The organism is Pseudomonas sp. BN415 (assembly GCF_029871195.1).
In the GTDB taxonomy this organism is placed as follows: Bacteria; Pseudomonadota; Gammaproteobacteria; order Pseudomonadales; family Pseudomonadaceae; genus Metapseudomonas; species Metapseudomonas resinovorans.
In genome coordinates this window covers 169,532-226,015 of record NZ_SSOK01000066.1, presented here as the reverse complement: position 1 = coordinate 226,015, position 56,484 = coordinate 169,532, and the positions used below count along the sequence as shown (strand labels likewise).

The 56,484-nt window shown below is 63.8% G+C and carries 51 protein-coding genes, 2 tRNA genes and 2 pseudogenes (2 of these 55 only partly in view); 25 read left to right on the top strand and 30 right to left on the bottom strand.

Features of this window, described 5'->3' with window-relative positions; translation table 11 throughout:
• The 11 genes from ppnN to E8F20_RS25130 form a co-directional block, all read left to right on the top strand.
• On the top strand, positions 1-135 hold the 3' portion of the coding sequence (gene ppnN / locus E8F20_RS25180) for a nucleotide 5'-monophosphate nucleosidase PpnN (RefSeq protein WP_280286176.1). The gene continues 1,248 nt to the left of window position 1, outside the view; only the last 135 of its 1,383 coding nucleotides appear in the window; its start codon lies beyond the left edge, outside the window; its stop codon occupies positions 133-135.
• 175 nt (positions 136-310) lie between these two features.
• Positions 311-1,525, top strand: coding sequence for a CmpA/NrtA family ABC transporter substrate-binding protein (locus E8F20_RS25175; protein WP_280286175.1), 1,215 nt, complete (start codon positions 311-313; stop codon positions 1,523-1,525).
• Positions 1,526-1,545: 20 nt separating this feature from the next.
• A complete protein-coding gene (locus E8F20_RS25170) occupies positions 1,546-2,124 on the top strand; it encodes an ANTAR domain-containing protein (RefSeq protein WP_137823001.1) in 579 nt (192 codons plus the stop codon).
• A gap of 442 nt (positions 2,125-2,566) precedes the next feature.
• A complete protein-coding gene (locus tag E8F20_RS25165) occupies positions 2,567-3,850 on the top strand; it encodes a CmpA/NrtA family ABC transporter substrate-binding protein (protein WP_280286174.1) in 1,284 nt (427 codons plus the stop codon).
• Between the two features lie 14 nt (positions 3,851-3,864).
• Positions 3,865-4,722, top strand: a complete 858-nt coding sequence (gene ntrB / locus E8F20_RS25160) for a nitrate ABC transporter permease (protein WP_280286173.1) — start codon at positions 3,865-3,867, stop codon at positions 4,720-4,722.
• A 14-nt stretch (positions 4,723-4,736) separates the two neighbouring features.
• Positions 4,737-5,528, top strand: coding sequence for an ABC transporter ATP-binding protein (locus E8F20_RS25155; protein ID WP_280286172.1), 792 nt, complete (start codon positions 4,737-4,739; stop codon positions 5,526-5,528).
• Between the two features lie 347 nt (positions 5,529-5,875).
• Positions 5,876-7,123, top strand: a complete 1,248-nt coding sequence (locus E8F20_RS25150) for a hypothetical protein (RefSeq protein WP_280286171.1) — start codon at positions 5,876-5,878, stop codon at positions 7,121-7,123.
• 104 nt (positions 7,124-7,227) lie between these two features.
• A complete protein-coding gene (locus E8F20_RS25145) occupies positions 7,228-8,412 on the top strand; it encodes a methyl-accepting chemotaxis protein (protein ID WP_280286170.1) in 1,185 nt (394 codons plus the stop codon).
• A complete protein-coding gene (locus tag E8F20_RS25140; RefSeq protein ID WP_280286169.1) occupies positions 8,409-9,080 on the top strand; it encodes a hypothetical protein in 672 nt (223 codons plus the stop codon). The genes E8F20_RS25145 and E8F20_RS25140 overlap by 4 nt, the downstream gene beginning before the upstream one ends.
• Before the next feature lie 131 nt (positions 9,081-9,211).
• Complete coding sequence (locus tag E8F20_RS25135) at positions 9,212-10,483, top strand: MFS transporter (RefSeq protein WP_280286168.1); 1,272 nt, start codon at positions 9,212-9,214, stop codon at positions 10,481-10,483.
• 118 nt (positions 10,484-10,601) lie between these two features.
• The gene (locus E8F20_RS25130) at positions 10,602-11,858 is read left to right on the top strand and encodes an MgtC/SapB family protein (RefSeq protein WP_280286167.1); all 1,257 of its coding nucleotides are present in this window, start codon (positions 10,602-10,604) and stop codon (positions 11,856-11,858) included.
• Between the two features lie 4 nt (positions 11,859-11,862).
• On the opposite strand, the gene E8F20_RS25125 is transcribed toward E8F20_RS25130, so the two are convergent.
• Positions 11,863-12,672, bottom strand: a complete 810-nt coding sequence (locus tag E8F20_RS25125) for a MerR family transcriptional regulator (protein ID WP_280286166.1) — start codon at positions 12,670-12,672, stop codon at positions 11,863-11,865.
• A 261-nt stretch (positions 12,673-12,933) separates the two neighbouring features.
• Between E8F20_RS25125 and E8F20_RS25120 the strand changes: the two genes are divergently transcribed.
• Genes E8F20_RS25120 through E8F20_RS25110 form a run of 3 tightly spaced genes read left to right on the top strand, consistent with a single transcriptional unit; the run spans position 12,934 to position 16,455 of the window.
• On the top strand, positions 12,934-13,800 hold the full coding sequence (locus E8F20_RS25120) for a M24 family metallopeptidase (RefSeq protein ID WP_280286165.1): 867 nt from the start codon (positions 12,934-12,936) through the stop codon (positions 13,798-13,800).
• Positions 13,797-15,560 carry an SDR family oxidoreductase gene (locus E8F20_RS25115; RefSeq protein ID WP_280286164.1) on the top strand — a complete coding sequence of 588 codons (1,764 nt, stop codon included), beginning with the start codon at positions 13,797-13,799 and terminating at the stop codon, positions 15,558-15,560. The genes E8F20_RS25120 and E8F20_RS25115 overlap by 4 nt, the downstream gene beginning before the upstream one ends.
• 10 nt (positions 15,561-15,570) lie before the next feature.
• The gene (locus E8F20_RS25110) at positions 15,571-16,455 is read left to right on the top strand and encodes a metal-dependent hydrolase (protein ID WP_280286163.1); all 885 of its coding nucleotides are present in this window, start codon (positions 15,571-15,573) and stop codon (positions 16,453-16,455) included.
• Between the two features lie 210 nt (positions 16,456-16,665).
• Here the strand turns inward: E8F20_RS25110 and rmuC are convergent, their stop codons facing one another.
• Positions 16,666-18,030, bottom strand: coding sequence for a DNA recombination protein RmuC (gene rmuC / locus E8F20_RS25105; RefSeq protein ID WP_280286188.1), 1,365 nt, complete (start codon positions 18,028-18,030; stop codon positions 16,666-16,668).
• A gap of 166 nt (positions 18,031-18,196) precedes the next feature.
• Complete coding sequence (locus E8F20_RS25100; RefSeq protein WP_028627624.1) at positions 18,197-18,607, bottom strand: SEL1-like repeat protein; 411 nt, start codon at positions 18,605-18,607, stop codon at positions 18,197-18,199.
• A gap of 575 nt (positions 18,608-19,182) precedes the next feature.
• On the opposite strand from E8F20_RS25100, the gene E8F20_RS25095 reads away from it, so the two are divergent.
• Together E8F20_RS25095 and E8F20_RS25090 are read left to right on the top strand one after the other, a co-directional pair.
• Complete coding sequence (locus tag E8F20_RS25095) at positions 19,183-19,665, top strand: GreA/GreB family elongation factor (protein ID WP_280286162.1); 483 nt, start codon at positions 19,183-19,185, stop codon at positions 19,663-19,665.
• Between the two features lie 28 nt (positions 19,666-19,693).
• Complete coding sequence (locus E8F20_RS25090; protein ID WP_280286161.1) at positions 19,694-20,092, top strand: hypothetical protein; 399 nt, start codon at positions 19,694-19,696, stop codon at positions 20,090-20,092.
• Positions 20,093-20,533: 441 nt separating this feature from the next.
• Here the strand turns inward: E8F20_RS25090 and E8F20_RS25085 are convergent, their stop codons facing one another.
• The 4 genes from E8F20_RS25085 to E8F20_RS25070 form a co-directional block, all read right to left on the bottom strand.
• Positions 20,534-23,614, bottom strand: a complete 3,081-nt coding sequence (locus E8F20_RS25085) for an error-prone DNA polymerase (RefSeq protein WP_280286160.1) — start codon at positions 23,612-23,614, stop codon at positions 20,534-20,536.
• Entirely contained in the window at positions 23,611-25,026 is a 1,416-nt protein-coding gene (locus tag E8F20_RS25080; RefSeq protein ID WP_280286159.1) for a DNA polymerase Y family protein, read from the bottom strand. Before E8F20_RS25080 ends, E8F20_RS25085 begins: the two co-directional genes overlap by 4 nt.
• Before the next feature lie 6 nt (positions 25,027-25,032).
• Positions 25,033-25,647 (bottom strand): translesion DNA synthesis-associated protein ImuA, encoded by a 615-nt coding sequence (gene imuA / locus E8F20_RS25075; RefSeq protein ID WP_280286158.1) that lies wholly within the window; start codon positions 25,645-25,647, stop codon positions 25,033-25,035.
• Positions 25,648-25,854: 207 nt separating this feature from the next.
• On the bottom strand, positions 25,855-27,468 hold the full coding sequence (locus E8F20_RS25070) for a M28 family metallopeptidase (RefSeq protein ID WP_280286157.1): 1,614 nt from the start codon (positions 27,466-27,468) through the stop codon (positions 25,855-25,857).
• A gap of 283 nt (positions 27,469-27,751) precedes the next feature.
• Here E8F20_RS25070 and E8F20_RS25065 point away from each other — a divergent pair, with 283 nt between their 5' ends.
• Positions 27,752-28,453, top strand: a complete 702-nt coding sequence (locus E8F20_RS25065) for an SOS response-associated peptidase (RefSeq protein ID WP_280286156.1) — start codon at positions 27,752-27,754, stop codon at positions 28,451-28,453.
• Positions 28,454-29,024: 571 nt separating this feature from the next.
• Positions 29,025-29,411 carry a hypothetical protein gene (locus E8F20_RS25060; RefSeq protein ID WP_280286155.1) on the top strand — a complete coding sequence of 129 codons (387 nt, stop codon included), beginning with the start codon at positions 29,025-29,027 and terminating at the stop codon, positions 29,409-29,411.
• Between the two features lie 126 nt (positions 29,412-29,537).
• Here the strand turns inward: E8F20_RS25060 and E8F20_RS28420 are convergent.
• The 5 genes and pseudogenes from E8F20_RS28420 to dapA form a co-directional block, all read right to left on the bottom strand.
• Positions 29,538-32,375, bottom strand: a pseudogene (locus E8F20_RS28420) (AMP-binding protein).
• A gap of 161 nt (positions 32,376-32,536) precedes the next feature.
• A tRNA-Ser gene (locus E8F20_RS25045) sits at positions 32,537-32,626 on the bottom strand.
• A 158-nt stretch (positions 32,627-32,784) separates the two neighbouring features.
• Positions 32,785-33,654: a phosphoribosylaminoimidazolesuccinocarboxamide synthase gene (locus tag E8F20_RS25040; RefSeq protein WP_280286154.1), complete on the bottom strand. Its 870-nt coding sequence runs from the start codon at positions 33,652-33,654 to the stop codon at positions 32,785-32,787.
• Positions 33,655-33,740: 86 nt separating this feature from the next.
• Complete coding sequence (gene bamC, locus E8F20_RS25035; protein WP_280286153.1) at positions 33,741-34,859, bottom strand: outer membrane protein assembly factor BamC; 1,119 nt, start codon at positions 34,857-34,859, stop codon at positions 33,741-33,743.
• A gap of 19 nt (positions 34,860-34,878) precedes the next feature.
• On the bottom strand, positions 34,879-35,757 hold the full coding sequence (gene dapA, locus E8F20_RS25030) for a 4-hydroxy-tetrahydrodipicolinate synthase (RefSeq protein WP_280286152.1): 879 nt from the start codon (positions 35,755-35,757) through the stop codon (positions 34,879-34,881).
• Positions 35,758-35,933: 176 nt separating this feature from the next.
• Between dapA and E8F20_RS25025 the strand changes: the two genes are divergently transcribed.
• Entirely contained in the window at positions 35,934-36,491 is a 558-nt protein-coding gene (locus tag E8F20_RS25025; protein ID WP_280286151.1) for a glycine cleavage system protein R, read from the top strand.
• Between the two features lie 13 nt (positions 36,492-36,504).
• Positions 36,505-36,978, top strand: coding sequence for a peroxiredoxin (locus tag E8F20_RS25020; RefSeq protein ID WP_280286150.1), 474 nt, complete (start codon positions 36,505-36,507; stop codon positions 36,976-36,978).
• Positions 36,979-37,020: 42 nt separating this feature from the next.
• Here the strand turns inward: E8F20_RS25020 and E8F20_RS25015 are convergent, their stop codons facing one another.
• Together E8F20_RS25015 and E8F20_RS25010 are read right to left on the bottom strand one after the other, a co-directional pair.
• Positions 37,021-38,091: an AI-2E family transporter gene (locus E8F20_RS25015; protein WP_280286149.1), complete on the bottom strand. Its 1,071-nt coding sequence runs from the start codon at positions 38,089-38,091 to the stop codon at positions 37,021-37,023.
• A gap of 37 nt (positions 38,092-38,128) precedes the next feature.
• Positions 38,129-38,380 carry a sulfurtransferase TusA family protein gene (locus E8F20_RS25010; protein WP_028627608.1) on the bottom strand — a complete coding sequence of 84 codons (252 nt, stop codon included), beginning with the start codon at positions 38,378-38,380 and terminating at the stop codon, positions 38,129-38,131.
• A gap of 157 nt (positions 38,381-38,537) precedes the next feature.
• On the opposite strand from E8F20_RS25010, the gene E8F20_RS25005 reads away from it, so the two are divergent.
• A complete protein-coding gene (locus E8F20_RS25005; RefSeq protein WP_280286148.1) occupies positions 38,538-39,971 on the top strand; it encodes a M48 family metalloprotease in 1,434 nt (477 codons plus the stop codon).
• A gap of 72 nt (positions 39,972-40,043) precedes the next feature.
• Here E8F20_RS25005 and nadA read toward each other — a convergent pair whose 3' ends face one another.
• The 16 genes from nadA to aspS all read right to left on the bottom strand — a co-directional run bounded on the left by nadA (position 40,044) and on the right by aspS (position 53,338).
• Complete coding sequence (nadA, locus tag E8F20_RS25000) at positions 40,044-41,102, bottom strand: quinolinate synthase NadA (RefSeq protein WP_280286147.1); 1,059 nt, start codon at positions 41,100-41,102, stop codon at positions 40,044-40,046.
• Positions 41,103-41,320: 218 nt separating this feature from the next.
• Positions 41,321-41,396: transfer RNA gene (locus E8F20_RS24995), tRNA-Lys, on the bottom strand.
• 58 nt (positions 41,397-41,454) lie between these two features.
• Positions 41,455-42,129 carry a 7-cyano-7-deazaguanine synthase QueC gene (queC, locus tag E8F20_RS24990; protein WP_280286146.1) on the bottom strand — a complete coding sequence of 225 codons (675 nt, stop codon included), beginning with the start codon at positions 42,127-42,129 and terminating at the stop codon, positions 41,455-41,457.
• 71 nt (positions 42,130-42,200) lie between these two features.
• Positions 42,201-42,848, bottom strand: coding sequence for a 7-carboxy-7-deazaguanine synthase QueE (gene queE / locus E8F20_RS24985; RefSeq protein WP_280286145.1), 648 nt, complete (start codon positions 42,846-42,848; stop codon positions 42,201-42,203).
• A 126-nt stretch (positions 42,849-42,974) separates the two neighbouring features.
• A complete protein-coding gene (gene ybgF / locus E8F20_RS24980) occupies positions 42,975-43,799 on the bottom strand; it encodes a tol-pal system protein YbgF (protein ID WP_280286144.1) in 825 nt (274 codons plus the stop codon).
• 6 nt (positions 43,800-43,805) lie between these two features.
• Complete coding sequence (pal, locus tag E8F20_RS24975) at positions 43,806-44,303, bottom strand: peptidoglycan-associated lipoprotein Pal (RefSeq protein ID WP_028627602.1); 498 nt, start codon at positions 44,301-44,303, stop codon at positions 43,806-43,808.
• A gap of 57 nt (positions 44,304-44,360) precedes the next feature.
• Positions 44,361-45,665, bottom strand: a complete 1,305-nt coding sequence (tolB, locus tag E8F20_RS24970) for a Tol-Pal system beta propeller repeat protein TolB (RefSeq protein ID WP_028627601.1) — start codon at positions 45,663-45,665, stop codon at positions 44,361-44,363.
• Positions 45,662-46,675: a cell envelope integrity protein TolA gene (gene tolA / locus E8F20_RS24965; RefSeq protein WP_280286143.1), complete on the bottom strand. Its 1,014-nt coding sequence runs from the start codon at positions 46,673-46,675 to the stop codon at positions 45,662-45,664. Before tolA ends, tolB begins: the two co-directional genes overlap by 4 nt.
• Positions 46,675-47,133 (bottom strand): protein TolR, encoded by a 459-nt coding sequence (gene tolR, locus E8F20_RS24960; RefSeq protein ID WP_028627599.1) that lies wholly within the window; start codon positions 47,131-47,133, stop codon positions 46,675-46,677. Before tolR ends, tolA begins: the two co-directional genes overlap by 1 nt.
• 34 nt (positions 47,134-47,167) lie before the next feature.
• Positions 47,168-47,863, bottom strand: a complete 696-nt coding sequence (tolQ, locus tag E8F20_RS24955; RefSeq protein ID WP_028627598.1) for a protein TolQ — start codon at positions 47,861-47,863, stop codon at positions 47,168-47,170.
• A gap of 2 nt (positions 47,864-47,865) precedes the next feature.
• Positions 47,866-48,312: a tol-pal system-associated acyl-CoA thioesterase gene (ybgC, locus tag E8F20_RS24950; protein ID WP_280286142.1), complete on the bottom strand. Its 447-nt coding sequence runs from the start codon at positions 48,310-48,312 to the stop codon at positions 47,866-47,868.
• A gap of 92 nt (positions 48,313-48,404) precedes the next feature.
• Complete coding sequence (gene ruvB / locus E8F20_RS24945; protein ID WP_028627596.1) at positions 48,405-49,457, bottom strand: Holliday junction branch migration DNA helicase RuvB; 1,053 nt, start codon at positions 49,455-49,457, stop codon at positions 48,405-48,407.
• Positions 49,458-49,463: 6 nt separating this feature from the next.
• Positions 49,464-50,069, bottom strand: a complete 606-nt coding sequence (gene ruvA / locus E8F20_RS24940) for a Holliday junction branch migration protein RuvA (RefSeq protein WP_280286141.1) — start codon at positions 50,067-50,069, stop codon at positions 49,464-49,466.
• 21 nt (positions 50,070-50,090) lie between these two features.
• Complete coding sequence (gene ruvC / locus E8F20_RS24935; protein WP_028627594.1) at positions 50,091-50,615, bottom strand: crossover junction endodeoxyribonuclease RuvC; 525 nt, start codon at positions 50,613-50,615, stop codon at positions 50,091-50,093.
• 136 nt (positions 50,616-50,751) lie between these two features.
• Positions 50,752-51,501, bottom strand: coding sequence for a YebC/PmpR family DNA-binding transcriptional regulator (locus tag E8F20_RS24930; RefSeq protein WP_028627593.1), 750 nt, complete (start codon positions 51,499-51,501; stop codon positions 50,752-50,754).
• Positions 51,502-51,562: 61 nt separating this feature from the next.
• Positions 51,563-53,338: an aspartate--tRNA ligase gene (gene aspS, locus E8F20_RS24925; protein ID WP_280286140.1), complete on the bottom strand. Its 1,776-nt coding sequence runs from the start codon at positions 53,336-53,338 to the stop codon at positions 51,563-51,565.
• Between the two features lie 272 nt (positions 53,339-53,610).
• Here aspS and E8F20_RS24920 point away from each other — a divergent pair, with 272 nt between their 5' ends.
• From E8F20_RS24920 to E8F20_RS24905, 4 genes and pseudogenes are all read left to right on the top strand, one after another.
• The gene (locus E8F20_RS24920) at positions 53,611-54,429 is read left to right on the top strand and encodes an SDR family NAD(P)-dependent oxidoreductase (RefSeq protein ID WP_280286139.1); all 819 of its coding nucleotides are present in this window, start codon (positions 53,611-53,613) and stop codon (positions 54,427-54,429) included.
• A gap of 134 nt (positions 54,430-54,563) precedes the next feature.
• Positions 54,564-55,034: a Dps family protein gene (locus tag E8F20_RS24915; RefSeq protein ID WP_280286138.1), complete on the top strand. Its 471-nt coding sequence runs from the start codon at positions 54,564-54,566 to the stop codon at positions 55,032-55,034.
• Positions 55,035-55,141: 107 nt separating this feature from the next.
• A complete protein-coding gene (locus E8F20_RS24910) occupies positions 55,142-56,209 on the top strand; it encodes a GGDEF domain-containing protein (protein ID WP_280286137.1) in 1,068 nt (355 codons plus the stop codon).
• Positions 56,210-56,284: 75 nt separating this feature from the next.
• Positions 56,285-56,484: pseudogene (locus tag E8F20_RS24905) on the top strand (cold shock domain-containing protein membrane protein) (its annotated part continues 199 nt past the right edge of the window); the annotation flags it as partial.

Here is a 56,484-nt window from a genome sequence, read left to right as displayed (position 1 = left end):
GAGATCCACGGCGACGCCGTGGTCATGCAGCCGCTGGACGAGCTGCTCCAGGCCTTCGTCCGCCAGCACCGGATGAAGTTGCCGGGCGGCGCGGCCTACGTGCCGTGCTATCGAGTCGTACAGAGCGGGGCGTAGTACCAGGGCACGTTCGCCAATCGATCAGGCACCCTGGCACATCGCTTGCTAACACTCCTGCCACAGAACCCGCTCCAACGGCGGAGTCGGTTCAAAGACGATGGCGTCGTTTCCCGTCACCACCCCCGTGGTGGCGGGAGCGGCGCCTTTTTCGTTCAGTGGCGGGACAAACGACATGACCGACAAGAGTTGCACTCGTAACGACAACCTCGCCTGGGTCGCGGGCAGCGATGCCCCGGAAAAGCGCACAGTCAACCTGGGGTTCATGGCCCTTTCCGACGCGGCCTCGCTGATCGTCGCGGCCACCCAGGGCTTCGCCCAGCCCTACGGCCTGACGCTGGAGCTGAAGCGGCAAACGTCCTGGGCCGGCCTGCGCGACCGGCTGCTGTGCGGTGAACTGGATGCCGCCCATTCGCTCTATGGCCAGATCTATGGCATCCACCTCGGCCTGGCGGGCGTTCCCACCGAGATGGCAATCCTCATGGGGCTGTGCCAGAACGGCCAGGCGATCAATCTCTCCGAGCCACTGCGCCAGGCTGGCGTGACACGCGCCGAGGCCCTCGTCGCCCATATGCACCAGCACGGCGGGAAACTGACCTTCGCCCAGACCTTCCCCACCGGCACCCATGCCATGTGGCTCAACTACTGGCTGGCGGCCCACGGCATCCACCCCCTGGAGGATGTGAATACCGTAGTAGTGCCGCCCGCGCAGATGGTCCAGCACCTGCGCGCCGGTCGCATCGACGGTTTCTGTGCCGGCGGCCCCTGGGGTGCGCTGGCCGTGGACGAAAAGCAGGGCTTCACCCTAGCCACCAGCCAGATGATCTGGCCCGACCATCCGGAGAAGGTACTTGGCTGCACCCGCGCGTTCGTGGAGCAGTACCCCAATACCGCCCGCGCGCTGACCATGGCCGTACTGGAAGCCAGCCGCTTCATCGATGCGAACGAAGAAAACAAGCGCAGCACTGCCCGCCTGATCAGCGGCAGCGAGTACCTCGATACACCGCTTTCAGCGATCGAGCCGCGTTTCCTCGGACACTATGAAGACGGCCTCGGCTACGCCTGGCGCGATGCCCACCCGCTGCGCTTCTTCGCCGGCGGCGAGGCGACCATGCCCTGGTTGTCCGACGGCATCTGGTTCATGACCCAGTTCCGCCGCTGGGGGCTGCTCAGGGAAGACCCGGACTATCTCGGTGTGGCCGGTCGACTCCACCAGCTCGCGCTCTACCGGGAAGCCGCCGACGCGCTGGGCATCGACGTACCGGAGCAGCCCATGCGCAGCGCCAGACTGTTCGACGGCCAAATCTGGGATGGCAGCGATCCAGCCGGCTATGCCCGCAGCTTTGCCATCCACGCCCGCAGCTCCAGGGCTGCCGTCCCTTCCCCATGACGCTTGGAGATGACCGCAGCATGCTTCGCATCCTCCTGATCAATGACACGCCGAAAAAGGTCGGCCGCCTGCGCCAGGCCCTGGTCGAGTCAGGCTTCGACGTCATCGACGAGACCGGACTGACCATCGATCTGCCCGAGCGCATCGAGGCGACGCGCCCCGATGTCGTGCTGATCGACACCGAATCCGCCGGCCGCGACATGATGGAACAGGTGGTGATGGTCAGCCGCGACCGGCCCCGCCCCATCGTCATGTTCACCGACGATCACGACCCCGGCCTGATGCGCCAGGCGATCCAGGCCGGGGTCAGTGCTTACGTGGTCGAAGGCATCCTCGCCGAGCGCCTGCGACCGATCGTGGACGTGGCGATGGCCCGATTCGAGGCCGACCAGGCCCTGCGTGCCCAGCTGCTCGAGCGGGATAGCCAGCTGGCCGAACGCAAGCGGGTTGAGCTCGCCAAGGGACTGTTGATGAAGATGAAGGCCTGCAGCGAGGACGACGCGTACACCCTGATGCGGCGCCAGGCCATGAGCCGGCAGCAGAAGCTGATCCAGGTCGCCGAGCAGATCATCGCCACTCATGAAATGCTGGGGGTCTGACGGCACAACGCCGATTGCCCCTGCGTCGAGCCAGCGACCTGCCATGGGGACGCTGGCTTGCCCCCTCCGCATTACCCATCAGTCCCTGCCGAGCCATTGCAGCAACCCACCCCGGCGACCCGATACCGTTCAGTGCCCCATCGCCGCGCACCCATATGGCCCACGGGCTCAATCCTGGCGGCCGCTCACCCCGTCTGCTTGATGCTCAGCAAACCACTGATTCAGCTAGCTTTTCGCCGCTTCCTGCAGCGTTGAGCAGCCCTCTGGCGCGGCACGGAAAAATACTGGCAAGGCCTTTGCAAATCCTTCAACAGATTCCTGCGTAGCGCGCCAACGGCGGTGGGCCGCGGATCACGGACAACGGCGTCCGTCAGAGCTCCTTCCCCTATCGGGAGCTCTGGCGTACGCCGTTTTTGTTTTGCCCTCCAATCAGGACAACACCATGAGCGAACGTGATTCCAAAGAGCCGGTGAACAACAGTCGTCGCAACTTCCTCAAGCAGTCCATCGCCATCGCCAGCACCGTCGGAGGTGTGGCCGCCCTCGGGCTTTCCGCGCCCGACCTCCTGCGCAGCGCCGCCTGGGCTGCCGGCTCGGATGCCCCTGAGAAGGCCGCACTGAAGGTCGGCTTCATTCCGCTGACCGACTGCGCCTCGGTGGTCGTAGCCGCCACCCAGGGGTTCGCCGCCAAGTACGGCCTGTCCATCACCCCCAGCAAGGAAGCCTCCTGGGCCGGTGTGCGCGACAAGCTGAACACGGGTGAGCTGGATGCGTCCCACGTGCTCTACGGCATGATGTACGGCTCCCAGCTCGGCGTCGCCGGACCGCAGAAGAACATGGCGGTGCTCATGGGCCTCAACCAGAACGGCCAGGCCATCACCCTTTCCCGCCAACTCAAGGAGGCAGGTGTGACCAACGGCGAACAGCTCGCCGCGCATATCCGCAAAGGCGGTAACCCGCTGACCTTCGCCCAGACCTTCCCCACCGGCACCCACGCCATGTGGCTCTATTACTGGCTGGCGAGCTACGGCATCAACCCCATGACCGACGTCAAGACCATCACCGTGCCGCCGCCGCAGATGGTCGCCAACATGCGTGTCGGCAACATGGACGGCTTCTGCGTCGGCGAGCCCTGGGGCGCGCGGGCCATCTTCGACAAGATCGGTTTCACCGCCGCCACCACCCAGCAGATCTGGGCGGACCACCCGGAGAAAGTCCTGGGATGCTCGCGCGAGTTTGTCGAACAGAACCCCAACACCGCACGGGCGCTGGTGATGGCCCTGCTCGATGCCAGCCGCTTCATCGAAGCCAGCACGGAAAACAAGAAAGCCACTGCCAAGCTGATCGCCGGCAAGGCCTACGTTAACGCCCCGGTGGACGTGATCGAACAACGCTTCCTCGGCCATTACGAAGACGGCCTGGGCAACCAATGGGACGACCCGCACGCCATGGCCTTCTGCAAGGAGTGCCAGGTGAACTTCCCGTACCTCTCCGACGGCATGTGGTTCATGACCCAATTCCGCCGCTGGGGCCTGATCAAGGAGGACCCCGACTACGCCGCCGTCGCTGCCCAGGTCAACCAGACCCGGCTGTTCAGCGAAGCGGCTGGCGCCCTCGGCCTGCCGGTGCCGGCCACCCAGATGCGCAGCAACACGCTGATTGACGGCAAGGTGTGGGATGGCTCGAACCCGGCCGCCTACGCCCAGTCCTTTGCCATCAAAGTCTGACTTGGGAGGCCACCATGAATGCACCCCTGAACACCCCGTTGCCAACGGCCAGCAGGGCCGCTCCCAATGACGCCGCGCGCCCGGCCCGGCCCGGCGCGGAGGTCTTGCGCAACCTCGCACTCACGCTGGTCCCACCACTGCTTGGCCTGCTGTTGTTCATCGGCCTCTGGGCTCTGGTCGCCGCCCGCAGCGAAGGGCTGCCGGGGCCGCTGTCGACCTGGCATTCGGCGCTGGAACTGTTCGCCGATCCCTTCTACGACAACGGCCCCAACGACATGGGCATCGGCTGGAACATCCTGCACTCGCTGGGCCGGGTCGGCCTGGGCTTTGGCATGGCCGCGCTGGTGGGGATTCCACTGGGCTTCGCCATCGGCCGCTTTGCCTTCCTGGCCGGCATGCTCTCGCCCATCATCAGCTTGCTGCGACCGGTTTCCCCGCTGGCCTGGCTGCCCATTGGCCTGCTGGTATTCGAAGCCGCCGGTCCGGCATCGATCTGGGTGATCTTCATCAGCTCCATCTGGCCGATCATCCTCAACACCGCCGCGGGGGTGGCCAGCGTGCCGCAGGACTACCTCAACGTGGCGAGAGTCCTGAAACTCTCCGAGTTCAAGGTGCTCACCCGCATCCTCTTCCCCGCCGTACTGCCACACCTGATGACCGGCATCCGCCTGGCCATCGGCGTCGCCTGGCTGGTGATCGTGGCGGCGGAAATGCTCACCGGTGGTACCGGTCTGGGCTTCTGGGTGTGGGACGAATGGAACAACCTCAACGTCGAGCACATCCTCATCGCCATCATCATCGTTGGTCTGGTGGGCCTGGCCCTGGAACAGAGCCTGCTATGGCTGGCCAAGCGCTTCGACTACAGCAACTGACCCGGAGAGAGACCATGGACAAGTTCGTCGAGCTGACCGGTGTCAGCAAACACTTCGATACGCGCAAGGGACGCTTCCAAGCCCTCAGCGACGTCAACCTCTGCATCGCCCGTGGCGAGTTCGTCTCGCTGATTGGTCACTCCGGCTGCGGTAAGTCCACCGTGCTCAACCTGATCGCCGGCCTGCTGGACGCCAGCGAAGGCGGGCTGATCTGCAATGGCCGGGAAATCGACGGCCCTGGCCCGGAGCGTGCCGTGGTGTTTCAGAACCACAGCCTGCTGCCCTGGATGACCTGCTTCGGCAACGTCCACCTCGCCGTGGAGCGGGTCTTCGGCGCCCGCGAAAGCAAGGCCCGGCTCAAGGAACGCACCGCCGCGGCGTTGCAGATGGTCGGCCTGGACCATGCGGCGCACAAACACCCCAACGAAATCTCCGGCGGCATGAAACAGCGTGTAGGCATCGCCCGCGCGCTGGCGATGGAGCCCAAGGTGCTGCTGATGGACGAGCCCTTTGGCGCCCTGGATGCGCTTACCCGCGCGCACCTGCAGGACGAGTTGCTGCGCATCGTCGGCGAGACCCACAGCACCGTGGTGATGGTCACCCATGACGTGGACGAGGCCGTGCTGCTCTCCGACCGCATCGTGATGATGACCAACGGCCCGGCGGCCACCGTCGGCGATATCGTCCGAGTCGAGCTGGCGCGCCCACGCGACCGCCTGGCTCTGGCCAACGACGCCCGCTACCACGAATACCGCACCGCGGTGCTGGAGTTCCTCTACCAACGCCAGCAGCGCCCCGCCGCCTAGGTATCCGCCCTGCCCTTCGCGAAAGCCCGGCCCCGTGCCGGGCTTTCGTGTTTTCACTGGCCCGCCTGCCCCATGCAAGGGCCCCCGTACCTGGCTTCGCACCCCACCAATGCAACCTTGCTCGCGAATGTGCAGGGCCTTATGGCCAAATGGTCTTCTCCTGACATAAAAACATTTTAAATCAATGCATTGAACAAACTGGCACAGTGCCTGCTAAGACCTTCCCCGGTCAGCACAACGGCGTGTCTGCCACTCAACCGACAACGACGTCGCGGAACCCCCTCTCCATCCGGAGCGCGGGCACCGTGACGTTTTTTTTTGCGCTTTCCAGACCTAGGAAGACCGCTATGCACATGCTGAAACCCGCTCTGCTGTCGCTGGCCGTTGCCGGCACCAGTCACGCCGCCCTGGCCGCAGAGGACGTTAGCAACCTGTTCACTGGGGGCAAGGCCATCCTCGATGCCCGCTACCGCTTTGAGAACGTCGACCAGAACAACAACCTGCGCGACGCCAATGCCCAGACCCTGCGCACTCGCGTCGGCTTCCAGACCGGCAAGTGGTACGGCCTCTCGGGCCTGGTGGAAGTGGACAACGTCAGCCGCCTGGGCGATGCCGCCTACAACAGTAGTCGCAACGGCCAGACCGACTACGCCATGGTGGTCGACCCGGACGGCAGTGAAGTCAACCAGGCCCTGCTGCGCTACGACCAGGCTTTCGGCAGCGCCGTACTGGGCCGTCAGCGCATCAACCTGGACAACCAACGCTTTGTCGGTGGCTCGGCCTGGCGGCAGAACGAGCAGACCTACGACGCGGCCCTCGGCCAACTCAAGCCTCTCGAAGGCCTGACCCTGACCTATGCCTATCTCGACAACATCAACAGCATTTTCGGCCCGGACAACGGCCGCTTCGACAACCGCACCAACCCGGCCAATATCGAAGGCCACAGCCACCTGCTCAATGCCCAGTACCTGGTCATGCCCGAACTCACGGTGACCGCCTACAGCTACCTGCTCGGCCTGGACAACATCGCCGTCACCGCCAGCGCTCCCTTGGGCAGTCTGTCCAGCGCAACCCGAGGCCTGCGTTTGAACGGCGCCCTGGCCGGTTTCAGTTATGTCCTTGAGTACGCGCGCCAGCAGGACTACGCCGACAACCCGCAGGACCTGGACAGCGAGTACTACCTCGCCGAGCTGGGCTACACCCTCAATGGGCTGCAGTTGAAAGCCGGCTACGAGGTGCTGGGCGGAGACAGCGGACCGGGCAACCGCGCCTTCCAGACGCCGCTGGCGACCAAACACCTGTTCCAGGGCTGGGCCGACCAGTTCCTCACCACCCCGACCGACGGCATCGAGGACGCCTACTTCGGCGTCACCGCGCCACTGGCCGGCGGCAGCCTGCACGCCTGGTACCACGACTTCGAGACCGAGCGGAACGGCGACAGCTACGGCAGCGAAATCGACCTGTCCTATGCCCATCCGATTCCCGGGGTGAAGGGCCTGGTCGGGCTGATCAAGTACGCCGCCTACGACTCGGATGATCGAAGCCGTACGGTGGATACCGACAAGTTCTGGCTGCAGGCGCAGTACAGCTACTGAGTGAATCCGGCCCATAGCGGGCCGGCCTTCGGTGCGCCGCCGCCATGCGGCGCACCGTATCGTCCCGGTCCGCGGGAAAAGCAGGCGCGATACAGGAGCCGACCATGAAAGACATTCCGCTTCCGGCAGGGCAACGCACCGGCCAGGTGCCCGATGCACCCAGCGCGCCCCTGCCGCCTTCGCGCATCTGGCAGGGATTCGAACCGGGCAGCGCCTTGCTGGCGGCCACCGGTGCGGGCCTATGGCTGCCCCTGGGCCTGGCTCTCTGCGCAACCACCAGCGCACTCGCTGGACTGGCGCCGGTTACCCTCGGGCTGCTGATCTGCACCCTCTACTTCGCCTTCGCCCTGCGGTTGCTGGAGCGTCACCAGCGACGCCGCGATGCGTTCTGGCTCGACGAATTGGCCCGCCTCCTGGATGCCCCGCCGGGCTGCGATCCGGCCACCCTGCTGGTGAGCTGCGACCAGCAGTTGCGCGGTGCCGAGCGGCTGCAGAGTGAGGTCCGCTTCGCCAGCCAGGCCCTTGAACAGTTGGCACAGACGGCCCATGTCCAGGGCAGCGAGCAGAGTCAGCGGGTGACCATGATCGCCGCCGCCAGCGAACAGATCGAACGCAGCCTGGCCAGCGTCGACGAACTGGCCAGCGACGCTCGCACCGCGTTCTCCGCCGCGCTGGGCCAGGGCGAAGACGGCTGTCGCGCGGCCGAAGCGCTTGGCGAAGGCATGGGCGACATTCGCGACAGCCTGGGCGATACGGCCAATGCCGTGAAAAACCTGCTGCACAGCACGGCACTGGTCGAGCAGTCGGTGCAAAGCATCCAGGACCTGGCCAAGCAGACCCAGCTGCTGGCCCTGAACGCTTCCATAGAAGCGGCCCGCGCCGGCGAACATGGGCGCGGCTTCGCCGTAGTCGCCGAAGAGGTACGGCGAATGGCCACCGCCACCGATGCAACCACACGCGGCATCACCGCGGCGGCCACGGCCATCGCTGCAGCGGTCGGCCAGGTCGACCGGGAAGTCGCCCATCACCGCGAACTGCTGGAACAGGGCAGCGGGCAAAGCGGCCAACTGGCGGAGAGCCTGGACCGGCTGGCGGGGAAGAGCCGGGAGAACCTGCAACGCTTCGGCAGCATGCAGCAAGCCCTTGGTGAGCATCATCAGGCGAACCAGGCGCTTTGCGAGCAACTGCAGCAGATCAGCGACAGCCTCGAAACCCAGAGCGGCCAGACGCGCAGCCTCCACGGTCTGACCCGTTACCTGTCGCGACTGAGCGGGGAGGTAGCGCGATGATCCTGCACGCCTTGCTGATAGTCGCCTGCCTGCTGGCCGCCTGCGCACTCCCTTGGAACCTCAGCCAGCGCCGGCAGCGCCGTGTCGTCCAGGCGCTGAACCGTGACCTGCTACTGGGCCTTGAGTTGATGCAGGGCGTGCAGCGCCATCGTGCACTGGGCGGCCAGACGGGCCAGGACGCCGAGCGGGACCGCCAGTGCCTGGAACTGCAACTTGAACGCAGCTGGCAGGCCTGGCCAGATGCCGACCACCAGCGAGCCTGGCGGTCACTGCTCCAGGCTCCGGCGGACTTCGAAGGCCACTGCCGACTCCTGGAGTCCCTGCTCGCCCGAATCCGGTTCCTGGAACTGCACATGTGCCGTTTGCTCCAGCGCACGCCAGGCATCGCCGATCGCTGTTGGCAGGTGGAGGACCTGGGCCGTCTGCGCGGCCTGTCGATTCGGGCCGCCGCCCTGCCGGAGTGTCCGCTGGAACTGCGCATCCAGCTGCAGTACCTGCACGATCGCCTGCTCGGCAGCGCCGATACCGAGCTGCGCGAAGCGTTGGCACAACTGGCCCGCAACCTGTTCAGCACGCGCAGCCTGGCACTCCAGCCCGCTCAACTCTATGCCCTGTTCACGCCGCTGATCGACAAACGCATCGAGGCCCTGCGAAGCAGCCTGGACTGAGCCGGGGGCCAAGTCCCGCGCCGCGCCGCGTCATTCCGTCCAACGCAGACACAGCCCGCAAAAGCGCCACGGTCGCGTGATGGCGCGGGTGGGACTAGGCTCTCCGGGACGCTCGACAGGGGAAAAGTGCCATGCGATCCAGCCTTGCCACCGGCGTGACGCGTCGGGAAATCTGGGCCTGGGCGATGTTCGACTTCGCCAACTCCGGCTACACCACGGTCATCATCACCGCTGTCTTCAACGCCTATTTCGTTGCCGTGGTCGCCGAGGGGAAACCCTGGGGCACCCTGGCCTGGACCAGCACCCTCGCCATCTCCTACGCCCTGGTGATCCTCACCGCGCCATTGATCGGGGCCTATGCCGACGCTGCCGCCTGCAAGAAACGCCTCCTGTTGTTCAGCGCTCTGGGCTGTGTGGTCTTCACCGCCGCGCTGGCCCTGGCCGGCCCTGGCGCCCTGGCACTGGCGGTGCTGTTCGTGGTGCTGTCGAACTTTTTCTTCGGCACCGGGGAGAACCTGATTGCCGCCTTCCTGCCCGAGCTTGCCCGCGACGATGCGCTGGGGCGGGTATCCGGCTGGGGTTGGGGGCTGGGCTATATCGGCGGGCTGGTCAGCCTGGGCGCCTGCCTGGGCTATGTCAGCTGGGCGCAGGGCCAGGGGCAAACCGCCGCGCAGTTCGTGCCGGTGTGCGTGCTCATCACCGCCCTGCTCTTCGCCCTGGCCAGCACCCCGACCTTTCTCTACCTGAAGGAGCGCAGCCAGCCGCAACCGGCAGCGGAAGGTGGGCCCTGGACACGTTTTGCCCAGACAATGCGCGACGCCGGGCGCTACCGCGACCTGATGCGTTTTCTTGCCTGTACCGTCTGCTACCAGGCCGGAATCGCCGCGGTGATCAGCCTGGCGGCCATCTACGCCAATCAGGTGATGGGGTTCACCACCCAGGACACTCTGCTGCTGATTTTCATCGTCAACATCACCGCCTCCGTCGGCGCCGTGCTGTTCGGCTGGCTGCAAGACCGCATCGGCCACCGCCCCACCCTGGCACTGACCCTGCTGGGCTGGCTGGCCATGGTGGGGATGGTCTGGCTGGCCAGCGGCCCGGCGCTGTTCTGGGCCGCCGCCAATATTGCCGGCCTGTGCATGGGCGCCAGCCAGTCGGCAGGGCGCGCCATAGTCGGCCTGCTCGCCCCACCCACGCGGCTGGCAGAGTTCTTCGGACTCTGGGGCCAGGCGGTGAAGCTCTCCGCAATCCTCGGCCCCATGACTTACGGCCTGGCCAGTTGGTTGTCTGGTGGCGACCACCGCCTGGCCATGCTCATCACCGGCAGCTACTTCGTGGCCGGCCTGCTGCTGCTGGCTACCGTGCGACTGGATCGAGGACGGCGGGCGGCATTGATGGGGTGACGCCGACAACGGAAGCGTCCTGAACGGTCAGCTCGCGCTTTTCTCGGCGCCGACCCAAATCAAGGTTTCGCCCCCACCCCGGTCTAGACTGCTTCCTATCCCGATGAAAGGAAGCGCCATGCCCGAAGCTACGGATGTCCTGCTCGATTTCGCCAGCGCCCTTGCCGTCGGCCTGCTGATTGGCGCCGAGCGCGGTTGGCGCGAGCGCAACAAGGAGGCCCTGCGGCTGGTGGCGGGCATCCGATCCTTCGGCCTCACCGGGCTGCTCGGCGGGTTCGCCGCCTTTCTTGGCGAGCAGTTCGGCACCGCGGTCTGGGTAGCGATCTTCGCCTGCTTCGCCGTGCTGGTTATTGCGTCGTACTTCGGCGAACTCGTCTATGTGGGCGACCTGGGACTCTCCAGCGAGTTGACCCTGCTCATCACCTTTCTTCTCGGCAGCCTGGCGGTGTCTGGCTATCACACGTTGTCCGCGTCTGGAGCGGTGGTCGTTGCGCTGCTGTTGAGCCTCAAGGATGAACTGCACAAGGCGCTGTTCCGTCTGCAGGAGACGGAACTTTCAGCGGCCCTGAAGCTGCTGTTCATCTCTGTGGTGATGCTCCCGGTGTTGCCCAATAAAGGCTACGGACCGTGGGAAGTCTTCAACCCCTACGCGACCTGGTGGATGGTGGTGCTGATCGCCGCGCTGGGATTCGCCGCGTACTTTGCCATCCGCCTGGTGGGCACCCAGCGCGGCCTGCTGCTGACAGCATTGCTGGGCGGCACAGTGTCCTCCACAGCGATGACCATCACGCTGTCCCACCTCACCGGGCACAAGTCCCTGCGCCCGCTGCTGGCCGCCGGCCTGCTGGCCACGTCGGCGCTGATGTTTCCCCGGGTGCTGCTGGAGGTCGGTCTGGTGAACCCCACGCTGCTGTCCAGGCTGGGCTGGCCCTTGGGTATTGCGGCGCTGGTCTACGCCGCCGGTGCGTTCTTCTACTGGAGAATGGCCGCCGAGGATGAATCGCCCAATGCCGAGCCGCCCCTGAAGAACCCCTTCGAGCTGGGCCCGGCCCTGCGCTTCGCCGCGCTGCTGGCGCTGATCCTGTTCCTGGTGGAGGCAGCGCGCCGCTACTTGGGGGATATGGGCGTCTACCTGGTCTCGCTGCTCTCGGGGCTCACGGATGTGGACGCCATCACCCTGTCGCTGGCCGGCGGCGCCAACCGCGAGCTGGGGGCGGAAGTGGCCGTGCGCGGCATCTTCCTGGCGGTGCTGAGCAATAGCTTGGTGAAAGCGGGCCTGATTGCGGTGATCGGCGGCAAAGGACTGGCGCTGCGCACCTTCCCCTTTATCGGTGGAGGGTTGCTGGCAGGTACCGTTGTCCTGTTGATGGTCTGAAGGTTCAGCGCTTCAGGAACCCCTTGAGCAACTCCCCTACGCGCTCTCCCAACTCCTGATTGGCCGAGAGTTGCAGGCCACGCGCCAATTCGCTGTCCACCACCTGTTCCACCAGCGGGCGCAGGGCCAGCAACTGGCGATTGAGGTCATCCAGCTCGCTGACGTGGGGCAGGCTGCTGGAGAGCAGCGGGTTAACCAGGTGCTCGACGATCATCCGGACGATGCCGGCCGACACTGGCTCCACCTGGCGCCGAATGGCCGAGAACTGCTCCAGCAGCGCATCCAGTGGAATCCCCGAGCGGTAAAGCTGCACCCCGGCACTGAACACGCGCGGGTTGAGCACCCGCAGATGGTCGCCAGCGAACTCGATCAGGCCCAGTTCGCGAGCGCGGTCCATGTTGTCATCGGTGAGGTCGGCGCCGAACAGCGCCTGCACTTCGTCGAAGCCCAACCGCGTCGGCTCCACCAGGTTCCAGGCGCCGACTATGGCCTGTTCCAGCCCCAGCACATGGGCGAGGTCCTGCCCTTGCTCCCAGGCCTCCAGCAACTCGCGGATGCTGGCGATGCTGTAGCCGCGTTCCAACAACTGGCCGATCAGCCGCAACCGCGCCAAGTGCTCGCCGTTGTAGATCCCCACGCGCCCACGCCGCTCCGGCGGCGGCAACAGGCCGCGATCCTGATAGGCGCGCAGGTTGCGCACTGTGGTACCGGCCTCGACAGCCAGTTCATCCACCGTGTATTCGACATCCGGCGGCACCGGAGACTCGGCGGCCTGGTTGAGCAACTTAGTGAGAAAGGAGGGGATACTTTTCATGGCCCGGATCATATCGCCGCCTCTCTTCCCCCAACAACAGCGCCTGGGTTGGCCCAACCATTGGCTGGACTTGCCGCAGGGCGCGATCCAGCACAACGCAAAAACCTCATCGCAACCGCTCTATACCGGGCCTTGTCGCCCGGCGGTAACGCGGTAACAGCACGTACACCAAGCAGGGCGCGGCTATGGTCAGGGTCGGATTTCTTGTTCAAGAATGACCGTGACATTGACTGATGTAACAGTCACGACACGGAGATCACCATGCCTTCCCCTGCCCTCAGCGCCCAAGACCTGTCCGAGTTCCGCAACGTGCAGCAACTGGCCTATCGCTGCGCGGAAACCATCGCCGGCGAACTCAAACCTGGCATCAGCGAGAAAGAAGCCGCTGCGCTGATGAAAACCTGGCTGCTGGATCATGGTGTGAAGGACTGGTTCCACCAGCCCTTCGCCTGGTTCGGCCCGCGCACCGCGTTCAAGGGCTTCGACGGGCTGCGCCACCTGGGCGGCTTCAATCTGGCTTTCTATCCGGGCAAGCAGCGGCTGGAGGAAGGTATGCCCTTCATCCTCGACTGCGCGCCAACCCTGGGTGCCTATACGGCGGATATCGGCTACTCCGGTGCCCTGGGCAGCAACCTGCTGGCAGAGCGCCTGATGGATGACCTGATGGACCATCGCCAACTGATCCTCGAGCTGGTGCGTCAACGCCTGCCGCTGGCCAGGGTCAGCCAGGCGGTGGACGACCTCTGCGCACGCCAGGGCACCCTGCCCCGGCACAAGGCCTATCCGTTCGAGGTGCTGGCCCACCGGGTAGAGAAGCTGGGGGAACGCCCGCAAGGCCTGTCCATCGCCCGCTTCGGTGTGCGCAACATCTACACCCTGACCCGCAATGCGCTGGTGACCGGTCGCCGCGAAGGCTGGTCGCCACTGTGGTCGAGCAACAGCCGCTCGGAGCACCCACCGACACCCGGCCTCTGGGCGGTGGAGCCGCACCTGGGTTTGCGCGGTGTCGGCGCCAAGTTCGAAGAACTGCTGGTGGTGACCGGGGACGGCGCCTTCTGGCTGGACGATGACTTGCCCCATGTCCGCCGCTGGCAGGCCCGCCAACAGGCCAGGCAGGTGGCCGCATGAATGCGCCACTGATGCTCGAACCCCAGCGCTTGGCCGTGAAAGGCGATGGCGTGGAACTGGCCGCCTACCGCTGGGGCAATGCCGCCGGGCCAACCCTGCTGCTGGTACACGGCTACCCCGATAACCACGAAATCTGGCTGCCGCTGATCCGCGAACTGGCCGCCGACTACCAGATCATCGCCTACGACGTGCGCGGCGCCGGTGCCTCGGATATCCCACGCAAGACCCGCGACTACCGCCTGGAGAAGCTGGCCAACGACGTGGAGGCCGTGATCAAGGCCGTCAGCCCGGATCGCCCGGTGCACCTCGTGGCCCATGACTGGGGTTCGATCCAGTCCTGGGAAGCGGTGACCGAGTCACGTATCCAGCCGTTGCTGGCCTCCTACACCACGGTGTCCGGCCCCTGCCTCGACCACGTGGGCCACTGGATGCGCGCGCGCCTGAAGGAAAAGCGCCCACGCGCGCTCGGCCAAGTGATCGGTCAGCTGGCCAGCTCCTGGTATATCGCGCTCTTCCACACCCCGCTGCTGCCGGAGTTGCTCTGGCGTGTCGGGCTCGCCCGCGCCTGGCCGACCTTGCTGCGGCGCCTGGAGGGCGTGCGCGAATCACGCCCCAACCCCACCCAGGCATCCGATGGCCAACACGGCGTAAAGCTCTATCGCGCCAACTTCATCACCAGCCTGTTCCGCCCGCGCCAGCGCCCGACCGAGGTGCCGGTGCAACTGATCGTCCCCACCCGCGACCGCTTTGTGCGCCCACAGCTGTTCCAGGACCTGGACCGATGGGTTCCACGCCTGTGGCGTCGTGAGGTGGCCGCCGGGCACTGGCAACTGATGGCCGACCCGAGCCGTCTGGCCGGGTGGATTCGGGAGTTCGTCGATCACCTCGAAGGCGGCAGCACCAGCCGTGCCCTGGATCTGGCGAAGATACGGCCCGGCAGTGGCCGCTTCGCCGGCAAGCTGGTGCTGGTAACTGGCGCCGGTGGCGGCATTGGCCGCGCCACCCTGCTGGAGTTCGCCGAACGCGGCGCCAGCGTTCTGGCTGCGGATATCGACCTGGCCGCAGCCGAACGCAGTGCCGAACTGGCCCGCGCCCTAGGCGCCGAGGCCTGGGCGTGGCAACTGGATGTCAGCGACAGCGCGCAGATGGAGGCCTTCGCCCATTCGCTACAGGCAGAGTTCGGCTGCCCCGACCTGGTGATCAACAACGCCGGCATCGGCATGGCCGGCGCCATGCTCGACACCCGAGCCGAGGACTGGGAGCGCCTGCTGCGGGTCAACCTGTGGAGCGTGATCGACGGTTGCCGCCTGTTCGCCCAACAGATGGTCGATGCCGGTAAGGGCGGGCACATCGTCAACGTCGCCTCGGCAGCGGCCTTCGTGCCATCACGCAACTACGCGGCTTACGCCACCAGCAAGGCCGCGGTACTGATGCTCAGCGAGTGCCTGCGTGCGGAACTCGCCGGCAAGGGCATAGGCGTCACCGCCATCTGCCCCGGCCTGGTCAACACCGGAATCATCCAGGCTACCCGCTTCAACGGCCTGGACAGCGACGCCGAAGCCAAGCGCAAGGCCAAGGTGCAGCGGCTCTACCGGCGCCGCAACCTTAGCGCCGAAACCGTGGCGGCGCGCATTGCCGATGCAGTGGAGCGCAACAAGGCCGTGCAGGCAGTGGGTAGCGAAGCCCATCTCAGCGTCGCCCAATGGCGCTTCGCTCCCTGGTTGTCGCGCCTGCTGGCGCGCATGAACCTTTCTGCCTGAGGACCTCTCCATGAGCCATGAGCATCACCGCCTGGAACAACGCAAGGTGCGTTTCGACTTCGCCGACACCCCGCTGCACTGGGTGCCCGGCGAGCCAGAGGCCTCGCACATCATGAACACCCTGCACCTGATCCTGCCGGCTGGAGAATTCTGGTTCTGCCGGGTCTACAACAAGGCCCTGTCGCTGATTACCGATGAGCGCCTGCACGATGACGTGCGTGGTTTCGTGCGCCAGGAAGCGCAGCACGCCCGCGCGCACGACAGCGCCCTCACGCCCTACCTGGAGCGCCACGGCATCGACCCGACGCCGTTCACCAAGGGCATCTACTGGCTGTTCGAGAAGGTGCTGTGCGACTACCCGCTCGGCGAAAACGCCGTCACCCGTTGGCTGCAGCCCTGGTGGCTACGACAGCGCGTTGGGCTGATTGCCGCGGTGGAACATTTCACCTGCGTGCTGGGCAACTGGATCATCACCACCCGCAGCCTGGACAACGCCGACCCGGTGATGCTCGACCTGCTGCGCTGGCACGGTGCCGAGGAAGTAGAACACCGCTGCGTGGCCCACGACCTGCACGTGCACCTGAAAGGCAGCCTGCTGATGCGCTGGTTCTACATGCTCGTGGCCAGCGGCGCGCTGATCTTCCTGTTCAGCCGCTCCATGCACACCCTGATGCGCCAGGACCCGGCCACCCGCTACCACTGGGGCTTCCTGCGGCTCTGGCACGCCCTGGGCAAGCGCGACCTGCTGCCTGCCATGGGCAGCATCGGCGTAGCGGTGCTGCGGTATTTCAAACCGGATTTTCACCCGCGCAGCGAAGGCGATCTGCAGGTGGCGCTGGATTACCTGGCCAGCTCACCGGCCGCACAAAGGGCAGCGGCGGAAGCGACGAGTTAACCATGTGGGCGTGAATTCAGACGCTATGTCTGCGTTAGCTGTTGCGAGAGATTGACCATCGGGCCAAGAGCCTTGTAGGAGCTGGCTTGCCGGCGAAACGCGGCCATTCGCTGGCAAGCCAGCTCCTACGGGCGATGCAGGTGCTTGCAACACTTAATGCAGACATAGCCAATTCATTCGCCAAGCAGACCGGAGATCTGCCCAACAACCTCAGCCCTCTATCTGCTCATCCAGCAGCGGCAACCCCGTCGCCCGCTCCAGCAGGTCATTGGGCAGGCTCTTGCTGGCGCGGGCGCCGAGGAGCTTGAGGTTTTCCACCCGGCTGATCAGGTTGCCGCGGCCTTCCACGAGCTTGTTGCGGGCATTGGCATAGGCCTTGTCCAGTTGCTGCAGACGGCTGCCCATCTCGTCCAGGTCCTGGACGAAGGCAACGAACTTGTCGTACAGCGCTCCCGCTCGCTCGGCGATTTCCCGGGCGTTCTGGCTTTGCCGCTCCTGACGCCAGAGGCTATCGATCACCCGCAGGGTGGCCAGCAAGGTGGTCGGGCTGACGATCACGATGTGTTGCTCGAAGGCCTCCTGGAACAACCCTGGGTCCGCTTGCAAGGCAGCGGCGAAGGCCGCTTCGATAGGCACGAAGAGCAGCACGAAGTCCAGGCTGTGCAGGCCCTCCAGGCGCTGGTAGTCCTTCACCGACAGCCCCTTGAGGTGGCTGCGCAGGGACAATACGTGCTGTTTCAGGGCTTGGCTGCGGGTGTTCTCGTCGTCGGCGGCGACCAGCGCCTGGTAGGCGGTCAGGCTGACCTTGGCGTCCACCACCACCTGCTTGTCACCCGGCAACTGGATCAGCACATCGGGCTGGAAGCGCTCGCCCTCGGCGCTCTTCAGGCTGACCTGGGTCTGGTACTCGCGGCCCTTCTCAAGGCCGGCATGCTCCAGTACCCGTTCCAGCACCAGCTCGCCCCAGTTGCCCTGGGTCTTCTGGCCTTTGAGGGCGCGGGTGAGGTTGGTGGCTTCGTCCCCCAGACGCTGGTTGAGCTGTTGCAGGCGCTCCAGCTCCTTGCCGAGAGAGAAGCGCTCGCGGGCTTCCTGTTGATAGCTTTCTTCCACCCGCTTCTCGAAGGCCTGGATGCGCTCCTTGAGCGGGTCGAGCAACTGGCCGAGGCGCTGTTGGCTGGTTTCGGCGAACCGCTGTTCGCGCTCGTCGAAGATCTTCCCCGCCAGTTCGGCGAACTGTGCGCGCAGGTCGTCGCGGGCGGCCTGCAGGTCGCCCAGGCGCTGTTCGTGGGCCTCACGCTGCTCGCGCAATTCGGCCTCCAGACCGGCGCGATCGGCATCCAGGCGGCGCAACTCGGCATCCTTGCGCTCACGTTCCTGGTTCCACGCCAGCAAGGCTTCGCGGGCGCTCTGGCGTTCAACGCCGAGCAATTCGGCCTCGCGGCGCAGGGCCGCCAACTCGGCCTGTTGGGCGGCATTGAGCTGGCTGAGCTCGCGGTTCTCGTCGCGGCTGTCATCCAGTTGGACGGCCAGGCCGTCCTGGGCCAGCTGGGCATTGGCCAGACGCTCTTCAAGCAGGATGTGTTCGGTTTGGAGAGCGGTGAGCTTGCGGTGCTGCTGCCAGGCCAGGCCCAGCAGGGGCACGGCGGCGGCCAGCAGACCAAGCAACAGGTTGGGGATATCTAGGGGCATGAGCGGCTCCGCGCTGGAATGCCGCGAGTATACCCAGCGGCGCGCGGCGCGATCAGGATTGCAGCGGGAGGCGGCTGAGCAGGCGCTTGGCTTCGTGGGATCCCTGGGCAGCGGCCTGTTCCAGCCAGTGGCGGGCTTGTTCCGGCTCGTTGATGCGCGGCTGGCTGCACAGGCGACCCAACTCGAGCTGGGCACGGCGATCACCGGCACGGGCGGCCTGTCGCAGCATGTCCAGGCCGATGCGGCGGTCACGCTGGTTGCCGCAGTCGCGGCAGAGCATTTGCCCGAGTCGGCTCTGGGCCGCCACCACACCTTCTCGTGCCGGCTGCTTGAGCAGCTTGCCGGCGAACCGCTTCACGCTCGGCGTCTGGCCCAGGCGCGGGCTGTCCAGCAGCCAGAGGGCAACACGGGTCGGCAAGGTTTGCTGATTGGCAATGGAGTCGGCGGGAACGCGGTACTTCATGAAAAGAGGCAGGTGGCCGGAAAGGCGCGCAACTCTACTCCTTTTTCGCGGCAGGTAAAGTCTTGCAATTGCTGCAGGTCGCGTTCTAGAGCAAGTGCTCGGGACAATCCACAGAAGCTGTGGATAACTCTGTGAAGAAGATGCTCGAAACGTCACCAAGTGCTTATGCACCGTGGCTTCCGCTCAAACTGATGATTTTTTCACCAATTATAAAAATCCTTATTTTTCATGCACTTACGAATTCGCCATAGAGAATCAAGCGTTTACAGGGGATTTCGGTAGCCGTTTGCGAGGCTGCTTCGCGACTGTGCACAACTTGAAACTGTCAATACCCTGCCCGCCCCGTTACGGGGCATTTTCCTCGGAGAAGCGGCTAGAACCTATGTTGCACGGGTGTTCCAGACGACGACGAATGGCATGAAATGGGGCCGCCAGGTCTTTCGCCAAGCTGGTACGACCGTACTTTTGCGCCAACTCTGTGCACAGGTTCGTCCCTTCTTGTACGGACCTGTTTCCCGCCACCGCGCTTGGCCCCTTAGAATGCTTCGCCTGCCCCTTCGACCTCGACGTTCCCCATGGACAAAGCCCATATCCATCGCCTGATCCTCGACAAGCTCGCCGCCGACCTGCACGTGCTGCAACGCGCGGCACAGACTGCCTACGAGGCGGCGACCCACGCCGAGAACATCGCGGAAAACAAATACGACACCCTTGGCCTGGAAGCCTCTTACCTGGCCACCGGCCAGGCCCGCCGGGCCGCAGAGATCAAGCTGGCGCTGGGGCTGTTCGAAAACCTCAATCTGCGCCCCTTCGATCCCGCACGCGGCATCCAGCTCAGCGCCCTGGTGCTACTGGCGTCCGAAGACGGCAGCGAGCAGCGGTTGTTCCTCGGCCCCGAAGCCGCTGGCCTGAAAGTGGTGGACGACGGCGAGGAAATCACGGTGATCAGCCCCCGTTCGCCCCTGGGCCAGGCCCTGCTGGGCAAAGTCGAAGGCGCAGAGGTGACGCTGACCATTGGCAACGGCAGCCAAACCTTCGAGGTGCTGGAGGTACACTGAAAAAGCCGCCCATCGCCTCGGAGGCTCCATGGCTCGCCCACGTCGCATCCTGCGCATCAGCTTCAATCCCGCGGTCCTGACTCTCAGCGTCGCACTGGGAGTCTGGCTCGGCTTCATCGCCATCAGCCTGACCGCCTACCTCGGCTACCAGTTCTATATGGCCGATAGGGAGACCCCGGTTGCCCAGGCCTTCACCCCACCACCCGCATCGCCGCAGCCGGCGCCAACACCACCGAGCACGGGCGAAGAGCGCCTGCAGAAATACGAGGAGCGCTACAACACTACCCAGCGCGCGGACAACGAGCGCCTGGAACGCCTGGAGGAGCAGCGTCGGCTGAACGATGCCAAATGTCAGTTCTGGACCGAGCAGTACCGAAACGCACCCACCGAGAAGGCCAAGCGCAACATGGACCAGGAGTGCGGATAGGCGTCTCGTCTGATTCCATCGTGCCAGCCGACCAAAGGCAGCCGGCTTCAAGTGACCGTCACAATGTCGCGGCTAGACTCCGGTTGTGCGTCCTTCACTTTGGCGCCAGAGGCGGTTTGCAATGGGTCCCGAATTTTTCATAGCCCTGATGATCATGGGCTGGCTGCTGGCAGCGGTCGCGCTGCTGTGGGCCATGCTCAGGATCTCCCACCATCACCACCATCACCACGGCCGGCCTTCGCCGCCCCACTCCTCCCGCTCGTTCCGGCGGCACAAAGCGAAAGACTCTCCGATTACTCCGCACTGAACTTCTTGTAGAACGGGGGCGCGATGCGCCCCTTGGCAAATGAGTTCGTCCCTGAAAAATCCGCCAAAGCGTCGGTATCTTCGGCGAAATAGACATCCGTTTGGATGCGGCTCTTCGTGGTATGGAGCGTCTGCCTAGTGGAAATCCCGGCTTTTCACATCGAGCCCGTCAAGCAGCGGCGTGAGGTCGTGCAGGCGTCGGGCAATGAGGTGGCGCACGCCGTCCACCGACTCCAGGCGGCCATCCACCTGCAGCAGTTGCGAGCCCACCAGCACACGGCGCTGGCGTTCCGCCAGGTCATGCCAGACCACCACATTGACCATGCCGTGTTCGTCTTCCAGGGTGACGAAAATCACCCCGCTGGCGGTCTGCGGACGCTGCCGACCCACCACCAGGCCGGCGACGCTGACCTGCCACCCGTGTTCCACCGCCAGCAATTCCCGCGAACTGCGGCAACGCCGCTTGCGTAGCGCACTCCGTAGCAACGCCATGGGGTGCGGCCCGAGGGTGGTGCCCACCGTTGCGTAGTCAGTGAGCATGTCTTCGGCCACGCTGGGTAGCGGCAACGCCACCTGCGCTTCCTCCTGCTCCGGCAGATCGGCGAAGAGTGGCGCCTGTACCTCTACCCCGGCCATCGCCCAGCGCGCCCGATGGCGATGACCGGCCAGACCGCGCAGGGCGCCGGAATCGGCCAGCAGTTCGCGAGCGCGAGCATCCAGATGGGCGCGTTGACTGAGGTCGCTCACACTGCTGAAAGGCGCAGCCTGCCGCGTCACCTCGATGCGTCGTGCATCGTCCTCGCGAAAGCCTTTCACCATGCGCAGCCCAAGGCGGATGGCCGGTTCGCCCCCCAACGCCAGCGGCTCCAGGGAGCAGTCCCAGTCGGAATGCTGCACATCCACCGGGCGCACTTCGATGCCATGACGGCGGGCGTCCTGCAGCACCTGGTCGGGGCTGTAGAACCCCATGGGCCAGCTATTGATCAAGGCGCAGGCGTAGGCGGCCGGCTCGTGGCATTTCAGCCAGCAGCTGGCGTAGGTGAGCAGGGCGAAACTGGCCGCATGGGACTCGGGAAAACCGTAGCTGCCGAAGCCCTTGATCTGTTCGAAGATCCGCTCGATGAACGTCTGTTCATACCCCTTGGCGAGCATTCGCGAAGTGAGCCGCTGGCGATGGTGTTCCAGGCCGCCATGGCGCTTCCAGGCCGCCATGTTGCGACGCAGCTCATCGGCCTCGCCGGGGGTGTAGTCGGCGGCAACCATGGCCAATTGCATCACCTGTTCCTGGAACAGCGGCACGCCGAGGGTCCGCTCGAAAACGGGAATGAGCTCTTCCTTCGGATAGGTCACCGGCTCTTCCTTGTTACGCCGGCGCAGATAGGGATGGACCATGTTGCCCTGGATCGGCCCCGGCCGGACGATGGCGACCTGTATCACCAGGTCGTAGAAGGTCCTGGGCTTGAGGCGCGGCAGCATGGACATCTGCGCCCGCGACTCGATCTGGAATACGCCGATGGTGTCGGCGCGGCTGATCATCTCGTAGGTGGCGGTGTCTTCCCTGGGCAGCGTGGCCAGGGTCCATTGGGTGCCGCGATAGCGCTCGATCAGGGCGAAGCAGCGACGCAATGCGCTGAGCATGCCGAGCGCCAACACGTCCACCTTGAGCAGCCCCACCAGGTCGAGGTCATCCTTGTCCCACTGGATCACGGTGCGCTCGGCCATGCTGGCGTTTTCCACCGGCACCAGGCTGTCCAGCGGCGCTTCGGAAATCACGAAACCGCCGGGGTGCTGCGAGAGATGCCGGGGAAAGCCGATCAGTTCGTTGGTCAGCGCCAGCACCGGGCGCAGCACCGGGCTGTCCGGGTCGAATCCCACCTCGCGCAGGCGCTCTGCCGAGGGGGCCTGGTCGCTCCAGCCGCCACAGCAGTCGGCCAGGGCGTTGACCTGGTCCGGCGGCAACCCCAGGGCCTTGGCCACATCGCGAATGGCACCGGCTCCGTGATAGGTGCTGACCACAGCGGTAAGCGCCGCCCTGCCCCGCCCATATCGGCGGAACACGTACTGGATGACCTCCTCGCGGCGTTCGTGCTCGAAGTCGACGTCGATGTCCGGTGGCTCGTTACGCTCCCGGGACATGAAGCGTTCGAACAGGAGTTCGGTGGTATCGCATGGGTTCAGCTCGGTGATGCCCAGGGCAAAGCACACCACCGAGTTGGCCGCCGAACCGCGCCCCTGGCAGAGAATGTTCTCTCTGCGGGCGAACTCGACGATGTCGTATACCGTGAGGAAATAGCTTTCGTAGCCCAGCTCGGCGATCAGCGCGAGCTCCTTCTCCACCAGCATCCGGGCTTTCTCCGGCGCACCATCGGGCCAGCGGCGGACCAGCCCCTTCTCGGTGACGATACGCAGCCAGGTGGTGGGGCTTTGGCCGTCCGGCACCAGTTCACGGGGGTACTGGTAGTTCAGTTGGTCCAGGTTGAAACCGCAACGGCGAGCGATGCGCACCGATTCGGCAAGCAGCTCCGGCGGGTAGAGGCTGGCCAGCACTTCGCGGCGACGCAGGTGGCGCTCGCCATTGGGGAACAGCCGGTGACCCGCTTCGGCCAGGGTGCAATGGTGACGCACGGCAGTCATGCAATCCTGCAGGGCGCGGCGGCCACGGGCATGCATATGCACATCGCCGGTCGCTACCGCAGGAATCTCGAGGCGCTCGGCCAGGGCCAGCAGTCGAGCCCGGCGGCTGGCGTCATCCGGGCCCTGGTGCAACTCCACTGCCAGCCACAGGCGTTCGGGGAAGCACTCGCGCATCCAGGGGCCTTCACGGTCGTCGTCTTCCCGATCGGGCACCCAGATTGCCAGCAAGCCGTCGGTGGATTCGCTCAGGTCCTCGCGAAGTAATCGGTATTCCCCCTTCTTCGCCCGCCGCCGGGCCTGGGTAATGAGCCGGCAGAGGTGCTGGTAACCCGTCAGGTTCTCCGCCAGCAGTACCAGCTTGGGCCCGCCATCGATGCGCACCTCGCTGCCGATCACCAGGGGCAGCTCAGCCTTCTTCGCCGCCTGCCAGGCACGAACGATACCGGCCAGGGTGCATTCGTCAGTGATCGCCAGGGCTGCGTAACCATGACGCGCTGCCCGCTGGAACAATTCGTCGGCACTGGAGGCTCCGCGCTGGAAGCTGAAATTGGACAGGCAATGCAACTCGGCGTAGTTGCTCATGCGAACCAGCCGTGCAACAGCAACGGCCCCTCCCCATTCACCGCCCGGAAGGCCCAACCACGCTGGCCGCCACGGGTTTCCACCAGGTAGTAATCACGGCGTACATCGCTGCCATCCCACCAGCCGGATTCGATGCGCTCGGGGCCGGCCAGGATGCGCACGCTGCCCTCCCGCAGCAGCACCGGGTCACGTAACAGCCAACCGGGGCGCGGTGGGCCAGCCAGGATCGGCACCTGCGGGGCATCGACGTCCAGTTGCCAGGCGCATTCGGGGCGGTGATCGGCACGAGCGGCCAGGCTGTGCACGGCATCGTCCCCCAGGCGTGCCCGCAGACGTTCGCGCAATTGCTCCCAGGGCAGGGATTGGTGCGGACGCTCATCGAACAGCTCACGCCGCTCCGGTACGAAGGCCGGCAAGTCCCGCGCCTGCAGGCGGAAAGCACGCACCGGAGCCGGTACCTGCAACTGCTCCAGGCGCCCACGAGCCAGTTCGAAGAGCATGGCCGCCTCGCGCTCGGCACTGAGCAAACCCACTGGCACCTGTGTGTCCGGGATGTCGCGGTGTTCCAGATAGAGGGTGAAGCGCTGTACCCCGCTGTCGCGGCTGGCGAGAAAGGCGGCCAGGTCGGCGGTGAGACGGCGCAGGGGGAAGAGCAACGCCTGGTGGGATTCCACCTCGAAATTCAGCTCGATACGCAGGTCGAACTCATCCGGCGGCCGGTAGCACTCCAGCGCCAGCGGACGCTCGCCGAGCAGGGTATCGAGGTGCTGCAGCACCTCGGCCGGAAAGCGCCGGGCCACCGTGCTCCGGGGCAGCGCCAGCACCTGTTCGACCGTACGCAGGCCCATGCGGATGAACGCGGTAACGGTTTCCCGAGTCAGGCCAGCTCGCTCCACCGGCATCCGCCCCAGGACCTCGCGCAACTCCCCCAGGTTCGCCACTGCCAGGCCATCGTAGGCATTGGCCAATATCCGCGCCGCCACCGGGTTGGGCGCCACTACGATGCGGTGACGGAAACCCAGGGCCGCCAGCTCCCCCCGCAGTCGAGCCTCGAAGCGCGGCCACGGGCCGAACAGGGCGAAGCTGGATTCCACCTCCAACAACAGGCAACGCGGATAGCGCAGGCTGACCTGGGAGCTGAAGCCATAGGCCCAGGCGGCGAGCAACTGCTGCCAGCGCTCGATGGACGCCGGGTCGTATTCCACTAAAGCGAAGTCACGGGTCAGGGCATGGGCAGCAGTCAATGACTGCCCGGGACGCAAGCCCAGGCTCCTGGCCGCCGGGTTGAGCGCACGCAGCACGCGGCGCTGGGGTGTACCGGTCACCAGCGCCAGGGGCGCCTCGGGGTCGGGGTGGCCGCGCAGCACGCCATCCAGCGCCAATTGCGGCAGCAATATGCAGGCCCAGCGCATGAGGTTTTACCGAGCCAGGACAATGGGCGCGGCAGGTGGCAGCCCACCCCGGCACTTGAGCACCCGCAACTGCGCCGGCTGTCCATCAACGGCAACGCGCAGGGCCGCAGGCGAGGGGTTGAGGGCAGCATCGAGCGGCCGGTAGGCAAAGGCCAGGGTCTGCCCGGTTTCGGCGGCCACCTGCAAGCGGCGCAAGGCACGGTCGTCGGCCTGCTGCGGCCAGCAAAGCACGGCGCCGCAACTGCCGGAACGCAGGCATTGCTCAGCCGCCCAGAGTGCATCACGGCCGCTGGCCTCCACCAGCGCCAGCCAGCGCAGGTCCACGCCGGCTGCCCGCCAGGCCTGTGGATAAGGAATATGCGGTGGCGCCACCAGCACCACGCGCTCGGCACTGGCGGTCAGCCGCGCCAGCGTGGGCCAGAGCAGGCGCAGCTCACCCAGGCCCGCGGCTGGAACCAGGATCTCGCTGAGCGCGGCTTCAGGCCAGCCACCACCCGGCAGCACGCTGTCCAGAACGCGATGGCCGGTGGGTTGCTCGCGGCCGGTCGGCTGCCCACCGGACTGGCCTTTCCAGACCCGCCGCTCGTTGAGCAGGGCGTCGAGGGCAACGACAGCGCCCATCAGGCCCGCCCATTGCCGGAAGAGAAAAACGGCAGCCCCGGGGAAGGGCTGCCGAAAGGGCCAGGAACAATCATCAAGGCCATTGGGGGAAATCCTAAGAATACTGTATTTATATACAGTAAATAGTAGAGGCTTCTCCCGGTCAATCCAGAAAAGACAGAAGGCCTGCGGGAGCGCGTGGCTCCCGCAGGTCAGGCGTTCGTCTCGTTATTTGATGTAGTGGTTACCCCAGCGCTCGACCTGGCGCACCGACTGTTGGCGCAGGGTAGTCGCGCCTTTCGCCTGCTCGGCAGCCGCGGCGATCTCGTCGTCGATGATCTTCGTCGACAGTGACAGCCAGCTGGTGGCGAAGGCCATGGCGTCGCCGTTGATCTCCAGAGCGTTCAGATCGATGTTGGCGGTGTCGTCGCATCCCTGGTGGTAGCAGGGATCGAAGGGTTGGCCAGCAGCGCCGCCGTACTTCTGCGCCTGCTCTTCGCTCTTGATGTCTTCGGCGCCAGTGAACAGGCCGCCGAAGGGGATGCCCACTTCGAAGAACTGCGCATAATCGGAGCGGAAGTCGATCTGGGTGCCCTCGGACGGCTCGCCACGTAGCGTGAAGTACGCCTCGAACAGACGCTCGATGGCAGCCGAGCCGGGCGGGCCCTGCAGGCCGAAAGAGGAACCGTCGCCGTCATAGATGAAGTTGCCAAAGTTGGGCGAACCGATCATGTCGAAGTTCAAGTACGCCTTGATCTTCTTACGTTCCTCATCGCTGAGGCTATTGACGTAGAAGGTCGAGCCCACCAACCCGGACTCCTCGGCCCCCCACCACGCGAAGCGCACCTTGTTCTGCGGATGCGCCTTGCGCAGGAGCACGGCCATCTCCAGCAGAGACGCACTGCCCGAGCCGTTGTCATTGATGCCGGGGCCTTCGAATACCGAGTCCAGGTGAGCACCGGCCATCACCACATTGTTCGGATTGCCGCGCGGGGTCTCGGCCACCAGGTTGAAGGTCTGCGTCTTCTCGCGGATCACATCCGCCACCATGCGTAGCTGCAGGCCGGCGGTCTGGGACCAGGCCACGCCGTTGTCATAGGTGGCGAACAGCACCGGGATACCGCCTTCGTAGGTGTCACCCAGGGTGACGTTCTCCAGGCCCTTGCGGTCCTCGGTGTTGCCCTGGTTGAAGATGATCACCCCCGCCGCACCCGCAGCGGCGGCGTTCTCCGCTTTCAGTTCGAAGTTGCAGCTACCGCGCTGGACCAGGGCGATGGCGCCACTGGGGAAGCCGGCGAAGTCCTCCACCTCGCAACCGCTGGTGGAGGCATTGCCAGCCCCGAGGGACAGATCCACCGCTACCACCGGGGCGCTGACATCACCGGGGTCGGTCTGCGACAGGTAGTTGAAGTCCTCCTCCCAGACATAGCTCGCCGGCTGTGGCGCCAATGCCTGCAGGGTACCCGGCCCCTTGGGGAAGAACGCGGTGAAGGGGAACGGCTGCACCTGCACCTGATAGCCGGCGCGCTCCAGGGTTTTCTTCACATAATCGATCGACGCCTGGTAGCCAGGCAGGCCGGCGGCGCGGTTGCCGTCATTCAGGGTGGCGATGTCCTGCAGCTCCTGCAGGCGGTGCATCACGTTGTTCGCCTGCAGGCAGCGCGGCAGGCCAAGGGGCGTCCCAACCAAGACCGGCGACTTGCAAAGGGCGGGGTTGGGTTTACCGGGGCTCCAGAATTCGGTGAAGGCATCGCCTTCAGGCACCGGAGCGGCAAGGGTGGAAGTGGAAGCGGCGAGAACCAGGGAACCAACAACACGTCTGACGCTGTTCTTGTGGGTCATGACTTCAATCCTTTTGAAGTGGCTGTAGGTGACCTGCCATGGCGTTGCGCCACTGTCCTGTACGGCTTCCTCGGGGGCAGGCCTGAGAGAAGAGACTGGCGCAAGGTCGTTCAGTTCTTCCAGCTTCTTGTAAAAAACGTGCAGCTTGTCGCCTTTTTCGCAGAAGTTCGCTGCAGATATGCAGGCACCTGGCCACTAAAAAGGTGGCCACATCATGTCATTCACCCCTGCCAAGGCTTCGCAGGACCTATGCTCAATCCATTCCCGGATACAGGAACCTGCCATGTGCGGCCGCTATGTCAGCCCCTCGGAACGCGCCATCGAAGACTACTGGCACATCGGCGCCCGCGACTCCGGACGCTGGGTCCAGAGCTTCAACGTGGCGCCCACCAGCATCGTCCCGACGCTGCGCCTGGGAGAACAGGGCGAACTGCAACTGGCATCCGCCCGCTGGGGCCTGATCCCTGCCTGGTGGAAGGAAGCGAAGCCACCGACCATGTCCTGTAATGCCCGCAGCGAAGAAGCCGCCAGCAAGCCCCTTTGGCGACAGAGCCTGCGCACGCAGCGCTGCCTCATGCCGGCCCTGGGTTGGTATGAGTGGAACCCACACGAGGAAGTCCGCAACGCCCGCGGCCGACTGGTCCACCAGCCCTATTACCTCTACAGCCCGAACGACACCGTCCTGGCATTCGCCGCCATGTGGGCCACCTGGCAAGCCCCGGATGGCCAGTCCATTACCTCCTGCGCCCTGCTCACCCGGGAAGCCGCCCCCTCCATCGGTGCGATCCACAACCGTATGCCAGTGGTGCTGGCGCCCGAGCAGTTCGACCTGTGGCTGGCACCCGATACAACTGACGAGCAGGTACAGCGCGCCATGGCCAAGGCCCGCAGTGACTTCGTGGGGCGTGCAGTGTCCACGCGGGTAAATGATGTGCGCAATGATGATGAAGGGTTGATCGAGGGAGTGGCCGAGCCGCTGTCCTGAAGCCAGTCAGCCCCCCTGCGAAAGCCAACTCACCAACCGCCAGCCGCGATCGGGCCGGCACCAACCTTCGACTCGCAAGGCGTGAACAGCAGGTTGTGTACGCGCTGATTGCCATCCGGCCAGCCAACGCGAGCCGCGCAAAATCCGCCATCTGGTCATCCGACCAAGGGACTGTCGCTTCTTCCAGGAAGGTCACCATGGCGATATGCGCGGCAGGTGCGTTCAGAGAGAGCTGACGCAGCTCCGCCCAGTAATCCGATTCGATCACGAATCGCTCCTGGTGCACCACATTGCCAGATGCACGTGATAAGCAATATCTAACGAACTTCAGGAATTCCAGGGAATATTCGATGGCGGGTGGAGAGGCGGAAGAGAAACGCTCTCCAAGACCAGTAATCGGCCGACCAAACAATGGCGACCGTCGGGAATACACTTGATTCGCATAGGCAGTGGTCACCGGGGGGAGGATTCTCGCCCCTCCCGTCGATTACCTCCGCTCCCAGGCGCCCTGCCCGAACGGCCAGCCGGCCACACACCGGTCGGCCAAATGCACCAGCCTGGAGCAACCGCCATGAAAAACATGACCCCTGGCCCCTCTTCAGCATCGATCCGTAGTGGCAGTTTCGTGCTTCTTTCCGCGCTGTTGATCGCAACAGGCTGTACGCACAACCCCGACATCAGAGCCAGCCGCGACGGAACCTCCGGCATCACGACCAGGGCTAATCCTGACTACATAAGCTGTGTGAAGGACGGTATTCGGCAAGACGCCCAGACCTTCACCACGGAGGAAAGTGGCAAGACACTCCTGTTCGTTGGCAGCACTGACCCCGACAAGGCATCCGGGCTTGTCGAACTCACCAGCGGCCAAGGACAGAACCACTACTCCGTGTTTCAGCGGAATGCCTGGCAGGACAAAGGGCGGCTGATCAATGCGGCGCGGATGTGTTCCAGTGCTTAGGGCGCTGGGCCTCTTCAGTCCTTAAAAGTAAAAAGCCCCGCCGACCTCCGTCTGCGGGGCTTTGCATGCATGGCAGGAAGACAGCGATCTGAGCCCTGAAAGGCAGAGACTTGCTGCGTCACAAACTCACGCGGAACTCAGGGCGCGTTCCGATTCATCCAGGTGCTCCAGCAATTCCGCCCTCGCCGCATCCCGCAGGCTGATAGCCCCCGACCAGCCGGGCCCTTGCGCCAGCAATGGCGCGCACAGACTGACGTGGATCGCTTCCCTCAACGGGAACCACTGGCCATCACGCAATACCGTGCGCGTGCCACGGATGGCAACCGGCACCAAGGGAACACCCGCATTCGCCGCGAGCATGAAGGCGCCCATGTGGAAGGGACGCAGACCCTGCGCGCGGCTGAAAGTCCCTTCCGGGAAGAAAACCAGGGCCTGGCCAGACCCCAGCGCCTCGGTCAGGGCCTCACTGTCCGCGACGCTGCGTTGCAGGTCGAAGCGCTCGACGAAGCGCGCGCCTAGCTTGCGCAGGAACAGGCCCGCGACCCACTGGCTGGCCAGCTCGCGCTTGGCAACGAAGGCGAACCGCGGCGGCAGCGCCGCGCAGAGGATGACACCGTCGAGGTAGCTGGAATGATTGGCTGCCAGCACACTCGGCCCACTCTTCGGCATGTGCTCCACGCCCTCGACGCTGAACGGCACCCCGGCCAGGCGCACGAACAGACGCGCGGCCAGCTGGGTAAAGACGCGGCACCAATGCTGACGCGGCAGGATCACCACGCCCAGCCAGGTCAGCGGCGCGACCAGCCAGAACAGCAGCCAGATATAGACGGCGTAGGGCAGGTTGCGGCCCGATCGCCAAGCACGTCCGAGATAGCCGTGGATGGTCTGCACCAGTAAGCGCAGTACCTGGCGCCACGGGGCCAGGCCAGGCCGCCCCACTTCGTCACGCAGGTACAGCTCGCGGCAGGCGGCCCGGCGGATCTTGCCACTGGAGGTCTTGAGCACGCTCCGGGGTGGCGCCAGAACGATGTCGTCAGGCGGCACTCCGGCAAGGTCGACCACCACTCGATTGATCGCCTGACGCAAACGCTGCCGCGCAGCCGGGTCCTTCTCGGCACTTTCCGCCATCACCACCAGTCGATCGGTGCCCGTGGCCGAATCCGGGCTGCCGAATACTGCGATGCAACCCTTCCGCAGGCCCGCGAGGCCTCCGAGCGCCGCTTCGACATCGTAGGGGTAGATGTTGCGTCCAGCGCGGATGATCAAGTCCTTGGACCGCCCGGTGAGGTAGAGCTCGCCATCAGCCATGTAGGCCAGGTCGAGGGAGTCCATCCAACCATCGCGCAGCACCCTGTGAGTCTCGTCCAAAGCTCGGTAGTAACCGACGCAGGTGGACGGCCCGCTGAACTGCAAGCGGCCTTCCCTACGTTCGGGCAACTCGATGCCATTGCCATCGACTATGCGCAATTGGTGGCCCGGCAAGGGCCGGCCGCAGGAGACGAAACTGAGGGTGGCGCCGTCGTCGATTTCTGCGGGAAGGGCCTGCCCCCGGACCTGAAAAGCCTCGCGCTGCACCCGATCGACCCGCAGCCCACGCCCCAGTGGCGGGAAGGCTACACCCAGGGTGCCTTCGGCAAGGCCGTAGACCGGTGCCAGCGCACCGGGCTCCAGGCCGTAAGGGGCAAAACGCTCGGCGAAGCGCTGCAAAGTGCCAGGGTTGACGGGCTCAGCACCATTGAGGGCCAGGCGCCAACTGCTCAGGTCTAGCCCTTCGAGCTCGGCGTCATTGATCTTGCTCAGGCACAGTTCGTAGGCGAAGTTGGGGGCCGCCGACAGGGTGCCGCGAAAACGATGGATCTCCCACAACCAACGGGCCGGCCTGGCCAGGAAAGCCAGCGGCGACATCAGCACGAGGCTGAAGCCGTAGTACAGGCTGCCCAGCCAGGCGCCTATCAGCCCCATGTCGTGGTACATGGGCAACCAGCTGACGAACACATCCCGTGGCCCCACTTGGAGCGAAGTACCCATGGCGCGAAGGTTGGCCAGCAGGTTGGCATGACTCACCATCACACCCTTGGGCTGGCCGGTGCTGCCCGAGGTGTACTGCAGGAAAGCAATATCTGCCGGTAGCCGCGTCGGCGTCATGCATTCCTTTTCCTCGCCCTCCAACTCGGCAACGCTGACGACTCTCGCAAGGCTCGGAACCTGGGACCGGAGCAACTGGGCGAGCAGCTTCGCCTCCGTCACTGTGACCAGGACTCTGGCCTCGGCATTGCGCAGGATGCCAGCCTGGCGCCGCAGGTGATCCTAGATCTGCGACAGGCGCAACGGCGGGTAAATGGGCACTGGGATGCCACCGGCCAGCAGGATGCCGAAGAAGCCCCGAAGAAAATCGCGGCCGGTCGGCAACATCAGCGCCGCGGTTTGTCCGGCGCGCAAGCCACTGCGTTGCAGCCCCGCGGCCACCCGCCGCGCTTCGCGCTGCAAGTCGCCGAAGCTGATGTCCTCGGGGCGGTCGTCATCACCCAGCAGGCGCACATGGGTATGCCCAGGCTGATGATCTGCATGCCAGTTCAACACATCGACCAGGGTGCTTGCGGTATCCGGGGCCTGCCACTCGACGATCTCGGGTGCAACAGGATCTGCCGCAGAGGCTGGCTGGCCAGACCGACCGATGGAACGGCGGCGCAGCACCTGCAGCACATCAGCGGGCGTACTGGCCGAGGCGAACAGCTCCTGCGGCAGACGCACACCGAACTCGTGCTCGATACGCGACCAGAGCTCGACCCGTGCCAGACTGTCCACGCCTAGGTCGCGGTCCAGCACGCTGCGCAAGCTGACGCGCAATCCCGGCGCCGCTTGTGGCCGCAACTCGGCCACGGTGCGCTGGACGACTCCGAGCAGTTTTTCCGCGTCCTCATCGAAGCCAGGAACGCCGTGGGTTACCGGAGGCGGATGAGACATCGAAGACCCTCACCAGGAAGGAGACTCGATGCCTACCAGTATGCACCCATGCCGGCGCTTTCGGACTGTCGAAGACTTTCGACACTTCTTCGACACTCGGCCGACCTGAAAAGCAAAAGCCCCCGAAACTCTAGGAGTATCAGGGGCTTAGGCATTGAATATGGCGGGAAGATAGGGATTTGAACCCTAGGTGCCATTGCTGACACAACGGATTTCGAATCCGTCCCGTTCGGCCACTCCGGCATCTTCCCGAACGGCGCGCATCATACCAGCTCAGTGGCAATTGGCGAAGCCCGGGGCGTGATTTTTTCGCGTGGTTTCAGATGGTTGCGAGAATGGGTAGTCCCTGCGACAGAATACATCCCTCCCCCCAGCCCCTCTCCCGACGGGAGAGGGGAGAAAAAGCGGTTCAGGAAGTCAGCTTGATCAGGGCTTCGCGGTATTTATCGGCAGTCTTTTGCGCGACATCGGCGGGCACAGCCGGGGCCGGTGGCTCCTTGTTCCAGCCGGTGGATTCCAGCCAGTCGCGGACGAACTGCTTGTCGAAGCTCGGCGGATTCTTGCCCTCGACGTAGCTTTCCACCGGCCAGAAGCGGCTGGAATCAGGGGTCAGCACTTCGTCCATCAGGGTCAGGGTGCCGTCTTCGTCTATGCCGAACTCGAACTTGGTGTCAGCGATGATGATGCCGCGAGTGGCGGCGTACTCGACGGCGGTGCTGTACAGGGCGATGGCGGTGTCACGGACCTTGGCGGCCAGTTCCTTGCCGATGATGGCTTCGCACTGTTCGAAGGAGATGTTCTCGTCGTGGTCGCCGACAGCGGCCTTGGTCGAGGGGGTGAAGATGGGCTGAGGCAGCTTGGAGGCCTCTTTCAGGCCGGCCGGCAGCTGGATGCCGCAGACGGTGCCGGTCTTCTGGTATTCCTTCCAGCCGGAACCGACGATGTAGCCACGTACGATGGCTTCGACAGCAACGGGCTTCAGGCGCTTGGCCACCACTGCGCGACCGTCCACCAGGGGCAGTTCGGCGGCAGGCACCACGTCTTCCACTTTGTCGCCAGTGAAGTGGTTAGGCACCAGACCGGAGAGCTTGTCGAACCAGAAGTTGGAGATGGCGGTGAGGATCTTGCCCTTTTCCGGAATCGGCTGGTCGAGGATCACGTCAAACGCGGAAAGGCGGTCAGTGGCAACCATCAACATGCGTTTGTCGTCGATTTCGTAGAGGTCACGGACCTTGCCCGAGTAGATCTTCTTCAGACTGAGGGTGGTAGGTGTGCTCATGTCATTTCCGCCTTTATCAAACGAAACAGGCGAAACCCGGGGGTTTCGCCTTGTTGTTTCCACGTCGCGCCGCCAAGCGGCGCTGATTAGCCGAGGTTTTCCTGGATCAGGGTCAGCACGCGACGCGCCACATCGGCAGGCGCCACCGTATTGATGTCCTTCTCCACGGTGACCTGCACGCTGTCGCCAACGCGGGTCAGGCGCACCTGGTAACGTTCGGCGCGTGCCTCGATCTCTTCCTCGCTGGGATCGCTGCCCCACAGGCGACTGAAGAAGCCAGGCTTCTCGTCTTCCTTTGAGGCACCTTCCGCGAGGTTGATGTAGTAGACACCCAGGCTGCGGTTGAGGTCGTCGACGCGGACATCGCCCGTTTCCAGTGCACGGCCGACGCTGGACCAGGAGCGGTCGAAGTCGGCGCCGAGGCTGAGCATGGGGTTGCCGTTACCGTCTTCAGACAGGGTCACACGGCTCGGCGCATCGAAGTCGCGGGCGGCGAGCAGGGACACGGAACCGCCCTGTTCGGCGCTACGGGCCATGCTCGCGAGCATTTCATCCAGCAAAGCTGCTTCGAGGCTCGGGCTGTCGGAACGGCTCGGCCAGCCGGTGTCAGCGGAGCTGCCGGCCGGACGGGTGGTGGTCAGGACGAAGATTTCGCTGGTATTGCGCTGCACGCCCGGCTCGATACGTACACGAGCGCGGATTTCGCTGTCCGGCTCGACACCGCTGACGCGGCTGCCCAGGCGACGGGCCAGTGGGCCCGAGAGCTGGTCGAGGCGCTGCCAATCGGTACTGAATTCACCGGTCTGCGGGCGCTCGTCGGCGATACGGAATCCGCCGTCTTCGAAGAACTGGCGAGCCACCGGCCACACTTCCGCCGGCACACGCTGGGCAACCACCCAGCGAGAGTCGCCGCTTTTCTGCAGGCTGTAGTCACTGACCTCACCCTTGGCCTGGAGAGCCTGCGGGCGGGGTACTTCGAATTCGCCTTCGGCACGGCTGTCGGCGACGTTCATCGGCACAGGCAGCAGCGGGTCGAGGCGCTTGGCGTCAGCATCCGGGGGAAGCTGCATGGGTGCGGTCTGGCGTGCTTCCAGATAGTCGCTGCCACGGTCGCGGAAATAGCCATCTTGGCCCCAGAGCCAGCCGCAACCGCTGGTACTGGAAATGATCAGGGCGAGAGCGGAAAGTCCGGCCAGTCGCTTCATGCGGAATGTTTCCTTGGAATTAGGCCAGTACGCCGGTCTGGCGCATGGCTTGGCGCAGAGGCTCGTGGCAACGCGGGCTGAGCCAGGTCAACGGCAGACGGATGCCGTCGGGGATCAGACCCATTTCGTGCAGGGCGAACTTCACCGGAATGGGGTTGGACTCGATGAACAGCGCCTTGTGCAGCGGCATCAGCTTGTCGTTGATGGCACGGGCGGCTTCGGCTTCGCCACGCATGGCGGCGGCGCAGAGATCGGCCATGGCGCGCGGAGTGACGTTGGCGGTTACCGAGATGTTGCCCTTGCCGCCCATCAGCATCAGTTCGACAGCAGTGGCGTCATCGCCGGAGTAGACGAGGAAGTCCTTGCTGACACGATTCAGGACTTCCTGACCGCGCTGCAGGTCGCCAGTGGCTTCCTTGATACCGATGATGTTGCTGATCTTGGACAGGCGCTCGACGGTCTCCGGGAGCATGTCGCACACGGTGCGGCCCGGTACGTTGTAGAGGATCTGCGGGATCGCCACGGCTTCGGCGATGTGGCGGAAGTGCTGGTACAGGCCTTCCTGGGTCGGCTTGTTGTAGTAGGGGGTCACCAGCAGGCACGCATCGGCGCCGACATTCTTGGCGGCTGCGGTGAGTTCGACCGACTCACGGGTGGAATTGCCACCGGTGCCGGCGATCACCGGGATGCGGCCATTGACCTGGTCGACGACGCGGCGGATCACTTCGACGTGTTCGGTGACGTCAAGCGTGGCGGACTCGCCCGTGGTGCCGACGGCGACTATGGCGTTGGTGCCCTCTTGAAGATGGAAGTCAACGAGTTTGGAAAGGCTGTCCCAGTCCAATTGACCCTGTGCATCCATGGGCGTAACCAGTGCCACCATACTGCCCGCAATCATGCAACCGCTCCTGCCGGAAAAAGAGAGCCGTAATGGTACTGTCGGCTCTGGCCTTGCACAAGGTGAACGCAAGCGCCGTCAGGCGGTTACAGCATTTCCCTCGGCGTCGCTTTTCGCTAACCTTCTCCGTTTGAACAGCGCGGCCCCGGCCGCCCTCCCCTCTTTAGGAATGCTGCATGTCCACCACCCCGCCCCGCGAACAGTTCCTTCTGATCAGTGCCCTGGGCCGTAACCCGACGGAGCTGACCAACGTGCTGTGCCGCGCCAGCCAGGAAAACCGCTGCGCCGTGGTCAGCAGCCGCCTGACCCGCCATGGCGAGTTCTGCGCCATCGTGTTGCAGATCTCCGGCAGCTGGGACGGCCTCGCGCGACTGGAAGCGGGACTGTCGGCACTGTCGAAACGCCATGGTTTCACCGCCAACGTAACCCGCAGCAACGCCATGGAGATACGTCCCCAGGCCCTGCCTTACGTAGCCTATGTCAGTGCCGCTTATCGCCCGGACATCCTCAACGAGCTGTGCCAGTTCTTCGCCGATCATCGCGTCGAGCTGGAGAACCTCACCTGCGACACCTATCAGGCGCCACAGACCGGCAGCACGATGCTCAACGCCACCATCACAGTGACCCTGCCCGCCGGCACCCAGATCAGTTGGCTGCGCGACCAGTTCCTGGACTTCGCTGACGCCTTGAACCTGGATGCCCTGATCGAACCCTGGCGCCCGCAACACCCTTGAGGAGTCGTTAAACATGGCAGTTTCCCTGGATAACCCCATCGCCGACTTCACCGCTCAGGCCACCAGCGGCCTGGAAGTCACCCTGTCGGCCCTCAGGGGCAAGCAAGTAGTGCTCTATTTCTATCCGAAGGACAGCACGCCCGGCTGCACCACCGAAGGTCAGGGCTTTCGCGACCAGCACGAAGCCTTCCTGGCTGCGAACACAATGATCTTCGGTGTCTCCCGCGACGGCATGAAGTCCCACGAGAACTTCAAGTGCAAGCAGGAGTTCCCCTTCGAGCTGATCTCCGACAAGGATGAATCACTTTGCCAGCTGTTCGACGTGATCAAGCTGAAGAAGCTCTACGGCAAGGAATACATGGGCGTTGATCGCAGCACCTTCCTGATCGACGCACACGGTGTACTGCGCCAGGAGTGGCGCGGCGTGAAAGTGCCAGGCCACGTGGACGCCGTACTCGCCGCTGCACAAGCGCTGAACCAGGGCTGACGCTCCGCCCCGATGAAAAAAGGCCGCAATCGCGGCCTTCTTTCATTGCAGTGCCACACTCTGTGGCCCTGCACGGGGCCAGGCGTCCAGCACTGCCTTGAACAGGGTCGCCAGAGGGATCGCGAAGAACACGCCCCAAAAGCCCCAGAGTCCGCCGAACAACAGCACAGCGCATATGATCGCCACCGGGTGCAGGTTAACGGCCTCGGAGAACAGCAGCGGCACCAGCACGTTGCCGTCCAGGGTCTGGATCACGGTGTAGACCACCATCAGGTAGATGAACTGGTCGCTCCAGCCCCACTGGAACAGCGCGATCAGTGCCACCGGCACCGTGACCACCACCGCGCCGATGTAAGGCACCACAACCGAAAGCCCCACCAGCAATGCCAGCAGCGCCGCATAGTTGAGCCCCAACCAGACGAAGGCCACATAGGTGACCGCGCCACAAATGACGATCTCGATCACCTTGCCGCGGATGTAGTTGGCGATCTGGGTATTTACCTCATCCCAGACCTGGGTCATTAGCTCACGCTCGCTGGGTAGGTAGCCGCTGATCCAGCGCCCGATCAACTCACGGTCCTTGAGGAAGAAGAACACCAAGATGGGCACCAGGACCAGGTAGATCATGATGTTGACCAGCAGCGGCAAGCTGGAGAGGGAAAAGGTGAGCGCCCACTGGCCGAACTTGGCCACTTCACTGCGTGTGACCTCGATGGCCTTGAGCACCTGCTCGTCAGTTACCAGGTGCGGGTAGCGCTCGGGCAGGAGCAGCAGCAGCGACTGCCACTCGCCAAGCATGCCCGGCAGCTCCTGGAACAGGGTGCTGAGCTGCTGCCAGAGCAGCGGCAGCAGCACACCGAGAATCAGCGCCAGGACGCCGATGAACAGCGTGAAGACGACCCACACCGCCAGGGTCTGCGGCAATTGCAATCGCTCCAGCAGGTTGACCAGCCCCTGCATGAGGAAGGCCAGCACCATCCCCGCCAGCACGGGCGCAAGCATGTTGCCGAGGGTAAGGACGGCCGTGAAGCCGAGAACCAGGACCACAGCCAGCACCACAGCCTCTTCATCGGAGAAGTAGCGCTGGATCCAGTCGCGAAGCACCTTGAGCATCGGAAATCCTTGGATGGCCCGCTATACGGGGCCAGGGTCAGGCCTTGCGCAGCCAGTAGCGGAATACGCCGTCTTCGACCTCTTCACGCAACAACTGGTGCCCGGCCAATTGCGCGAAGGCGCGAAAATCGCGCTGGGAGCCGGCGTCGGTGGCAATCACCTTGAGAACCGCGCCACTGGGAAGGCGGTTCAGCTCGAGCTTGGCCTTGAGCAAGGGCAAGGGGCAGTTCAGGCCACAGGCATCCAGCTCGACGTCGAAAGCATCTGTTCGACTGGCAGTGTCAGTCATGGTGAATCTCCGGAGAAGGTACCTGGCGACCGCCCTGGGAAGGTCGCAGGGCGGAAAAACTTGAGCGGGCGGTTAGGATACCCAACGCAGAGCGCCGCTGGCCAGTTGGCCGCGCTGGAGGCTACAGTTACGCCTTTGCCGCCAACGAGCCCAGTGCATGAATTTTCTGCGCCCCACTCTGCTGACGCTTGCCTGCCTTCTTGCCCCGCCCGTCATGGCCGACGACTTGCCGTCGCTGGGGGACTCCAGCTCTTCCATCGTATCCCCGGAACAGGAACATCAACTCGGTCGGGCCTGGCTGAGCCTGCTGCGCGGCCAAGTACCGCAACTCAATGACCCGCAGCTCAAGGACTACGTGGAAACGAGCGTCTACCGCCTGGCCGAAACCAGCCAGCTGCAAGACCGACGCTTGGAGTTCGTGCTGCTCAACAGCCCGCAGCTGAACGCGTTCGCGGCACCTGGCGGGATCATTGGCGTCAACGGCGGCCTCTTCCTCTATGCCCCCACCGAGTCCGAGTACGCTTCGGTATTGGCTCACGAACTGGCGCACTTGTCGCAGCGCCATTTCGCCCGTGGCGTCGAGGCCCAGCAGCGCATGCAGATACCGGTGATGGCCGCGATGCTCGCCGGCATCGTTGCCGCAGCAGCCGGTGCCGGTGACGCCGGCATGGCGGCCATCATGGGCACCCAGGCCGCGGCCATCCAGGAACAGCGTCGATTCTCCCGACAGAATGAACAGGAGGCCGACCGTATCGGCCTGCTCAACCTCGAGAAGGCCGGGTATGACCCACGCGCCATGCCGCGCATGTTCGAACGCCTGATGCGTCAGTACCGCTATGACGCCAAGCCGCCGGAATTCCTCCTCACTCACCCGGTGACCGAAAACCGGATTGCCGACACCCGCAACCGCGCCGAACAGCTACCGCCCGGTGGCGTCGAGAACAGCCTGCGCTATCAGTTGATGCGCGCCCGTGTTCAATTGATGTTCGAGGAAACCCCAGGCATCGCCGCCAAGCGCTTCCGCGCCCTGCTCGACGAAGATCCTAAACTGGACGCGGCCCGTTACGGCCTGGCCATTGCCCAGATCAAGGGCGGCCAGCTCAACCAGGCCAAGGAGAACCTGGCTCCGCTGCTGGCCAAGGCGCCGAACGAAATCGTTTACAACCTGGCCCAGGTGGACCTGGACATCACAGCTAACCGCCTAGCCGACGCCCAGCAGCGCGTCGACCGCCTGCTCGGCCAGTACCCTAACAACTACCCGCTGAAGCAGATGCGCAGTGACCTCCTGCTCAAGCAAAGCAAGCCGAAAGACGCCGAGAAGGTACTCGATGGCCTGCTCAAGAGCCGACCGAACGATCCGGACGTGTGGTATCAGGTGGCCGAGGTACGCGGCCTGGCTGGCAATACCATCGGCCTGCACCAGGCGCGCGCCGAGTACTTCGCCTTGGTGGGCGACTTCGACCAGGCCATCGAGCAGTTGGATTTCGCCAAGCGCCGCGCCGGTGGCAACTTCCCACTGGCCGCGCGCATCGACGCCCGTCAGCAGGAGCTGGTCCAGCAGCAGCAGATGCTCAAGCAGATGATGCGCTGAACATCGTGATGTGGACCAACGTCCACTTAGAAACGAAAAAGCCCGGAACTGGTCCGGGCTTTTTTCGAGAGATCAGGCGTTGCCGGCCTGCTTCAGGCGTGCAGCCTGAGTGAAGTCCAACATGCGCTTGAGCGGCTTGACCGCTCGCGGGATCAGCGCCGCGTCGACGAAGATTTCGTTGGTGCCCTCGCGCAGGCACTGCAGGGTACGTTCCAGCGTATTCATGGCCATCCACGGGCAGTGGGCGCAGCTGCGGCAAGCCGCGCCATTGCCTGCGGTGGGGGCTTCGATGAACTGCTTGTCGGGGCAGAGCTGCTGCATCTTGTAGAAGATGCCGCGGTCGGTGGCGACGATGAAGGTCTTGTTCGGCAGGGTCTGCGCAGCCTTGATCAGCTGGCTGGTTGAACCCACCGCGTCGGCCAGATCGATAACGGCCTCGGGGGACTCTGGATGGACCAGCACTGCAGCCTCCGGGTACAGGGCCTTCATGTCCTGCAGCTGCTTGGCCTTGAACTCTTCGTGGACGATGCAGGCACCGTCCCAAAGCAGCATATCGGCACCGGTTTCGCGCTGGATGTAACGGCCCAGATGCTGGTCCGGCGCCCAGATGATCTTTTCGCCGTTATCCATCAGGCTCTCGACGATTTCCAGGGCGCAGCTGGACGTCACGACCCAGTCGGCTCGGGCTTTGACCGCCGCCGAAGTGTTGGCATAGACAACCACAGTGCGCTCAGGGTGCTGGTCGCAGAAGGCCGAGAACTCGTCGACCGGGCAACCTAGATCCAACGAGCAGGTTGCCTCCAGCGTAGGCATCAGCACGCGCTTTTCCGGGTTGAGGATCTTCGCGGTCTCGCCCATGAAACGAACACCGGCGACGACCACGGTCTGTGCGGAATGCTGGTTGCCGAAGCGGGCCATTTCCAGGGAGTCGGAAACGCAACCACCGGTTTCTTCAGCCAGCGCCTGGATCACCGGATCGCAGTAGTAATGCGCAACCAGCACGGCATCCCTGGCCTTCAGCTCAGCGGCGATGGCGGCACGAAAGTGCGCCTCCTCCTCGGCCGTCAGCTGTTTGGGCTGCTTGGCGGCAAGATGGGCCTGGACCAGAAAGCGTTCGGAAAGCTGTGTCATAGGAGCTGAACCTGCGAGCGCGATGGCGCGGAATCGATTATACACCCACCCCCAGTGGCCACTGTGCCACGGGAGGGTCGCGGATGATAACGCAGATTTGGCAACGCCGGGACAGCTGCGGCAAGCACCTTTCGTCCGTCGCGGACGGTGAGTTTCGACGCGAAAGTTCGCCTCCCGGAAACGAAAAAGCCCGCCTTGATAAGGCGGGCTTTTGAAGGTGGTGGGTCGTGTAGGATTCGAACCTACGACCAATTGGTTAAAAGCCAACTGCTCTACCGACTGAGCTAACGACCCAACGCGAGGCGCATGATACTGATTTTATTCAGGAATTCAACACCTCTCCTCGAAAAAATTATTGATAGCGCGTTGGATCCTCAACACCGGCCGCTACGAAGCCCGCCGCACGCAGCCTGCAGCTGTCACATTTCCCGCAAGCGCGACCATCGTCGTCGGCCTGATAGCAGGACACCGTCAGCCCATACTCCACACCATGACGCAGACCGGCCTGGACGATTTCCGCCTTGCTCAGGTTCTGCAGCGGCGCCCGGATACGGAAGCCCTCTCCCTCGACACCGGCCTTGGTAGCCAGGTTGGCCATGCGCTCGAAGGCTTCGACGAACTCGGGGCGGCAATCCGGGTAGCCGGAATAGTCCACTGCATTGACACCGATGAAGATATCTCGCGCGCCGAGCACTTCAGCCCAGCCAAGGGCAAGGGACAGGAAGACGGTATTGCGTGCGGGTACATAGGTGACCGGGATGCCCTCGGTCGGGCTCTCCGGCACGTCGATGGAGGTGTCGGTCAAGGCGGAGCCGCCGATGCCATTCAGGTTGAGGCCGATCACCTTGTGCTCCACCACACCCAACTGGCGGGCGACGCGCTCCGCCGCATTCAGCTCGGCGCGATGACGCTGGCCGTAATCGAAACTCATGGTGTAGCAGGCGTAGCCTTCGGCGCGGGCCAGGGCGACCACGGTGGCCGAGTCCAGGCCGCCGGACAATAATATGACCGCTTTCTTCTCGCTCATGGGGGTATCCCTCGATATCGGCCTGCCTCGCACTGGAGGCACAGGCAGGCAAGGTGCGCAATCGCGCCGGATCAGTGACCCGGCTCGTCGTTCCAGAGGATTTTGTGCAGCTGCAGCTGCAGACGCACCGGCAGGTTGTCGGCCACGATCCAGTCCGCCAGGTCGCGCGCGCTCACTTCCTTATGACTGGGAGAGAACAGCACCTCACCGGCGCGCTGATCGAGGCGGTACTCGATCAGCTTGGACACCGCCCAGTCATAGTCCTCGCGGGAGCAAATGACGAACTTCACCTGATCGTTGGCCGTCAGGTAGGCGATATTCTCGTAGCGATTGCGACCGACCTCGGCTGAACCGGGGGTTTTCAGGTCGACCACCTTGCTCACCCGCGGGTCCACGGCGGAAACGTCGAGGGCGCCACTGGTTTCAATGGAGACCTCGTAACCGGCATCGCACAGGCGCTGCAGCAGCGGGATGCAATTCGGCTGGGCCAGCGGCTCACCGCCAGTGACGCAGATATAGCGTGGCCTGAAGGCGGCAACACGTTCGAGGATGGCGTCGAGCGTCATGATCTCGCCGCCGCTGAATGCGTAGGCGGTATCGCAGTACTGACAACGCAGGGGGCAGCCGGTCAGGCGCACGAAAACCGTCGGCAATCCGGCGGTACGTGTTTCCCCCTGCAGCGAGTAGAAAATCTCGGTAATTCGCAGGGTTTGATGCATATCAGCCACGGGCGTGACGGCTAAACAGGCCATCCGCCTCCGTTGCGGGAATGAAGGTTGGAGGCCGGCGATTCTAACGAAAAAACCCGCGACTGGCGCGGGTTTTCGTGATTCGGCGACCCGAAGTCAGGGCAGGCGTTGCAGGTCTCGTTGAGCGAGCTGCGCAGCGGAACTGCCGGGGAACTGAGTGACCACCTGCTGAAGGATGGTCTTGGCCTTGGCAGTGTTGCCCTGGCGCTGCTCGACATCCGCCAGTTTATACAGGGAGTCCGGCACCTTCGGATGCTGCGGATAAGCCTGTCCAACGCGGGCAAAGGCTTGACTGGCACCAGGCAGATCGCCTTTGGCAAGATTCACTTCCCCCAGCCAGTACTGCGCGTTACCGGCATATTGGCTATTGGGGTACTTGCGCAGGAAGGCGTTGAAGGCCTGGCTGGCCTTATCGAAGTCTTTCTGCTTGATCAGGTCGAAGGCCGCGTCGTAGTAGAGCTTTTCCTTCGCGGGGTCGCCCGGTTCGCTGCTGGCAGCCGGTTGCTGCGCGGGCGCGGCCGGGGCGCCGTTGGCGGCGGGTGTGCCAGCGGCAGGAGAATTCGGGGCTACCGGTGCGCCGGCGGCAGCACCACCGGAAACACGGCGATCGAGGTCCTGGTAACGCTCCAGGCTTTCCTGTTTCAGGCGCTGGATCTCGTACTGCTGCTCCTCGAGCATGCCGCGCAGGCGAGCAATCTCTTCCTGCATTTGTTGGAGCTGCATGAACAGCTCGCCCTGCGCTGAGACAGGAGCCGCTGGAGCCCCTGTCCCGGCGTAGGCAGCGCCAGTCGTGCCGTAACCGGCCGGCGGGTAACTGGTGCCGTAACCGGCGTTGTTATCCACCACGGGAACCTCAGCCAGCACCGAGAACGGCAAACTGGAGAGGGCCAGGAAAGTCAAAGCACGACTGGACTTGCGCATCGCGAATTACTTACGCAGTTCTACGCGGCGGTTTTGCGCCCAGGACTGCTCGTCGTTGCCAGTGGCAACCGGACGCTCTTCGCCGTAGGAAACCAGTTCAGCCTGAGCCGGGGAAACGCCCTGCAGAACCAGGTAGCGCTGAACAGCCTTGGCACGACGCTCACCCAGAGCCATGTTGTACTCGCGGGTGCCGCGCTCGTCGGTGTGGCCTTCCAGGACAACGCGGTTGCCGTTGGCCTTCAGGTCTTTGGCGTGTACGTCCAGAGCGCGCATGGCTTCCGGCTTCAGGTCGGAGCTGTCGTACTCGAAGTAGAAGGTGGTGATAGCGCGCAGAGCGGCTTCTTCGCTCATGCTGCCGTCTACACCGCTGCCACCGGCGTTGTAGCCAGCGTTCGGATCAACAGCGCCTTCACCGGTGCCTTCGCCGCCTTTGGACGAGCAACCAACAGCTACGGCCATGGCCAGAGCGAGAGCGGCAAATTTGCCGAATTTCAGCATTTCCATCATGTAACTCCTAATGAACCCCAGGTGTGTTTAGCAAAGGTATTTTTTGTGACCGCTTCAGTTCAGGTACGGCGACCAGGACGGTTCGCGAATGTCACCCTGAACTGTGGGAATCGGGACCCGTACGCGCCCGTTTGTAGACACGAGCATCAGTACGCCGCCCCCCTGCTGGCGAGTTGCGTAGATTAGCATGGTGCCATTGGGCGCAACAGTGGGCGAGTCGTCCAGCGAAGTGCCGGAAAGGATGCGCGGAGCACTGCCCGAGCGGGTCAGATCCTGGGCAGCCACCTTGAAGTTGGTGAAGCCATCCTGACGGTGGATCATCACCAGCATCTTCTCGTCAGCCGAGAGCTTCGGGTTGGCGTTGTAGTTGCCCACGAAGGTCACACGCTGCGGCTCGCCGCCGTTGATGTTGGCCTTGTAGATCTGAGGCTTGCCCGCACGATCCGAGGTGAAATAGATGGTCTGGCCATCCGCGCCCCAGAAGGGTTCGGTGTCGATCGACATGTTGTTGGTCACACGGCGCATCTGGCGGCTTCCCAGGTCCATCACATAGATCTCCGGGTTGCCATCGCGAGACAACACGAACGCCAGGCGGTTGCCTTCCGGCGACCAGGCCGGGGCGCCGTTAAGGCCTTCGAAATTGGTGATCTGCTCACGGCGGCCGGTATCGATGTGCTGGATGAAGATGCGCGGGCGCTTCTGCTCGAAGGATACGTAAGCGATGCGGCGGCCATCGGGCGCATAGCGCGGCGACAGAATGGGCTCGCGGGACTGCAGCAGGGTAACGGCGCGCTGGCCATCGTAGTCGGAGCGCTGCAGGGTGTAGCGGGTGTTGTTCACCGAGAAGCGTTCAGCGGTCACGTAGAGCATGCGGGTAGAAAATGCGCCCTTGATGCCGGTGAGTTTCTCGAAAGACTGGTCGGCGATGTAGTGGGCCATGTCGCGCAGCTGGTCGTTGGTACCGCTGACGTTGCCGGCCAGGACCTGCTGTTCGGTGGTGACGTTGAACAGGGCGAACTGCACCTGCAGACGGCCGCCAGCCGGAACGATGCTGCCTACCAGCACGTACTGGGCGCCCAGGGCCTTCCAGTCACGGTAGATGACTTCGCTGGCCTGGCTCGGCAGGCTGATCATGTTCTGGCGCGGAATCGGCTCGAAGTAGCCGGAGTTGCGCAGGTCATTGCCGACGACTTCGGAGATGTCGGTGGGCAGCACGGTACCGCCCTGCCAGCCAAAGGGCACCACGGCGATCGGGGTTGCCCGGTCGGTACCACTGGTGATCACCAGCGGGTCGGCAGCCTGGACAGAGCCGACCAGCATGGCCACTCCGATCAGGGCGATACGAATCAGGGTTTTCACAGACCTAAATCCTCCGGTTTGAAGATGATGCGGCGCTGCCTGTACATCTGGTCAAAGGTAGCGCGATCCAATTGTTGCATCTCGGGAATGCGCCCGACGCTGCGGACCGCACTCACGGCCGAGCTGTCGAAGGGCGCATCACCGCTGGAGCGAGTGACACTGGCGTTGGTGATGGTGCCATCGGGCAGCATCTCGATCAGTACCTCTACGCTCATGCCATTACGTGCCGATGGCGGGCGACGCCACTGCTCGCTCACCAGTTTGATGATCAGGTCATCAAGACTGCCCGCGACCTGGTCGCCCACTTCATCAGCCAGTGCTTGCTGGCGACCGACGTCCTCGGAAAGCAACTCAGCCAGCGCCGCGGCTTTCTTGTCCTCGGCAGCCTTACGCTTGGCCTCCTCCGCTGCTTTCTTTTTCGCAGCATCGGCGGCGGCTTTCTTCTTCGCATCCTCGGCAGCCTTTTTCTTGGCTGCTTCGGCCGTCGCCTTTTTCTTGGCCTCTTCCGCGGCTTTCTTCTTGGCGTCTTCGGCAGCCTTCTTCTTGGCTTCCTCTTCCGCTTTCTTCTTGGCGACGTCGGCGAGCTTCTTCTGTTCAGCCTTCTTCGCTTCGTCGGCTTTCTTGGCTTCGGCCGCCTGTTTGGCCTCCTCGGCCTTCTTCTCAGCCTGCTCGGCCTTTCGAGCCTCTTCGGCTTTCTTTTGTTCCGCCGCCTTGGCCGCGGCGACTTTCTGTTCCTCGGCCTTCTTCTGCTCCATCTGTTCGGTCTCGAACTGCGGTGCAGAAGTCTTCTTGGCCTCGCCAGCGATCTTCTGGTTGGTCTGCGTAGTGGCCTGGCTTTGGGACTTCAGTTGGTACAGGGTGGCCTGCACGATGGGCCGGGATGGCGGCAGTTCCGGAGTGAAGGCGAAGCTGACGAACAGCATGCCGAACATCAGCGCGTGCAGGGACACGGCCCAGACAGTCGGCCAGAAATAGCTTTCCGAGGAGGAGCGTTCGCTCTGCTGTTGCATCAGGGCGCCTCGGTGATCAGCCCGACATTACCCACGCCGGCCTGCTGCAGGCCGCCCATGACAGCCATGACGGAGCCGTAGTCGACGGCTTTGTCGCCGCGCACGAAGACCTGCACCTTCTTACCCTGGCTGGTGTTCTGGCTCATGATCGCAGTGACTGTCTGTACCAGTTGCGGCAGCGCAGTAGCGGTTTCGCTGCCTTTGCCCTGGTCGGGGTCGACTTCCTCGCCCATGTTCCAGTAGTACGTCTTGTCGGCCTTGATGGAGATGGTCAGCACGCGGGAGTCGTTGTCCTGTGGCAAGGCCTCGCTGGAGACCTTGGGCAAGTCGACCTTCACGCCCTGGTTGAGCATGGGCGCGGTGACCATGAAGATCACCAGCAGCACAAGCATGACGTCGATGTAAGGCACGACGTTCATCTCGGCGACCGGTTTGCGTTTGTGGCGGGTTCTGGCCATGGCTTTAAACCTTTCCTCTCAGGGGCCCGGCGACTTACTCGTCGCTGGTGTGCACTTTGCGGTGCAGGATGGCCTGGAACTCGTCGGCGAAGGTGTAGTAGCGACTGATCAGGGTCTCACCACGAGCGGAGAAGCGGTTGTAGGCGATTACGGCCGGGATCGCGGCAAACAGGCCGATCGCGGTGGCGATCAGTGCTTCGGCGATGCCGGGTGCCACAGTGGCCAAGGTCGCCTGCTGCACCTGGGCCAGGCCGCGGAAGGAATTCATGATGCCCCAGACAGTACCGAACAGGCCGATGTAAGGGCTGGTGGAACCCACTGTCGCGAGGAAGGGCAGGCTCTGCTCGATCTTCTCTTCTTCGCGGGAAATGGCCACGCGCATCGCTCGGGCAACGCCTTCCATCACGGCGTCCGGGTCCACGCCAGCCTGCTGGCGCAGTCGGGAGAACTCCTTGAAGCCGGCACGGAAGATCTGCTCGACGCCGCAGTCCGGATCCGGATTACTGCCGGCCTGACGGTAGAGCTTGGACAGATCGATACCGGACCAGAAACGCTCTTCGAAGGTTTCCAGGGACTTCTTGGCGGCACGCAGCATGTTGCTGCGCTGGAAAATCATGATCCAGGAGGTGACCGAGGCGGCCACCAGGGTCAGCATGACCAGCTGCACCACGATACTGGCGTTGCTGATCAGGCTCCACATGGAGGTATGGTCGACGACGTTGGCTTCCACGCTTAATCTCCTGCTGGGAATAGACCCGGGTCGGCGGCGAAGGCTGAACGCAGCGCTTCGGGAATCGCCCGGGGTTTCAAACTGTCGGCACGTACACAGGCAATCAGGAACTGCCCTTCGCATAGCAATGCGCCATCGGCAGCTCGCCTGACCTGTTGACGAAAACGCAGGCTGGCACGGTTCAACTCAATTACCTCGGCACTGACATCCAACTCATCGTCCAGCTTCGCGGGCGCCACATAGCGCGCCTCAGCCGAATGCACGACGAACAGCAGGTTCTCCCCGGCCAGCTCCGACTGGGCAAAGCCCAGACTGCGCAGACACTCGGTACGAGCCCGCTCCATGAACTTGAGATAATTGACGTAGTAGACGATGCCACCCGCATCAGTGTCCTCGTAATAGACACGACAACGATGCTGGAATGGCTGGGCCCCATTTTGCGCGCGCATACTCTAGTGCTTACTCCTAAGGTTGCCAATCCGGCGGGGCAACTGTTTTTTCATGGCTCAGTCCTTGCCGAGCGCTTCGACCACGAAAGCGTCTATTCGTCACCCGAGCCGAACAGATCGGCTGTCGGATTTTCCGCCATCCGCTTGGGCAGGTTCAGCCCGAAGTGTAAGTAGGCATGACGGGTCACCACCCTCCCCCGTGGCGTGCGCATGATGTAGCCCTGCTGGATCAGGTAGGGCTCGAGCACGTCCTCGATCGTGTGACGTTCCTCACTGATGGCCGCAGCCAGGTTGTCGACACCCACCGGACCGCCATCAAACTTGTCGATCATGGTCAGCAATAGACGCCGGTCCTGGTGGTCGAAGCCACGCTCGTCGACATCCAGCAGGTTCAGGGCCTTGTCGGCGATGACGCGTGTGATCTCGCCCTGCCCACGCACTTCGGCGAAATCGCGCACCCGGCGCAGCAAGCGGTTGGCGATACGCGGCGTGCCGCGGGCGCGACGGGCAATCTCGAAGGCCCCCTCGGGCTCAATGTGCAGGCCGAGGATGCCGGCGGATCGGGCAACGATCGTGGCCAGGTCCTGGGTGTTGTAGAACTCCAGGCGCTGCACAATGCCGAAGCGGTCGCGCAATGGGTTGGTCAGCATGCCCGCGCGCGTGGTGGCGCCCACTAGCGTGAAGGGCGGCAGGTCAAGCTTGATGGAACGCGCTGCCGGGCCCTCGCCGATCATGATGTCGAGCTGGAAATCTTCCATTGCCGGGTAGAGCACTTCTTCGACTATGGGCGAGAGGCGATGAATCTCGTCGACGAAGAGCACGTCGCCGGCTTCCAGGTTGGTCAGTAATGCCGCCAGATCGCCTGGGCGCTCCAGCACGGGGCCGGAGGTACTTTTGATGGCCACGCCCATTTCACTGGCGATGATGTTTGCCAGCGTGGTCTTGCCAAGGCCGGGCGGGCCGAAAATCAGGGTGTGGTCGAGGGCCTCGCTCCGCCCTTTGGCAGCCTGGATGAACAGCTCCATCTGCTCGCGCACCACCGGCTGGCCGATATAGTCGGCCAGTTTCAGCGGGCGGATGGCACGGTCCAGCTGCTCGTCGCGGTCGCGGCTGCTGGCGGTGATCAGGCGGTCGGCTTCGATCATGCGGATTTACACCATTCCTTTCAGGGCGCGGCGGATCATTTCTTCACTGGACAACCCTTCCTCCTTGATGGCGGACACCGCGCGACTGGCCTCCGGGGGCTTGAAGCCAAGAGCGATAAGCGCAGCCAAGGCATCACTCTCGGCACTGGAGACTGCCACGCCAACCCGGGGTTCGACCACCAGGGTGGCGATGGCCGGCATGCTTTCCCAGGCCTTGAAGCGGTCCTTGAGTTCTACCAATAGACGCTCGGCGGTCTTCTTGCCGACGCCAGGAATCTTCACCAGGGTCGACGTATCCTGGGCCTGCACACAGCGCACCAGCTCGTCCACTTCCAGGCCGGACATCAGGGCCAGGGCCAACTTGGGACCGACTCCGTTCAGCCGAATCAACTCACGGAACAACTCACGCTCGCGCTTCTCGAAGAAGCCGTACAACAGATGAGCGTCCTCGCGCACCACCAGATGGGTGTGCAGGGTCACCGGCTCACCTACCGACGGAAGGCGATAAAGTGTGGTCATGGGCACTTCCAGCTCATAGCCCACCCCGTTGACGTCGAGAATCAGGTGCGGCGGTTGCTTCTCAGCCAGGTTGCCGCGCAGGCGTCCAATCACGAATAGCGTCCTATGTATTGATTACAAACGGAGACGGCCGCCCCGCCGCTTGGCGGTGGCCAGACCATGGGGAATCAGACTCTGCCGGTGGTGCGCGTGGCACAGCGCAATGGCCAGAGCATCCGAGGCGTCGATCTGCGGCTTTTGCACCAACTTGAGCAGGTGCATGACCATCATCTGGACCTGTTGCTTGTCGGCGCCGCCGGTTCCAGCGATGGCCTGCTTGACCTGGCTAGCCGTGTACTCGGCGATTTCCAGACCAGCCTCGGCTGCCGCGACTATGGCGGCACCCCGAGCCTGGCCCAGCTTGAGCGCGGAATCGGCGTTGCGCGCCATGAACACCTGTTCGATGCCCATGGTCACGGGCTCGAAGGTGCGGATGACCTCGCTCACGCCGCGAAAGACAATCTGCAAGCGTTCATGCAGCGGACCGGCGCCGGTGCGGATGCAGCCCGAGGCGATGTATTCGCAGCCGCGCCCGGTGTCGCGAACCACACCGTAGCCGGTGATGCGCGAGCCGGGGTCGATACCAAGAATCAGGGTCATGCCGCCGCAAGCTCCACGAGCCGACCCAAGGCCAGCACACTGTTTATTTATCCAGCCACGAGTATACGGACCGGCTCACCAACAAAAAAGCCGGAAGCGCACGGGGCGACTTCCGGCTTCGAGATCACGCAAGCAATCAGCCGAGTTGCTCCATGATCTCGTCGGAGATTTCAGCGTTGTGATAGACGTTCTGGACGTCGTCCAGGTCTTCCAGCATGTCGATCAGCTTCAACACCTTCTGCGCCGTTTCCAGATCAGCGATTGGCGCGGTGATCGACGGGATCATCGCCACCTCGGCCTCGTCGCCCTTGAAGCCAGCGGCGGTAAGGGCCTCGTTCACCGAGAGGAAGTCGGCAAAGGTGGTGTAGACCTCGACGGAACCGTCTTCTTCGGCCACGACGTCGTCAGCGCCAGCTTCCAGCGCTGCTTCCATCAAGGCCTCTTCATTGACACCCGGTGCGTAGCTGATCTGCCCCTTGCGGTCGAACATGTAGGCAACCGAGCCATCGGTGCCCAGGTTGCCGCCGCACTTGCTGAAGGCGTGACGCACTTCGGCCGCGGTGCGGTTACGGTTGTCGGTCATGGCTTCGACGATGATGGCCACGCCGCTCGGCGCATAACCTTCGTAGCTCAGCTCGACCATGTTATCGGCGTCGTTGGAACCGGCGCCGCGAGCGATGGCCCGATCGATGGTGTCGCGGGTCATGTTCGCAGTCAGCGCCTTGTCCACGGCCAGGCGCAAACGCGGGTTGTCCGCCGGGCTCGGACCGCCGTGCTTGGCAGCTACCGTGAGCTCACGGATGAGCTTCGTGAAGATCTTGCCGCGCTTGGCGTCCTGGCGTTCTTTGCGGTGCTTGATGTTGGCCCATTTGGAATGACCAGCCATAACTCACTCCGTACTCTCTGAACGGACGGCGCCTTCTGGCGCCGTCTCGGGTTGGTTCTATTTACTCGGCCTTGGCCTGTTCGCGCAGGCGGATGTTCAACTCGCGCAGGGCCTTTGCATCCACAGCACCCGGAGCCTGGGTCATGACGTCACCAGCGCTCTGGGTTTTCGGGAAGGCAATGACTTCGCGGATCGACGAAGCGCCGGTCATCAGCATTACCAGACGGTCCAGGCCGAAGGCCAGGCCACCGTGCGGCGGAGCACCGTACTTCAGGGCGTCGAGGAGGAAGCCGAACTTCTCTTCCTGCTCAGCATCGTCGATGCCCAGCACACGGAACACCGCCTGCTGCATGGACTTGTCGTGGATACGGATGGAGCCACCGCCCAACTCGGTGCCGTTCAGCACCATGTCGTAAGCGCGGGAAAGGGCCGCGGCCGGATTGGCCTCCAACTCCTGCGGAGTGCACTTGGGCGAGGTGAACGGGTGGTGCAGCGAGGTCAGGCTGCCATCGTCGTTCTCTTCGAACATTGGGAAGTCCACGACCCACATCGGCGCCCACTCCTTGGTGAGCAGCTTGAGGTCATGGCCGACCTTGATACGGAGCGCGCCCAGGGCGTCGCAGACGATCTTGGCCTTGTCGGCGCCGAAGAACACGATGTCGCCATCAACCGCACCCACGCGGTCGAGGATCACATTGAGGTTCTCTTCGGGGATGAACTTGACGATGGGCGACTGCAGACCCTCGACGCCCTTGGCGCGCTCGTTGACCTTGATGTAGGCCAGACCCTTGGCACCGTAGATACCGACGAACTTGGTGTAGTCGTCGATCTGGCTGCGCGGCATGGAGGCGGCGCCCGGCACGCGCAGGGCGGCAACACGGCCCTTCGGATCGTTGGCCGGACCGGAGAAGACCTTGAATTCCACTGCGCTCAGCTGGTCGGCAACGTCAACCAGCTCCAGCGGAATACGCAGGTCCGGCTTGTCGGAACCGTAGCGACGCATGGCTTCTTCGAACGGCATGTGCGGGAACTCGTCGAATTCGACATCCAGCACTTCCTTGAACAGCTGGCGCACCATCTTCTCGGTGATTCCGATGATGTCGCTTTCATCCAGGAAGCTGGTCTCGATGTCGATCTGGGTGAACTCCGGCTGGCGGTCGGCACGCAGGTCTTCGTCGCGGAAGCACTTGGCGATCTGGTAGTAGCGGTCGAAGCCGGCCACCATCAGCAGTTGCTTGAACAGCTGGGGCGACTGCGGCAGGGCGAAGAAGTGACCCGGGTAGGTGCGGCTCGGCACCAGGTAGTCACGGGCGCCTTCCGGAGTCGGACGACCCAGGATCGGGGTTTCCACGTCGAGGAAACCGTTCTCGTCCAGATAGCGGCGGATGCTGCTGGTGATGCGCGCGCGCAGCTTGAGCTTGGCTGCCATTTCCGGACGGCGCAGGTCGATGAAGCGGTAACGCAGACGGGTTTCTTCACCCACGTCGGAGTACTCGTCCAGCGGGAAGGGCGGAGTCTCGGCCTGATTCAGGACTTCGAGTTCGTAGCCCAGTACTTCGATGGCGCCAGACGCCATATTGGCGTTGCGCGCGCCTTCCGGACGTAGGCGGACCTTGCCGGTGATCTTGACCACGAATTCACTGCGGACGCGGTCGGCGCGAGCGAAGGTTTCTTCGCGATCCGGGTCGAACACCACCTGGGCCAGGCCTTCGCGGTCACGGATATCGAGGAAAATGACCCCGCCGTGGTCGCGGCGGCGGTGTACCCAACCGCAGAGGGTGACTTCCTGGCCGTCCAGGCTCTCGTTCAGTTGGCCGCAATAGTGGCTGCGCATCATGGTCGTGTTTCGCTTCTCTTGAGTCGTGAGTACGTCCGCCCACCGAAGGACGGCAGAGCATCCGGCGGAGGTGCAACCCCCTGCCGGACAGGCCGGGGTTCGCGGCAAAGAGCGGGATTATATAGCGTAAATTGTCACCGCGCAGCCGCCCGCCCCACCACCCCGGAAACCCTGATCGAGAGCGGGGTCGCTTGCTGGGCCGCAGGGCAGTGTCTAATCTCGCCAACACTCGCCCGACAGACGGACGCGAAGCACACCAGGAAGGAGCGGAGATGCAGTCGCTTGTAGGGAAAGTCGCAGTAATCACGGGGGCTGGCTCCGGCATCGGTCGCGCCCTGGCTAACCAGTTGGCCGAGCAGGGCTGCCACCTCGCTCTCGCAGATATAGATGCCGAGGGCCTCGAAGCCACTGCCGCGCCCCTGCGTCGAGAAGGCAGGCAACTCTCCACCCATCCGCTGGACGTCTCCGACCGCGACGCCGTACACGCCTTCGCCTGCAGCGTACTGACCCACCACGGACACGCCCACCTTGTGATCAACAACGCCGGCGTGGCGGTGTCGCAGACCATCGCCGAACTTCGCTACGACGATTTCGAGTGGCTGATGGGCATTAATTTCTGGGGCGTGGTCCACGGGACCAAGGCGTTCCTGCCTCACCTGCTGAGCCGGGGCGAAGGCCACATCATCAACGTGTCGAGCATCTTCGGCATCGTCAGCATGCCCACTCAGGGCGCTTACAACGCCAGCAAGTTCGCGGTGCGCGGGTTCACCGAAGCACTGCGCCAGGAACTCTGCGGCACCGCGATCAAGGTCAGCTGCGTCCATCCCGGGGGCATCCGAACCAACATCGCCCGCTCGGCACGCTTTTATCAGGGCATCGATGGCAGGACCGACGCCACCAAGGCCGCGGCCCGCTTCGACAAACTGGCGCGCACCTCTGCGGATCAAGCCGCACAGATCATCATCAAGGGCATAAAGGCCGGTCAGCCGCGCATCATGGTCGGTGCCGATGCCCGCTTTCTCGACCACCTGCAGCGCCTGCTACCTGCCAACTACCCTCGCCTGCTGGGCAAACTGCTTAAAAAGAGTTGAACCCCGTGCAGGCCAATGACTTCTGAACATCGCCTTCATTGATAGAAGACAAGGCTACCCCCTAAGCACCCCGTGTTAGGCTTTGCCCATCACGGCCCTGGTCCGGGCCACAAGCTACCGAGAGGAGAACTGGTATGGAAATCAACATCGGAATCGCGGAACAGGATCGCGCCGCCATCGCAGAGGGCCTATCCCGCCTGCTGGCCGACACCTACACCCTCTATCTCAAGACTCACAACTTCCACTGGAACGTCACCGGGCCGATGTTCAACACCCTGCACCTGATGTTCGAAGGGCAGTACAACGAACTCTCCCTGGCAGTGGACGCCATCGCTGAACGTATCCGCGCCCTGGGCTTCCCAGCGCCCGGCACCTACGCTGCCTACTCCCGCCTGTCGTCCATCAAGGAAGAAGAAGGCGTACCAGCTGCCGAGGACATGATCAAGCAACTGGTCCAAGGCCAGGAGGCCGTCGTGCGTACCGCCCGCGGTATTTTCCCGCTATTGGACAAGGTCAGCGACGAACCCACCGCCGACCTGCTGACCCAGCGCATGCAAGTCCACGAAAAGACTGCATGGATGCTCCGCAGCCTGCTCGCCGCCTGACCTGACAGGCACATAAAATAGGCCCGGGAAAGCCGGGCCTTTCGCTATGCGCGAAAGCCCGCCTGATCTATGCTCTGGCAATTCGATATCTCGCCACAGTGAAGTGCATGAGCAAGCCTCCGAAACATCCGTCGCTGCTTGAGCTTTTCCCCGAAGAAACCCGTGAGGCGGCCGACCTGCTGAAGCAGGCCATTCCTCACATGGTGCGCCATGCAATACCGCCAAACCCGGTGCACTACGCCCTCTGGTACACCTACAGCAAGGGTCTGGAGCCGGACCTCAACCGCCGACTGGACAAGATCACCAACGATTTCGACATCTTCCCGCCGGAGTCAGCCATCAAGCTGTTCCGCGAATACATCATTCGCGGAGAACTGGACGAGGCGCGTCATGGCCAGCAACAGGTCATCGACCTGGTGGACGACATCGAGGGCGACGTCAGCCGCAGCGTCAATGGCAGCCAGGCCTACCAAAGCAGCCTGACTGCGGGACTGGCCGCCCTGCACGAACCCATTATCGACGATCTACCCAGCGTGCTGAACCATCTCCAGGAAAGCACCCAACTGATGCAGGAGCAGCAGGAGCAGTTCCTCTATCGCCTGCGCGCTGCACAGGCGGAAATCCAGAACCTGCGCAACCAACTGGAACGCGCGCAACTGGCCGCCACCCTGGATGGCCTGACCCAGGTATTCAACCGCCAGGCGTTCACTCGCCTGCTGGAGCAATCCCTGAAAGGCGGCCAGGAAGGCCTGGCGCTGGTGATGCTGGATATCGACCACTTCAAGCAATTCAACGACCAGTTCGGCCATCCACTGGGCGATCGCGTGCTCCAACACGTAGGGCAGCTGCTGCGGGAGCTGTTGCCACCGCGCGCCATGGCTGGCCGCTACGGCGGCGAAGAGTTCTGTGTGGTACTGCGTGACTGCCAGGACCTGGACGCTGCAAGGACCTTTGCCGAGCAACTGCGCAACAAGATGCAAGCACTGCGCGTGAAAGTCCGTCGCACAGATCAAGTGCTCGACACGATCACCGCCAGCTTCGGCCTGGCCCTGGCGGAACCCGGCGACACCCTGGAAAGCCTTTTCACCCGGGCCGACGACGCCCTCTATCAGGCCAAGCGCAATGGCCGCAACCAGGTGCACCCGCCAGCCACGGTAGAAGCGCTAACCGCTTGATTTGAGTAGCCCTCTCCTTTCCTGTTAAATACAGCCGGTGCCGCATGTCGATCCAGCGACCTGCGGCATAGGCCGATGGCATGCCCTCTTCATCTCGCGTGGCCCGGCTCTTCCGTTAGAGATTCCGTTTCCAAGGTGAATCCATTGAACATACTGAAAATCGTCCATCTGTTGACGGGCGCTGCCGCTTTGCTGCTATCCTTCATTCCCAGCCTGCGCGCTGACGCCCTCCCCTACCTGCAACAACCCGATGCGCTTTACCTGGCCTTCTGCGG

What these genes read in the sequence shown, in the direction of transcription:
- E8F20_RS25175 (WP_280286175.1), top strand. Translation starts at nt 311, where the DNA reads ATGACCGACAAGAGTTGCACTCGTAACGACAACCTCGCCTGGGTCGCG.
- E8F20_RS25170 (WP_137823001.1), top strand. Translation starts at nt 1,546, where the DNA reads ATGCTTCGCATCCTCCTGATCAATGACACGCCGAAAAAGGTCGGCCGC.
- E8F20_RS25165 (WP_280286174.1), top strand. Translation starts at nt 2,567, where the DNA reads ATGAGCGAACGTGATTCCAAAGAGCCGGTGAACAACAGTCGTCGCAAC.
- ntrB (WP_280286173.1), top strand. Translation starts at nt 3,865, where the DNA reads ATGAATGCACCCCTGAACACCCCGTTGCCAACGGCCAGCAGGGCCGCT.
- E8F20_RS25155 (WP_280286172.1), top strand. Translation starts at nt 4,737, where the DNA reads ATGGACAAGTTCGTCGAGCTGACCGGTGTCAGCAAACACTTCGATACG.
- E8F20_RS25150 (WP_280286171.1), top strand. Translation starts at nt 5,876, where the DNA reads ATGCACATGCTGAAACCCGCTCTGCTGTCGCTGGCCGTTGCCGGCACC.
- E8F20_RS25145 (WP_280286170.1), top strand. Translation starts at nt 7,228, where the DNA reads ATGAAAGACATTCCGCTTCCGGCAGGGCAACGCACCGGCCAGGTGCCC.
- E8F20_RS25140 (WP_280286169.1), top strand. Translation starts at nt 8,409, where the DNA reads ATGATCCTGCACGCCTTGCTGATAGTCGCCTGCCTGCTGGCCGCCTGC.
- E8F20_RS25135 (WP_280286168.1), top strand. Translation starts at nt 9,212, where the DNA reads ATGCGATCCAGCCTTGCCACCGGCGTGACGCGTCGGGAAATCTGGGCC.
- E8F20_RS25130 (WP_280286167.1), top strand. Translation starts at nt 10,602, where the DNA reads ATGCCCGAAGCTACGGATGTCCTGCTCGATTTCGCCAGCGCCCTTGCC.
- E8F20_RS25125 (WP_280286166.1), bottom strand. Translation starts at nt 12,672, where the DNA reads ATGAAAAGTATCCCCTCCTTTCTCACTAAGTTGCTCAACCAGGCCGCC.
- E8F20_RS25120 (WP_280286165.1), top strand. Translation starts at nt 12,934, where the DNA reads ATGCCTTCCCCTGCCCTCAGCGCCCAAGACCTGTCCGAGTTCCGCAAC.
- E8F20_RS25115 (WP_280286164.1), top strand. Translation starts at nt 13,797, where the DNA reads ATGAATGCGCCACTGATGCTCGAACCCCAGCGCTTGGCCGTGAAAGGC.
- E8F20_RS25110 (WP_280286163.1), top strand. Translation starts at nt 15,571, where the DNA reads ATGAGCCATGAGCATCACCGCCTGGAACAACGCAAGGTGCGTTTCGAC.
- E8F20_RS25100 (WP_028627624.1), bottom strand. Translation starts at nt 18,607, where the DNA reads ATGAAGTACCGCGTTCCCGCCGACTCCATTGCCAATCAGCAAACCTTG.
- E8F20_RS25095 (WP_280286162.1), top strand. Translation starts at nt 19,183, where the DNA reads ATGGACAAAGCCCATATCCATCGCCTGATCCTCGACAAGCTCGCCGCC.
- E8F20_RS25090 (WP_280286161.1), top strand. Translation starts at nt 19,694, where the DNA reads ATGGCTCGCCCACGTCGCATCCTGCGCATCAGCTTCAATCCCGCGGTC.
- E8F20_RS25085 (WP_280286160.1), bottom strand. Translation starts at nt 23,614, where the DNA reads ATGAGCAACTACGCCGAGTTGCATTGCCTGTCCAATTTCAGCTTCCAG.
- E8F20_RS25080 (WP_280286159.1), bottom strand. Translation starts at nt 25,026, where the DNA reads ATGCGCTGGGCCTGCATATTGCTGCCGCAATTGGCGCTGGATGGCGTG.
- imuA (WP_280286158.1), bottom strand. Translation starts at nt 25,647, where the DNA reads ATGGGCGCTGTCGTTGCCCTCGACGCCCTGCTCAACGAGCGGCGGGTC.
- E8F20_RS25070 (WP_280286157.1), bottom strand. Translation starts at nt 27,468, where the DNA reads ATGACCCACAAGAACAGCGTCAGACGTGTTGTTGGTTCCCTGGTTCTC.
- E8F20_RS25065 (WP_280286156.1), top strand. Translation starts at nt 27,752, where the DNA reads ATGTGCGGCCGCTATGTCAGCCCCTCGGAACGCGCCATCGAAGACTAC.
- E8F20_RS25060 (WP_280286155.1), top strand. Translation starts at nt 29,025, where the DNA reads ATGAAAAACATGACCCCTGGCCCCTCTTCAGCATCGATCCGTAGTGGC.
- E8F20_RS25040 (WP_280286154.1), bottom strand. Translation starts at nt 33,654, where the DNA reads ATGAGCACACCTACCACCCTCAGTCTGAAGAAGATCTACTCGGGCAAG.
- bamC (WP_280286153.1), bottom strand. Translation starts at nt 34,859, where the DNA reads ATGAAGCGACTGGCCGGACTTTCCGCTCTCGCCCTGATCATTTCCAGT.
- dapA (WP_280286152.1), bottom strand. Translation starts at nt 35,757, where the DNA reads ATGATTGCGGGCAGTATGGTGGCACTGGTTACGCCCATGGATGCACAG.
- E8F20_RS25025 (WP_280286151.1), top strand. Translation starts at nt 35,934, where the DNA reads ATGTCCACCACCCCGCCCCGCGAACAGTTCCTTCTGATCAGTGCCCTG.
- E8F20_RS25020 (WP_280286150.1), top strand. Translation starts at nt 36,505, where the DNA reads ATGGCAGTTTCCCTGGATAACCCCATCGCCGACTTCACCGCTCAGGCC.
- E8F20_RS25015 (WP_280286149.1), bottom strand. Translation starts at nt 38,091, where the DNA reads ATGCTCAAGGTGCTTCGCGACTGGATCCAGCGCTACTTCTCCGATGAA.
- E8F20_RS25010 (WP_028627608.1), bottom strand. Translation starts at nt 38,380, where the DNA reads ATGACTGACACTGCCAGTCGAACAGATGCTTTCGACGTCGAGCTGGAT.
- E8F20_RS25005 (WP_280286148.1), top strand. Translation starts at nt 38,538, where the DNA reads ATGAATTTTCTGCGCCCCACTCTGCTGACGCTTGCCTGCCTTCTTGCC.
- nadA (WP_280286147.1), bottom strand. Translation starts at nt 41,102, where the DNA reads ATGACACAGCTTTCCGAACGCTTTCTGGTCCAGGCCCATCTTGCCGCC.
- queC (WP_280286146.1), bottom strand. Translation starts at nt 42,129, where the DNA reads ATGAGCGAGAAGAAAGCGGTCATATTATTGTCCGGCGGCCTGGACTCG.
- queE (WP_280286145.1), bottom strand. Translation starts at nt 42,848, where the DNA reads ATGCATCAAACCCTGCGAATTACCGAGATTTTCTACTCGCTGCAGGGG.
- ybgF (WP_280286144.1), bottom strand. Translation starts at nt 43,799, where the DNA reads ATGCGCAAGTCCAGTCGTGCTTTGACTTTCCTGGCCCTCTCCAGTTTG.
- pal (WP_028627602.1), bottom strand. Translation starts at nt 44,303, where the DNA reads ATGGAAATGCTGAAATTCGGCAAATTTGCCGCTCTCGCTCTGGCCATG.
- tolA (WP_280286143.1), bottom strand. Translation starts at nt 46,675, where the DNA reads ATGCAACAGCAGAGCGAACGCTCCTCCTCGGAAAGCTATTTCTGGCCG.
- tolR (WP_028627599.1), bottom strand. Translation starts at nt 47,133, where the DNA reads ATGGCCAGAACCCGCCACAAACGCAAACCGGTCGCCGAGATGAACGTC.
- ybgC (WP_280286142.1), bottom strand. Translation starts at nt 48,312, where the DNA reads ATGCGCGCGCAAAATGGGGCCCAGCCATTCCAGCATCGTTGTCGTGTC.
- ruvB (WP_028627596.1), bottom strand. Translation starts at nt 49,457, where the DNA reads ATGATCGAAGCCGACCGCCTGATCACCGCCAGCAGCCGCGACCGCGAC.
- ruvC (WP_028627594.1), bottom strand. Translation starts at nt 50,615, where the DNA reads ATGACCCTGATTCTTGGTATCGACCCCGGCTCGCGCATCACCGGCTAC.
- E8F20_RS24930 (WP_028627593.1), bottom strand. Translation starts at nt 51,501, where the DNA reads ATGGCTGGTCATTCCAAATGGGCCAACATCAAGCACCGCAAAGAACGC.
- aspS (WP_280286140.1), bottom strand. Translation starts at nt 53,338, where the DNA reads ATGATGCGCAGCCACTATTGCGGCCAACTGAACGAGAGCCTGGACGGC.
- E8F20_RS24920 (WP_280286139.1), top strand. Translation starts at nt 53,611, where the DNA reads ATGCAGTCGCTTGTAGGGAAAGTCGCAGTAATCACGGGGGCTGGCTCC.
- E8F20_RS24915 (WP_280286138.1), top strand. Translation starts at nt 54,564, where the DNA reads ATGGAAATCAACATCGGAATCGCGGAACAGGATCGCGCCGCCATCGCA.
- E8F20_RS24910 (WP_280286137.1), top strand. Translation starts at nt 55,142, where the DNA reads ATGAGCAAGCCTCCGAAACATCCGTCGCTGCTTGAGCTTTTCCCCGAA.